54 protein-coding genes, 1 tRNA gene and 1 pseudogene (2 of these 56 cut by a window edge) are annotated in these 56,697 nt (G+C 69.5%); 33 read left to right on the top strand and 23 right to left on the bottom strand.

Going from position 1 to position 56,697, the window contains the following annotated elements; translation table 11 throughout:
• Positions 1–650: the 3' portion of a hypothetical protein gene (locus AC5Y43_RS18250; RefSeq protein WP_499974988.1), read on the top strand. It extends 553 nt beyond the left edge of the window; 650 of the gene's 1,203 nt are visible here — the last part of the coding sequence; its start codon lies beyond the left edge, outside the window; the stop codon is at positions 648–650.
• A 7-nt stretch (positions 651–657) separates the two neighbouring features.
• On the opposite strand, the gene AC5Y43_RS18245 is transcribed toward AC5Y43_RS18250, so the two are convergent.
• A complete protein-coding gene (locus AC5Y43_RS18245) occupies positions 658–1,947 on the bottom strand; it encodes an NRAMP family divalent metal transporter (RefSeq protein ID WP_499974731.1) in 1,290 nt (429 codons plus the stop codon).
• 300 nt (positions 1,948–2,247) lie between these two features.
• Here AC5Y43_RS18245 and AC5Y43_RS18240 point away from each other — a divergent pair, with 300 nt between their 5' ends.
• From AC5Y43_RS18240 to AC5Y43_RS18200, 9 genes and pseudogenes are all read left to right on the top strand, one after another.
• Positions 2,248–6,522, top strand: coding sequence for an AAA family ATPase (locus tag AC5Y43_RS18240; RefSeq protein ID WP_499974730.1), 4,275 nt, complete (start codon positions 2,248–2,250; stop codon positions 6,520–6,522).
• 93 nt (positions 6,523–6,615) lie between these two features.
• Positions 6,616–7,392 (top strand): hypothetical protein, encoded by a 777-nt coding sequence (locus tag AC5Y43_RS18235; protein WP_499974728.1) that lies wholly within the window; start codon positions 6,616–6,618, stop codon positions 7,390–7,392.
• Positions 7,358–8,566, top strand: a complete 1,209-nt coding sequence (locus AC5Y43_RS18230) for a polyprenyl synthetase family protein (protein ID WP_499974726.1) — start codon at positions 7,358–7,360, stop codon at positions 8,564–8,566. The genes AC5Y43_RS18235 and AC5Y43_RS18230 overlap by 35 nt, the downstream gene beginning before the upstream one ends.
• Complete coding sequence (locus AC5Y43_RS18225) at positions 8,563–9,030, top strand: hypothetical protein (protein ID WP_499974724.1); 468 nt, start codon at positions 8,563–8,565, stop codon at positions 9,028–9,030. Before AC5Y43_RS18230 ends, AC5Y43_RS18225 begins: the two co-directional genes overlap by 4 nt.
• Positions 9,027–9,296, top strand: a complete 270-nt coding sequence (locus AC5Y43_RS18220; protein WP_499974722.1) for a hypothetical protein — start codon at positions 9,027–9,029, stop codon at positions 9,294–9,296. The genes AC5Y43_RS18225 and AC5Y43_RS18220 overlap by 4 nt, the downstream gene beginning before the upstream one ends.
• Positions 9,293–10,315, top strand: coding sequence for a hypothetical protein (locus AC5Y43_RS18215; protein ID WP_499974721.1), 1,023 nt, complete (start codon positions 9,293–9,295; stop codon positions 10,313–10,315). Before AC5Y43_RS18220 ends, AC5Y43_RS18215 begins: the two co-directional genes overlap by 4 nt.
• Complete coding sequence (locus AC5Y43_RS18210) at positions 10,308–10,712, top strand: SCP-2 sterol transfer family protein (RefSeq protein ID WP_499974719.1); 405 nt, start codon at positions 10,308–10,310, stop codon at positions 10,710–10,712. The genes AC5Y43_RS18215 and AC5Y43_RS18210 overlap by 8 nt, the downstream gene beginning before the upstream one ends.
• Entirely contained in the window at positions 10,709–13,756 is a 3,048-nt protein-coding gene (locus AC5Y43_RS18205) for an FAD-dependent oxidoreductase (protein WP_499974718.1), read from the top strand. Before AC5Y43_RS18210 ends, AC5Y43_RS18205 begins: the two co-directional genes overlap by 4 nt.
• Positions 13,757–13,783: 27 nt before the next feature.
• Positions 13,784–13,897 (top strand): annotated as a pseudogene (locus tag AC5Y43_RS18200) (nucleotidyltransferase domain-containing protein); the annotation flags it as partial.
• An 8-nt stretch (positions 13,898–13,905) separates the two neighbouring features.
• On the opposite strand, the gene AC5Y43_RS18195 reads toward AC5Y43_RS18200, so the two are convergent.
• Positions 13,906–13,991: transfer RNA gene (locus tag AC5Y43_RS18195), tRNA-Tyr, on the bottom strand.
• Between the two features lie 67 nt (positions 13,992–14,058).
• On the opposite strand from AC5Y43_RS18195, the gene AC5Y43_RS18190 reads away from it, so the two are divergent.
• From AC5Y43_RS18190 to AC5Y43_RS18165, 6 genes are all read left to right on the top strand, one after another.
• Positions 14,059–14,550 (top strand): YajQ family cyclic di-GMP-binding protein, encoded by a 492-nt coding sequence (locus AC5Y43_RS18190; protein WP_499974716.1) that lies wholly within the window; start codon positions 14,059–14,061, stop codon positions 14,548–14,550.
• A 54-nt stretch (positions 14,551–14,604) separates the two neighbouring features.
• Positions 14,605–15,111: a hypothetical protein gene (locus AC5Y43_RS18185; protein WP_499974715.1), complete on the top strand. Its 507-nt coding sequence runs from the start codon at positions 14,605–14,607 to the stop codon at positions 15,109–15,111.
• 53 nt (positions 15,112–15,164) lie between these two features.
• Positions 15,165–15,731: an RES family NAD+ phosphorylase gene (locus tag AC5Y43_RS18180; RefSeq protein ID WP_499974713.1), complete on the top strand. Its 567-nt coding sequence runs from the start codon at positions 15,165–15,167 to the stop codon at positions 15,729–15,731.
• A gap of 61 nt (positions 15,732–15,792) precedes the next feature.
• On the top strand, positions 15,793–17,280 hold the full coding sequence (locus AC5Y43_RS18175) for a flavin-containing monooxygenase (RefSeq protein ID WP_499974711.1): 1,488 nt from the start codon (positions 15,793–15,795) through the stop codon (positions 17,278–17,280).
• Positions 17,281–17,306: 26 nt separating this feature from the next.
• The gene (locus tag AC5Y43_RS18170) at positions 17,307–18,332 is read left to right on the top strand and encodes an NAD(P)H-dependent glycerol-3-phosphate dehydrogenase (protein WP_499974709.1); all 1,026 of its coding nucleotides are present in this window, start codon (positions 17,307–17,309) and stop codon (positions 18,330–18,332) included.
• 230 nt (positions 18,333–18,562) lie between these two features.
• Positions 18,563–20,137 carry a SulP family inorganic anion transporter gene (locus AC5Y43_RS18165; RefSeq protein WP_499974708.1) on the top strand — a complete coding sequence of 525 codons (1,575 nt, stop codon included), beginning with the start codon at positions 18,563–18,565 and terminating at the stop codon, positions 20,135–20,137.
• A gap of 39 nt (positions 20,138–20,176) precedes the next feature.
• Here the strand turns inward: AC5Y43_RS18165 and AC5Y43_RS18160 are convergent, their stop codons facing one another.
• The 3 genes from AC5Y43_RS18160 to grcC1 form a co-directional block, all read right to left on the bottom strand.
• A complete protein-coding gene (locus AC5Y43_RS18160; RefSeq protein WP_499974707.1) occupies positions 20,177–20,464 on the bottom strand; it encodes a helix-turn-helix transcriptional regulator in 288 nt (95 codons plus the stop codon).
• Positions 20,465–20,487: 23 nt separating this feature from the next.
• Positions 20,488–21,342 carry a zinc metalloprotease HtpX gene (gene htpX / locus AC5Y43_RS18155; protein ID WP_499974704.1) on the bottom strand — a complete coding sequence of 285 codons (855 nt, stop codon included), beginning with the start codon at positions 21,340–21,342 and terminating at the stop codon, positions 20,488–20,490.
• A gap of 75 nt (positions 21,343–21,417) precedes the next feature.
• A complete protein-coding gene (grcC1, locus tag AC5Y43_RS18150) occupies positions 21,418–22,419 on the bottom strand; it encodes a nonaprenyl/(2E,6E)-farnesyl/geranylgeranyl diphosphat synthase (protein WP_499974703.1) in 1,002 nt (333 codons plus the stop codon).
• 21 nt (positions 22,420–22,440) lie between these two features.
• Between grcC1 and menJ the strand changes: the two genes are divergently transcribed.
• From menJ to AC5Y43_RS18135, 3 genes are all read left to right on the top strand, one after another.
• Positions 22,441–23,661 (top strand): menaquinone reductase MenJ, encoded by a 1,221-nt coding sequence (menJ, locus tag AC5Y43_RS18145; RefSeq protein ID WP_499974701.1) that lies wholly within the window; start codon positions 22,441–22,443, stop codon positions 23,659–23,661.
• Positions 23,662–23,747: 86 nt separating this feature from the next.
• A complete protein-coding gene (locus tag AC5Y43_RS18140) occupies positions 23,748–24,422 on the top strand; it encodes a class I SAM-dependent methyltransferase (protein WP_499974699.1) in 675 nt (224 codons plus the stop codon).
• Positions 24,423–24,439: 17 nt separating this feature from the next.
• A complete protein-coding gene (locus AC5Y43_RS18135; RefSeq protein WP_499974698.1) occupies positions 24,440–24,775 on the top strand; it encodes a DUF732 domain-containing protein in 336 nt (111 codons plus the stop codon).
• Between the two features lie 91 nt (positions 24,776–24,866).
• On the opposite strand, the gene AC5Y43_RS18130 is transcribed toward AC5Y43_RS18135, so the two are convergent.
• The 7 genes from AC5Y43_RS18130 to AC5Y43_RS18100 are packed head-to-tail and all read right to left on the bottom strand — an operon-like array spanning position 24,867 to position 32,335.
• Positions 24,867–25,556, bottom strand: a complete 690-nt coding sequence (locus tag AC5Y43_RS18130; RefSeq protein WP_499974697.1) for a demethylmenaquinone methyltransferase — start codon at positions 25,554–25,556, stop codon at positions 24,867–24,869.
• 22 nt (positions 25,557–25,578) lie between these two features.
• Positions 25,579–26,706: a glycosyltransferase family 4 protein gene (locus AC5Y43_RS18125; protein ID WP_499974696.1), complete on the bottom strand. Its 1,128-nt coding sequence runs from the start codon at positions 26,704–26,706 to the stop codon at positions 25,579–25,581.
• 38 nt (positions 26,707–26,744) lie between these two features.
• Complete coding sequence (locus AC5Y43_RS18120) at positions 26,745–27,266, bottom strand: DUF3592 domain-containing protein (protein ID WP_499974695.1); 522 nt, start codon at positions 27,264–27,266, stop codon at positions 26,745–26,747.
• Complete coding sequence (gene menD / locus AC5Y43_RS18115; RefSeq protein WP_499974694.1) at positions 27,263–28,912, bottom strand: 2-succinyl-5-enolpyruvyl-6-hydroxy-3-cyclohexene-1-carboxylic-acid synthase; 1,650 nt, start codon at positions 28,910–28,912, stop codon at positions 27,263–27,265. Before menD ends, AC5Y43_RS18120 begins: the two co-directional genes overlap by 4 nt.
• Before the next feature lie 47 nt (positions 28,913–28,959).
• Complete coding sequence (locus AC5Y43_RS18110; protein WP_499974693.1) at positions 28,960–29,748, bottom strand: alpha/beta fold hydrolase; 789 nt, start codon at positions 29,746–29,748, stop codon at positions 28,960–28,962.
• Positions 29,745–30,680, bottom strand: a complete 936-nt coding sequence (locus AC5Y43_RS18105; RefSeq protein WP_499974986.1) for an o-succinylbenzoate synthase — start codon at positions 30,678–30,680, stop codon at positions 29,745–29,747. The genes AC5Y43_RS18110 and AC5Y43_RS18105 overlap by 4 nt, the downstream gene beginning before the upstream one ends.
• 50 nt (positions 30,681–30,730) lie before the next feature.
• Positions 30,731–32,335, bottom strand: coding sequence for an amidohydrolase (locus tag AC5Y43_RS18100; RefSeq protein ID WP_499974692.1), 1,605 nt, complete (start codon positions 32,333–32,335; stop codon positions 30,731–30,733).
• Between the two features lie 66 nt (positions 32,336–32,401).
• On the opposite strand from AC5Y43_RS18100, the gene fadD8 reads away from it, so the two are divergent.
• From fadD8 to AC5Y43_RS18050, 10 genes are all read left to right on the top strand, one after another.
• The gene (fadD8, locus tag AC5Y43_RS18095) at positions 32,402–34,003 is read left to right on the top strand and encodes a fatty-acid--CoA ligase FadD8 (RefSeq protein ID WP_499974690.1); all 1,602 of its coding nucleotides are present in this window, start codon (positions 32,402–32,404) and stop codon (positions 34,001–34,003) included.
• A 29-nt stretch (positions 34,004–34,032) separates the two neighbouring features.
• The gene (locus tag AC5Y43_RS18090; RefSeq protein WP_499974688.1) at positions 34,033–34,488 is read left to right on the top strand and encodes a nitroreductase family deazaflavin-dependent oxidoreductase; all 456 of its coding nucleotides are present in this window, start codon (positions 34,033–34,035) and stop codon (positions 34,486–34,488) included.
• A 13-nt stretch (positions 34,489–34,501) separates the two neighbouring features.
• The gene (locus AC5Y43_RS18085) at positions 34,502–35,404 is read left to right on the top strand and encodes a 1,4-dihydroxy-2-naphthoyl-CoA synthase (RefSeq protein WP_499974686.1); all 903 of its coding nucleotides are present in this window, start codon (positions 34,502–34,504) and stop codon (positions 35,402–35,404) included.
• Between the two features lie 53 nt (positions 35,405–35,457).
• The gene (locus tag AC5Y43_RS18080) at positions 35,458–36,342 is read left to right on the top strand and encodes an SDR family oxidoreductase (protein WP_499974684.1); all 885 of its coding nucleotides are present in this window, start codon (positions 35,458–35,460) and stop codon (positions 36,340–36,342) included.
• A 20-nt stretch (positions 36,343–36,362) separates the two neighbouring features.
• Positions 36,363–36,767 carry a VOC family protein gene (locus AC5Y43_RS18075; RefSeq protein ID WP_499974682.1) on the top strand — a complete coding sequence of 135 codons (405 nt, stop codon included), beginning with the start codon at positions 36,363–36,365 and terminating at the stop codon, positions 36,765–36,767.
• 98 nt (positions 36,768–36,865) lie between these two features.
• Positions 36,866–38,116 (top strand): inorganic phosphate transporter, encoded by a 1,251-nt coding sequence (locus tag AC5Y43_RS18070; RefSeq protein ID WP_499974681.1) that lies wholly within the window; start codon positions 36,866–36,868, stop codon positions 38,114–38,116.
• Complete coding sequence (locus AC5Y43_RS18065) at positions 38,113–38,412, top strand: hypothetical protein (RefSeq protein ID WP_499974679.1); 300 nt, start codon at positions 38,113–38,115, stop codon at positions 38,410–38,412. The genes AC5Y43_RS18070 and AC5Y43_RS18065 overlap by 4 nt, the downstream gene beginning before the upstream one ends.
• A 40-nt stretch (positions 38,413–38,452) precedes the next feature.
• A complete protein-coding gene (locus tag AC5Y43_RS18060) occupies positions 38,453–38,764 on the top strand; it encodes a DUF3349 domain-containing protein (RefSeq protein WP_499974677.1) in 312 nt (103 codons plus the stop codon).
• A 50-nt stretch (positions 38,765–38,814) separates the two neighbouring features.
• Positions 38,815–39,915 (top strand): o-succinylbenzoate--CoA ligase, encoded by a 1,101-nt coding sequence (gene menE / locus AC5Y43_RS18055; RefSeq protein WP_499974984.1) that lies wholly within the window; start codon positions 38,815–38,817, stop codon positions 39,913–39,915.
• An 11-nt stretch (positions 39,916–39,926) separates the two neighbouring features.
• Positions 39,927–41,279, top strand: coding sequence for a hypothetical protein (locus tag AC5Y43_RS18050; RefSeq protein WP_499974676.1), 1,353 nt, complete (start codon positions 39,927–39,929; stop codon positions 41,277–41,279).
• 353 nt (positions 41,280–41,632) lie between these two features.
• On the opposite strand, the gene AC5Y43_RS18045 is transcribed toward AC5Y43_RS18050, so the two are convergent.
• Both AC5Y43_RS18045 and AC5Y43_RS18040 read right to left on the bottom strand, forming a co-directional pair.
• Positions 41,633–42,304: a TIGR04282 family arsenosugar biosynthesis glycosyltransferase gene (locus AC5Y43_RS18045; RefSeq protein ID WP_499974675.1), complete on the bottom strand. Its 672-nt coding sequence runs from the start codon at positions 42,302–42,304 to the stop codon at positions 41,633–41,635.
• Entirely contained in the window at positions 42,301–42,957 is a 657-nt protein-coding gene (locus AC5Y43_RS18040; RefSeq protein WP_499974673.1) for a glycosyltransferase family 2 protein, read from the bottom strand. The genes AC5Y43_RS18045 and AC5Y43_RS18040 overlap by 4 nt, the downstream gene beginning before the upstream one ends.
• A 174-nt stretch (positions 42,958–43,131) precedes the next feature.
• Here AC5Y43_RS18040 and AC5Y43_RS18035 point away from each other — a divergent pair, with 174 nt between their 5' ends.
• Complete coding sequence (locus tag AC5Y43_RS18035) at positions 43,132–44,751, top strand: PPE domain-containing protein (RefSeq protein WP_499974672.1); 1,620 nt, start codon at positions 43,132–43,134, stop codon at positions 44,749–44,751.
• An 18-nt stretch (positions 44,752–44,769) separates the two neighbouring features.
• Here the strand turns inward: AC5Y43_RS18035 and AC5Y43_RS18030 are convergent, their stop codons facing one another.
• Entirely contained in the window at positions 44,770–46,497 is a 1,728-nt protein-coding gene (locus AC5Y43_RS18030) for a DUF7159 family protein (RefSeq protein WP_499974670.1), read from the bottom strand.
• Between the two features lie 347 nt (positions 46,498–46,844).
• Between AC5Y43_RS18030 and AC5Y43_RS18025 the strand changes: the two genes are divergently transcribed.
• Positions 46,845–48,386, top strand: coding sequence for a DUF7937 domain-containing protein (locus AC5Y43_RS18025; RefSeq protein ID WP_499974982.1), 1,542 nt, complete (start codon positions 46,845–46,847; stop codon positions 48,384–48,386).
• Here the strand turns inward: AC5Y43_RS18025 and AC5Y43_RS18020 are convergent.
• On the bottom strand, positions 48,383–49,411 hold the full coding sequence (locus tag AC5Y43_RS18020) for an NAD-dependent epimerase/dehydratase family protein (protein ID WP_499974669.1): 1,029 nt from the start codon (positions 49,409–49,411) through the stop codon (positions 48,383–48,385). The genes AC5Y43_RS18025 and AC5Y43_RS18020 overlap by 4 nt on opposite strands.
• Positions 49,408–50,184, bottom strand: a complete 777-nt coding sequence (locus tag AC5Y43_RS18015; RefSeq protein ID WP_499974667.1) for an S-methyl-5'-thioadenosine phosphorylase — start codon at positions 50,182–50,184, stop codon at positions 49,408–49,410. Before AC5Y43_RS18015 ends, AC5Y43_RS18020 begins: the two co-directional genes overlap by 4 nt.
• A gap of 34 nt (positions 50,185–50,218) precedes the next feature.
• Here AC5Y43_RS18015 and AC5Y43_RS18010 point away from each other — a divergent pair, with 34 nt between their 5' ends.
• Entirely contained in the window at positions 50,219–51,091 is an 873-nt protein-coding gene (locus AC5Y43_RS18010; protein ID WP_499974981.1) for a 1,4-dihydroxy-2-naphthoate polyprenyltransferase, read from the top strand.
• Between the two features lie 27 nt (positions 51,092–51,118).
• Here the strand turns inward: AC5Y43_RS18010 and AC5Y43_RS18005 are convergent, their stop codons facing one another.
• Positions 51,119–51,469 carry a DUF4229 domain-containing protein gene (locus tag AC5Y43_RS18005; protein WP_499974665.1) on the bottom strand — a complete coding sequence of 117 codons (351 nt, stop codon included), beginning with the start codon at positions 51,467–51,469 and terminating at the stop codon, positions 51,119–51,121.
• A gap of 46 nt (positions 51,470–51,515) precedes the next feature.
• Here AC5Y43_RS18005 and AC5Y43_RS18000 point away from each other — a divergent pair, with 46 nt between their 5' ends.
• Positions 51,516–51,677, top strand: coding sequence for a hypothetical protein (locus AC5Y43_RS18000; protein WP_499974661.1), 162 nt, complete (start codon positions 51,516–51,518; stop codon positions 51,675–51,677).
• An 11-nt stretch (positions 51,678–51,688) separates the two neighbouring features.
• Here the strand turns inward: AC5Y43_RS18000 and AC5Y43_RS17995 are convergent, their stop codons facing one another.
• The 5 genes in view from AC5Y43_RS17995 to AC5Y43_RS17975 are tightly spaced (at most 47 nt apart) and all read right to left on the bottom strand, a layout consistent with a single transcriptional unit that may run on beyond the window.
• A complete protein-coding gene (locus AC5Y43_RS17995; RefSeq protein WP_499974659.1) occupies positions 51,689–52,972 on the bottom strand; it encodes a MinD/ParA family ATP-binding protein in 1,284 nt (427 codons plus the stop codon).
• Between the two features lie 44 nt (positions 52,973–53,016).
• Entirely contained in the window at positions 53,017–54,006 is a 990-nt protein-coding gene (gene ccsB / locus AC5Y43_RS17990) for a c-type cytochrome biogenesis protein CcsB (RefSeq protein WP_499974658.1), read from the bottom strand.
• On the bottom strand, positions 54,003–55,577 hold the full coding sequence (locus AC5Y43_RS17985; RefSeq protein ID WP_499974979.1) for a cytochrome c biogenesis protein ResB: 1,575 nt from the start codon (positions 55,575–55,577) through the stop codon (positions 54,003–54,005). Before AC5Y43_RS17985 ends, ccsB begins: the two co-directional genes overlap by 4 nt.
• Positions 55,578–55,624: 47 nt before the next feature.
• On the bottom strand, positions 55,625–56,404 hold the full coding sequence (locus AC5Y43_RS17980; RefSeq protein WP_499974655.1) for a cytochrome c biogenesis CcdA family protein: 780 nt from the start codon (positions 56,402–56,404) through the stop codon (positions 55,625–55,627).
• Positions 56,401–56,697 carry the 3' portion of a TlpA disulfide reductase family protein gene (locus AC5Y43_RS17975; protein WP_499974654.1) on the bottom strand. Its footprint extends 288 nt past the window's final position, so only the last 297 of its 585 coding nucleotides appear in the window; its start codon lies off the right edge, out of view — the gene reads right to left on this strand; it ends in the stop codon at positions 56,401–56,403. The genes AC5Y43_RS17980 and AC5Y43_RS17975 overlap by 4 nt, the downstream gene beginning before the upstream one ends.

The following is a 56,697-nucleotide window of genomic DNA, read 5'->3' as shown; positions in this document are numbered from 1 at the left end:
GGGGCGACCCGCAGCCCGGCCAGGTGTGGCAAAACGTCCTTGCCTTTCCACGGACCGCCGGAGTGGAGCTGCGCCGGCCGGACGGGGAAGTGATCCATCAGGACAACGACATCGCGGCCGTCGACGCCGAATTGTCCGACGGTTCGGACAAACTGGTGAAAATCACGCGCCGGGATGCGGGCAACCCACCGGTGATGTCGACGTCGTTCTACGATCTCAACGCCAAATCCCTTGTCAAAGTCGGAGATTCGGACCGGATTTCCGGTGACGGGCTGGCGGCGACACTGTCGGACGGAAAACTGTTCGTCGACGGCCGCAACGCGCAGAGTTCGCAGTTCGGATTCGGGGTGTGGAATCTGCGCACCCAGCACTGGGATTTGTTGAAGACGCGCGCCGACGCGCGGCAGATGTCGATCGCCAAACTGGCGTTCTTCGAAGACCACCTCTACATCACGCACACTCCCAATACGTTCGCCGTCCTCGCATTGCCCGCCACCGAGCCGGTCTCGACGGCCTGGTCGGTGCGGCCCTTCGCCCGGATATCCGGCTGGACGCTGGTGTGCCGCGGTGAGAACGCGGCCGGCGGCGACTGCAAGGACATCGTGGTGGTCCAAGACCAGGACGGCCGCTTTCCCGGGCCCTGGTTCTAGGCCGGGCTCAGACCAGGCCGAGGGCCTGCGGAACCATGTAGAGCCCGAAGGCGATGACGACGACGCACAGGGTGCGCGCGATGTATTTGTGCAGCCCGCGCATGCGCCATTCCTCGGGAAGCGCGCGGGCCTCCAGCGCCAGCAGCAGCCCCAGCACGATCGGCAGCAGCAGCGCGTTCATCACCTCGACGTCGACGGCCAGGTTGACCAGGTCGACGCTGGCCAGGACCAGCACGGCGCCGATGACGTGGGCCAGCCCGTAGGTGAGGTAGAACTTGGCGGTCGAGCGGCTGGGCAGCTCGTTGAGGGTGTGCCGCCACCCGAAGACCTCCGAGAGGCCCCACGCCCCGGCGAGCGAGGCCACGATCGCGGCGACCAGCGCCGCGCCGAGCATGCCCAGGCCGAACAGGACGGTGCCGCCGACGTGGCCGAGGTACGGGGTGAGCGCGCCGGCGATCTGGCCGACGGTTTCCAGCGCCGCGCCGCCGCCGTGTTTGCCGAGCGTCCCCGCCATGATGACCACGACCGCGATCATGATCAGCTGGGTCAGCACGGCGCCGGCGGCGGTGTCGTGGCGGGCCTGCCGGATCGTGGTCGTCGACAAGTGCTTGTCCACGACGGCGCCCTGCTGATAGAAGACCATCCACGGCATGATGACGGCGCCGACGTTGGCCGCGACCAGGAGCAGATACGACGAGTCGCCCAGTGGCATCGACTTCAGGCCCTCCACAAGGGCTTTGGGCTCGGGCCGCGACATCACCATGGCGACCAGGAAGGCCAGTTCGGCCGCGCCGACGATGAGGCCGATGCGTTCGACCCGCCGGTAGCTGCCGGTCAGCGCCAGCGCCAGCAGCGCCGCGGTCGCGACCGGGATGCTGACCCAGCGCGAGACGCCGAAGAGTTCCCCGACCCCCGCGACGCCGGCGAATTCGGTCAGCAGCGCCCCGATCGCCGACGCGAACAGGGTGAACGCCGAAACCCACGCCCAGAAGCGGCCGAACCGTTCCCGGATCAGCGCGCCGTGTCCCTTCCCGGTGACGATGCCCAGCCGCACCGTCATCTCCTGCACGACATAAAGGATCGGCATCAAGATCAATTGCGGCAGGACCATCCGATAGCCCCATTGGGCGCCGGATTGCGACGCGGTGATCAGCGAACCCGCGTCGGTGTCGGCCAGCATCACGACCAGCCCGGGGCCCCAGATCGTCAGCAGGCCCCGGCGCAGCCACCGGCGCCGCGAGACCGATCCGGACGACGCGTCGACCGCGTCGGGCACCGGCGTGGTCGTTTCGGTCATCCCGACGACCTCCTTTGTGCGACGGCGGCGTCCGCGCCACCAGGCTCTGGACCAAGTAAGGCTAGCTAAGTCGTTTGCCCGCGGGCCCCGCCGATGAACCTTCCCGACGCGCCGTCTGGATCAGCAAACTTCCGCGCGCACGAACCGGTCACTACGATGAATCGACAGTTCCGGTAGAGGGGAACTCGGCATGTACACGGGCTTTACCCCGCGATCCCATTGCAGCGCCGTCCAGCGGACGACGCCCGTCACAGCGGACCCAGCAATGTGACCGCTCCGGTAGTCGACCTCGACGGCCGAGTGGTCGACCGACGGCGGGAGTTCAGCGAACTCCGCGCCGCGGTGGAAGCGGCGGGACGTGCCGGCGGGGAATGCGTCCTGCTCAGCGGGGCGCCGGGAGTTGGGAAGTCGACGCTCGTTCAGGCGTTCGGCGCCGAGGTGGCCGGGCGCGACTGCGTGTTTGCCTACGGACGATGCAGGGACGGGGCGCCGGCGCCGTACTCGGCGATCGGAGATGCGCTCGGCTCGCTGGTCCGCACCATGGAAGCCACCGGGCCGGCCGAACACGAACGCTGGCGCGCGGATGTCGTCGCCGGGATGTCCTCGATTGGCGGCATCCTCGGGCAACTCGTGCCCGACCTGGCGCGCGTACTCGGGGAGGCCCCGCCGTTGCCGACAGACGTCGACGCTGCCGACGCCCGCCGACGGCTGCACCGTGCCGTCATCCGGCTGTTGTCCGATACCGCGTCCTATCGGCCCGTGGTGCTGGCGCTCGACGACCTGCAGTGGGCCGACCGCGACACGCTGCTGCTGTTATCGGAACTATTGACGGTCTCGCTACGCAACGTGCTGGTCCTGGGCGCCCACCGCGCAGGTGAATTCGACGCGGGCGCAGCGGGTCTCATCGCTACGGATCCGCGCAGCATCGAACTCGGACCGCTGTCGACCGAGGACGTCGAGGAGCTGCTCGCCGCGGTGTCCGGCCGGGGCGTGGAACTGGGTGACGTCGCCGCCGAGTTCCAGCACCGAACCGGGGGCAACCCGCTGCAGGTTCGGCAGCTCTTCTACCGCGCGCAACGCGAAGGCGCGCTCACCGCGCCCGCCGCGGGCGGACGCCCCGGCTGGGACCTGCGCGTCCTCGCGTCGATGGAGGTCACTGCGACCGCCGCCGAATTCCTGGGCCGCTACCTCGACCAGTTGCGCCCGAACGACCGCGCGGTGCTGGGCTCGCTGGCCTGCATCGGCGGCGAGTTCGACCTCGACGACGCCACGGCGGCCGCGGGGCAACCGCCCGACGTGGCGGCGCAGGCGCTGTGGGCCTGCCTGGAGCTTCGACTGCTCGAGGCGGTGGACAGCGGCGGCAGGCGGATCAGCAATGCGATCAGTCGCGACGCCCGATACCGCTTCAGCCACGACCGGGTGGCCGAGGCAGCGCGGGACGGCCTGCCCGAGGACGCCCAACGCGAGACACACCTGCGGCTCGGGCGATGGCTCGTCGAGCGCGGCGACGACAGGTTGTTCGAGGCCGCGCGCCAGGTCGGCATCGGCGGCCGCGCGGTGGCCGACGACGCCGAACGCGTCCGATTCGTCGAGGTGCTGCGGCGCGCGGCACGAAAGGCGAAGGCGCAGGCCTCCTTCCCGCTGTCGCTGGAGTACTGCCGGAACGCTCTGGACCTCCTCGGCGACCGGCGCTGGACCACTCACTTCACCCTGACCCGCGAGCTGCAGCTTGACGCCGCGGAGGCCGCGCTGCTGGTTTGTGACGTGGCCGCACTGAATGCGTTGCTCGACGAGGCCGGGGGCATCCTGCGCGAGCCCACCGACCGCGCGCGCGTCGCGTACCTCCGGCTCAAGGGACGGGTCACCGACAACCGTCTGCAAGAGGCGCTCGAGATCGGGCTTCAGGCGCTCGATGAGCTCGGCGAAAGGGTGCCGAGCGACGCGGGCAAACCACGGATGGGTGCCGCGATCGTCCGGATGATGATGACGACTCGCCGCTGGAGCACCGAGCGGCTGCTGCGGCTACCGCACTGCGAAGACCAGCGGGTCATCGAGATCCACCGGATTCTTCTCGAGCTGCGCAATATGTCGTACCTGGTCCGGCCCAACCTCATGCCGTTGTTCGTACAAAAGCAGCTCGATCTCACGTTGACCCACGGCCACACCCCGTACTCGCCGCTGGTCATCAGCGGCTATGGAGTCATCCGCGTGATAGTCGGCGATCACGCGGGCGGCCAGCGCTTCGGCGAGGTCGCCATGCGGCTCGCCGAGCGCCCGGAATTCGGGGAGGCGCGGCCGCAGACGCTGTTTACGCATCTGAACTTCATCCGCCACTGGCGCCACCCTATCCGCGACGGCTTGGGCGAGCTCCGTGACGCCATCGAGGGGGCACTCGACCAAGGCGACCAGGAATACGCCGGATTTCTCGTCGCGGCCCTGCTCGCCCAGTCGATCTGGGTGGGCCGTCCATTGGCGGAAATCGACGCCCTCGCCAGTTCGCTGATTCCCCACATTCGTTCCCAGCCAGTGCCCAGCGCGCTGTGCCAGGGCACGCACCAGTATTGCCTCAACCTGATGGGCCGCAGCGCCGATCCTCTCCTCGTCGCGGGCGAGAGCGGTTTCGACGAGCGAGAAGTGCTGCCGGCTGCCCGCCGGGAGGGGGACGAGGTGGCCCTCAGCGCGGCCGCGGCCAGGCAGCAGGCCCTGCACTTCTATTGCGGCGACTACGCTGGCGCGGTTACCGCCACGGCAGATGCAATCGAGCACCTCGGCGGGATGGCGGGCACCGCGGTCTCGCAACTCATCTACCTGATCGGCGCCCTCAGCATGATCCAGTGCGCACCGCGGGACCGCTCGACCGCCCGCTTCGTGCGCCAGGCGCTGGCGTCGCATCGCAAGTGGGCGGCGGGCGCACCGGAAAACTACGCGGCGTCATATGCCCTGATCCAGGGAGCCTGGGATCGAGCGCGCGGGCATCGTGTCAAGGCGGAGCGCTCCCTGCACCAGGCGATCGAACTCGCCGAGGAAAACCAGCTCTCCATAATCAGCGCATATGCCCATGAGGAGGCTGCCGCGCTCTACGCCGATACCGGACGGCGGACGTTGCACGAGCACATGCTGCGGTCGGCATACCAGCGCTGGCTCAACCTCGGTTTTGCGGTGCGCACGGACTGGCTCGCCCGGGAGCATCCCTGGCTGCTCAGACGCGATCTCAAAACGAGTTCCGCCGGGATCGACCCGGTCGGCGCGCACGAGCTGCTGCGTGCGCTGTCGGCGGCACGAACCGCCGACGGCCTGGCCAACATCATCCTGGGCTCCGTCGCGGACACGACCCGCGCGGGCCGCGTCATGCTCATCACCGGCGAGGCGGACAATCTGTCGGTCCGGGCCGTCAACGACCACGGCGCCATCTCGATCGTGGACGGGCCATGGACCGAGGTGGCCTACGACAGGGACATCGTGCACCGCGTGATCGACGCCGGCTCCCCTGTCGTCGTCGCGGCCGACGGCCGGGCGCCGGCGATCCTCGTCGTTCCAATACGGCTGCACGACAGCACAATTGGCGTGATCTACGCCGAGCAGGACGAGTCCGGCAGACACTTCGATGCCGACCACGAGCACGCGGTCGTCTTCCTGTGCGCCCAGGCCGCAGCGCCCCTGTGGAACTTTCAGCTCGAGGCACGACTGCGGGCCGCCGACGAGTACCGGCAGTCCCTCATGGACGTGCAATCGAGATTCGTGCCCAACGAACTGCTGCGCATCCTCGACATCGACGACCTTCGCCGCGTCCGCAGCGGTTACCGGGTCGAGCGCGAGATGACGGTGCTCATCAGCGACATCCGGGGCTACACCACCATGCTCGAGGACATGGACGTCGCGGAAGCGAGCAATCTGGCGATGGGCTTTCTGCGGGCCGTCGAGCTCCCGATCATCGGTTACAACGGCATGATTCAGGACGTGCGCGGGGACGAGATCGTCGCCGTCTTCGACTCGGAATCCGATGCCGTCCAGGCGGGATTGGCCATGCTGCGTTCCTTGCGCGAGCACAACCGGGAGCGCACGGCGCTCGGCTCCGAGGAGCTGCGGGCGGGGATCGGTATCAATACCGGCGCGGTGGGGGTCGGGCTCGTCGGCGGGGTGAACCGTATGGTGCTCACCATCATTGGCGACGCGGTGAACCTGGCTGCGCGCATCGAGAGCACCAACAAACGCTATGGCTCGGCCCTGCTCATTTCCGATGCGACCCACGCCCGCCTGGCGGGCCCGGAGCAGTTCGACGTCCGTCGCATGGAGCGCGTCATGGTGGTCAACCGTCGCCGGCCGGTGACGATTTACGAGGTATATAACGAGGATTCGGCTCCGGTTCGCGCCGCGAAGCGCGCCGCGCAGCCCGCCTTCGACGAAGCCTTCGCACTGTTCGACGCGGGCGATGTCGACGCGGCGCGCGCCGCCTTCGAACGGTGCCGCCAGTTGCTGCCCGACGACTCCGTCGCGCCCCTGCACCTGGCGCATTGCGGTGCGATGGCTCGCGGGGAGATGACCCCCGGTCAGGAAATAGCGCTGTCGAACAAGTAATGCACTACTCAATTCCGGAAATCTGCGGCAAAGTGCTATTCCATTGCTGACCTCGTCTGCCATGATTTGGGCGACAGTCAGGAGGGTCCACCGATGTACCTGAACGCTGAGCGGTTGGCCGTTGCCAACCAGGCAGTCAAAGAGACGTTCTCGCAGTGCAGCATTGCCTGGCAGACGATCCCGCACTGGGACACCGGTGACCCCGGCCAGGTCTGGGTCTCCGACGGCATCCTTTCGCCTCCGGGTGTTGTGCAATTGCAAGTCAAGTCGTCGAAGATCGACATCTCAGTCGCGCAGGCGATGGCGCCGACCCCCGACGCGCTCCTCACCGCGGTCATGGCGGCGGCGAAGGACCTCGCCCAGCAGGTCGACGCCGACGTCCTCCCGTATGTCTATGGGAAGGCGACGTTGACGAGCATCACGAAAGCAACCATCACCCCCAAGGACCTGCAAGATCCGCTGCTCGACGCCCGGGTGGCCATCGAAAATGCCGGGTATCGGGCGCCGTCCTGCCTGGTCACCAACACCGATGGGCTCAAGAAGCTCAACGAGTTCGTCAGTGGGTACGTCAACATCCTTCAGCAACTGATGCAGGTGGCGAACATCAACGCGCTACACCGGGCCGAAGCGGTCGACCCGCCCGATCCCAAGACCCGTTTGCTCGTGATCGGCCGCCGGCGGCGGATCCCCCACGGCGCGGCGGCGGAAGCGTCGCCCGGCGAAGAACCGGTGGACCTCGCGGTCAGCCTTTTCCCCAGCCTGGAGGTCGCCGGCGAAATCACCGGGGCCGCAATCGAGCTCTACGCCCGGATCCGTTATGCGACAAGGGTCACGGATGCTGCAGGCCTCGCTGCTATCAGCCACGCCTGACCGACTCGGCGGCGGTATCAACCCGACGGCCGGCAATCCGCTCGACGAGTATCTCGCGCTGTGCAAGGAGGCCTGCGACGGCGAGATCGACCGGCTGTACGGCCCGGGCGAGCGCGGATCCAACGGTCTGTATGACCTGATCCTCGACTACCCGCTGCGCGGCGGAAAGGCGCTGCGGCCGACACTGAGCATCGCGACCTGCCTCGGTCTCGGCGGTCATCTCGAGGCGATACTGCCGACCGCCGCGACGCTCGAGCTCTACCACAACGCATTTCTCATCCACGACGACATCGAAGACGAATCCTGGTGGCGGCGAGGCAAACCCACGTTGCACATCGACCACGGCGTCCCGATCGCCGTCAACGTCGGCGACGCCATGCTGTCGCTGTCATTGCAGCCCCTGCTCGACAACGTCGAGCGCATAGGGCTCGGGGCCGCCCTACGCATCCTGCGGGCCGTCGCCACGATGACCCGGCTGACCGTCGACGGCCAGGCCGTCGAGCTCGAGTGGGTCCGGTCGAACGCCTGGCGGCTCGAGGACGCCGACTACCTCAGGATGGTGGAACTCAAAACCAGCTGGTACTCGTTCATCACACCACTGCAGGCCGGCGCGATCGCGGCCGGCGCCGGACCCGCGAGGATGGCGCCACTAGAGTCCCTGGGCAGGCATCTCGGGGCGGCCTTTCAGATCACCGACGACCTGCTGAACCTGCGGGCAGATCCCGAGGAGTACGGCAAAGAGATCGGCGGCGACCTGTGGGAGGGCAAGCGAACCCTGATGCTGTTGCACACGTTGCGGTGCGCCGAACCGGGTGACCGGGATCGCGCCGTGCAGGTCCTGTCCAAGCGCCGGCCCGACGCCGACGGCGAGTTGGGGCTGACCCAACTGCTCGATCGGCTCACCGCCCGCGGCGAACTGTCCCAGTCCGGCCGGATGGAGATCGAGGCTCGCCTGCGGGGGCACCATCACTCGGAATCCAAGAGCCTCAACGATATTCATTGGCTTTACGAATTGATGCGCCGCGTCGGCTCGCTCAAGCACGCGCGGGATGTGGCCGCGGGGCATGCCCAGAAGGCGGCCAGCGTGCTCGCAGGTCTCGACTGGTTCCCACCCAGCCGCCACCGAGACGTGCTGGCCGACCTCGTGGACTACGTGCACGGGCGGACCCGATGACCCCCCGGCATCCCGAAGCCTTGCTCGGCATGCTGGCCGAGCTCGAGCGGATCCGCGAGCTCACTCTCGACCTCGTCGAGCGGGAGGCGCCGGGGTTGCACCCCGCTCCTTCCGACGAGGCCGGCCAGAAGGAGCGGTCCGTGTTCGACCTCCTTCTCGGCGCGCGGCGTGCGGTCCTGGGCAACCCGGCGGCCGCCCGCGGGCTGCACGACCTGCTCGTTGCCGAGGGCCGCCGTTACGCAGACACGCCCCGCGGGGCGCGCCTGCGCGACGGGCTGGTGGCGTCCGAAGCGGTGGAGAACCTGCGGCGCGTCTGGGAGATGGTGAGCCTCAACGTCCTTGACGGCCCCGCCGCGCCCAATGCCAGTCCCGACGCCTGGGCGGAACTGGTGGCCGACGCCGTCATCGGCGGCGGTCTCGACGATTCCGTCCTGGATCGCCTGCGCCCCGAGGGGTTCGTATGACGCTGACCGATCCGCGCGAAGCCCTCGCCGACCAGGCCGATTTCATCGGCTATCTGCTTGGCCTCGCCGGGCTGGCCGGGGTGGTCCACACCCTGGCCGCCGATGGTGCCCACCGATCCGGAAGTTCCCGCGACCCGGACGACTTCGTGCACGCCCTGCTCGGGCTGGCGAGCATCGGTGCGGCGATCGAACGACTCGCCAATACCGCTGCCGCACGAGCGAACCCAGTGGCGTCAGCCCCCTCGACTCGACGGTGGCTGCGATGAGCGCAGTGCTCGCGCGCAGCGACTTCCTCCGCGCCCCGGTGCTGGCCAGTGCCCGGCCCCCGGGTTTCAAGGAGTGGCACCACTTCGTCGTTCACGGGCGAGACTTCCGGCTCTTGATCAACTTCAGTGTCACCAATGAAGCGTCCGGCACGGGTGAATTCCGGCTCACGCCACGCGTCATCGTCATCGCTCACGACGACAGCTGGACCGGTGCCATCGAGCGCTTCGACGACCGTGCGCTGAACGTCTCGGCCGATCTGGGTGAGCTGACCGCCGGTGACAACCGCATGACCGTGCTACCCGAGGGCTACCGCGTAATAATCGGCCTGCCCGACAAGGGCATTCACGGCGAATTGCACTTCAGCTCGGCCAGCCGGCCATTCGTGGCCCGCAACCAACCACTGGGCGATGGCCGGGTCAGCTGGCTCTTCGTACCGAGGCTGCGCGCCGAAGGATGGCTACGAATCGGCGGCCGCGAGCACCGGATGGAAAGCGACCTCGCCTATCACGACCACAATTGGGGCCGGTTCTGGTGGGGAGGCGACTTCGGCTGGACGTGGGGCACCATTCTGCCCGCCGACCACTTGGACCCGTGGTCGATGGTCTTCCTGCAGACGACCGACCGAAGCCGGCTGCGCTGCCTATCCCGGGCGCTCTACGTGTGGCACCACGACGAGCCCGCGGCGATCTTCCGGCACGCGGCGGTGCAGACGCGAACCGACGGCCCGCTCGCCCGCCCGGCGGACTGCACCTTGCCGCCCCCGATGCGGCTAGTGCTGGACGGCGAGGCGCCCGGCGTGCCGGAACGCTTCGACATCACCGCGGCGCGGGCGGGCGACCGGGTGCACGCCGAGTTCCGTGCGCGTTCCTATGCCCGTCTGGCGCAGCCGAGCGAAGTGTGCCTCGACGGATCGACCGTGCTCTGCGAAGCAGACGGTACCGTCCGGGCAAGCGGCACGGTCAAGGGTGAGGACTTCCAGTTCGTCGGTACCGGTGTATTCGAGTTTTTCCATGGCTGAACGGATTTCGTCGCTGTTGCGGCGCTCGGTCGAGCACCTGGCGGACGAGGTGCCCGAAAGTTACCGTTTGCTACTCGCACGGATCGGCCCCATGGTGGTCGAACTCGACGTCGACGGCGAGGTGTTCTCACTTCGCGGCGGCGATCGGCTTCACGTATCCGACGGTGCGGCGCAGACGCCCGGGGTCCGGATCGCCACGTCACGAGTCACCATCCTCGACCTGCTCGACGCCCGGGTGACGCTGGGCGCGGCGGCCGAGGCGGGCACGGTTGGGGTTCACGGTTCCCTCGACAACGTCCAGCGCGCGCACGACTCGCTGCTGGCATATGTGCACGCCGCGGTCCGGGCGTCCACGCAGCCCGGTCTGCTGTCCGAGTTGCGGTCGGGGGCGCCATGAACGAGCAAATCTGCACGCCGGCGTCCCGCGGCCGGCGCCCCACCGTGGCGGTCCTCGGGGCCGGGATCGCCGGCCTCACCGCCGCCCACGAGCTCGCGGAGCGCGGGTTCGTCGTCACGGTGTACGAGCCCCGATCGGACGAGCGCAACGGACTGGACACCGCGCCGGCGGGAACGTACCCACCCGTCAAGCTCGGTGGCCTCGCCGCGTCCCAGTACTCGACGGTGGGAACGCGCGACGGAAGCCAGGCCGAACTGCGCCCGTTCCCGGATCGGCGGGGCCGGCCTCACGACCCCCGTCGAGCGGTTGCGGGCGAACATGGCTTCCGCTTCTTCCCGGCGTTCTACTTGCACATCTGGGACATGTTCCAGCGCATCCCCGTCTACCAGCCCACGCACGCGGCCGACGGCACAGCATGTTGGACGCCTACGCCGCGCACCATCTACGACAACGTCCGGCGGGTCGTCACCCAGGGCTCCACCGTCGGGGGCAAGCCGTCGCTGGTTTTTCCTCGCGAATTGCCACGCAGCCCCGCCGAGTTTCTCGGAATCCTCAGTCAAATAACGACATTGGGCTTCACAGCGAGTGACGTCGCTACCTACCTGAGCAGGCTGCTGCGCTACCTCGTCACCAGTCCCCTGCGACGCGCGCGGGAGCTGCAAAACGTGTCCGCCTACGACTTCTTGGTCGGACACGACAACCAGACCGGAACCAACAGGTTCTCCTACTCGCCACGCTGCACCGAGCTGTTGCGCTCGATGCCAAGGGTTCTGGTCGCTCTCGACTCGGTCTGGGGGGACGCGCGCACCAACCTCAGCACCGATCTGCAGCTGTACCTGAACATGGACCGTCGCGACAACAAGGCCGACGGGGTACTGAACGGACCCACCACCGAGTCGTGGTTCGACCACTGGTACCGCCACCTCGTCGCGCTCGGGGTGTGCTTCGTCCGCAACGCGGCGACCCGCCTCGACCCGCTCACCGCCGATCCGACCCAGCCACCCCATCTGCGGCCCCGCGTGCGGATCACGTTGGCCGACGGCACGCGGGTGACCCCGGACTACACGGTCGTCGCCGTCGACGCCCCCGCGGCCGAGTACATGACCACCGCGCTGCGCGCGGCGGGTACCGGCGGCACCGTGGCCGGGCTGGACGGTTTTGCCACCTCTCCTCCCCCGCCCGACGGTCCGCTGCAGCCCGCCGCGACCCGGCCCACGCGGCGGCGGGATCCGTACTCGTTGGCGGAGACGGGACGGGTGCCCTGGGACCGATTCCAAACGCTGTGCGGCATCCAGTACTACTTCGACACGGAATTTCAGCTGCTCCGCGGACACATGCTGTACGCCGGCACGGATTGGGCGCTGTCGTCGATCAACCAGGCTGGATTGTGGGAGAGGAAGCCGATTTTGGGCCGCGACGGCCACGTCTCGGTGCTCTCGGTCGACATCGGGGATTTCAACACTCCCTCCGCGCACCTGGGCAAGGCGGCGCGCGATTGCACCCCCGACGAAATCGCCGCGGAGGTGTGGCGCCAGATCGTTTCCGCGCTCACCAGCAATCCCGGATCCGTCGGGCAGGAGGTCATGCCGTGGCCCGCGTGGTACGCGCTCGATCGCGGATTGATCATGGCCGCCGGACCCGGTCAGGGCCAGGGCCGCGTGGTTCGCAACGAGTCGCCGTACCTCGTTCCCATCGTCGGGGACTGGAACAACCGCCCCAGCAGCGACCCGTGGAATCCGCACGGGACGTCGTGGAGTAGTGCACCGCCGGAGGATTGGTGGCTCGCAGATCTCGAGCAGCGCAACGTCTGGCAGGCCCGCCACGGCGGCTATCAGGTGCACAACAATTCGGTGGTCTTCGCGGGCACGTGGAACAAGACCTTCACGCGGGTCACATCGATGGAGTCTGCGTGCGAGTCGGGACGCCACGCCGTCAACGCCATCCTCGACCACTACATCTGGGTTGCGTCCGGCGGTCTCGACCGCAGGAAGAAGACCACACTCGACTGGGACTTTCCCTTCGGCTTCCTCGATCAGGGCCTGTCGAGCCCGATTCGGATGCCGACACCGGCCGGTGACTACTGCTACGTGTTCGACATCGAAAACCGCGAGCCCGCCGACACCCGGGTGTTACGCACGCTCGACTCGCAATACTGCCAGCGGTCGCTGCCGCACCCCTTGGATTGCGCCCTCCCCCCGTCGTTTATCCCGCCACCCGCTGGAGGTCAGGAAATGTTCATGCCCGCAACCGATTACAACCAGCAGATGCTCGCCTATCTGCAGACGTGGCGACAACTGCTGGAACAGTGGACGACGATGACGGCCGGACAACCGTTCCCGACCGCCCCGATGCCCGCGATGCCGTTCATCCCGCCGGGAGGGCAGTTCATGCCGCCCGCGGCGCCGTTCATGACGCCGCCCGCGGTACCGTTCATGCCGCCCACCGCACCGGTTGCGCCGACGCCGCCCGCGCCGGGCGACTACACGCAGCAATTGTTCAGCTATCTCTCGGCGTGGCGGCAGCACCTCGAGCAGATGGCGGGGGCCGCACCGGGATCACCGCAGGCGCCGGCCCCGCAGACGCCGGCCCCGCAGGCGTCGGCCCCGCAGCCGTCCGCCCAGTCCGCCGCCGGCGGCACGGGCCAGCACGTGCGCCCGCCGGACGTGCCGATTCCGCCCGACGATGACACCGGCAGCAGGGGCCCCGGCGGCGCGGCCCGCAAGAATACGGACCCCGCCTGGCCGCCGCGGCTGGTGGATATCGAGCCCAGCAGCTATGGCGGCAGCCAAGTCGTAAGCGTCGACTTCGACCCGTTGGGCCCGGACGACCCCTTCCGGGAGCCACAGCTGCTCAATCCGCCCGAATACGACTTCGGATCTCAAATCGACGGCCCGCACCGTAGAACCGCGACGCCGATCCACCACGAAGCCGCCCTGCCCGTGAATTCGGCATTTCGCGGCGCGATGGAGCGGGTCGATCTCGCGGCATCGTCGCAAGTCGCACCGAGATCGCTTTTCTCCGTTGGCGAAACGCCCGCGCCCTGATGCGTGAGCGTCAGGCCGATACAACTCGGTGAGCCCCTACTGAGTGACGTGGCGAAGCACGGACTGACCGTCGCCGGGACACGAGCATGGCTCAATAGTCAACTGCGCCCGATCGGAAAAGCGGCGGCGGGCCGAAAAGCCCCTCACCTTGGTGGCAGGTACTGGATTCGAACCAGTGTAGGCGTAAGCCGACGGATTTACAGTCCGCTCCCATTGGCCGCTCGGGCAACCTGCCGCCAGACAGGTTACAACGAGCGGGTAGACAAGGCACAAACGGCTAACGGGATGAAGGGACGGATCGCATGGCTGACTCATCGTTCGACATCGTCAGCAAGGTCGACCGCCAAGAGGTCGACAACGCGCTCAACCAAGCCGCCAAGGAGCTGGCCACCCGCTTCGATTTCCGCGGCACCGACACCACGATCGCGTGGAAGGGCGACGAGGCGATCGAGCTGACGTCGTCCACCGAGGAGCGCGTCAAGGCCGCCGTCGACGTCTTCAAGGAGAAGCTGGTCCGCCGCGACATCTCGATGAAGGCGTTCGACGCCGGCGAACCGCAGGCCTCCGGCAAGACCTACCGGGTCAGCGGCACCCTCAAGCAGGGCATCAGCAGCGAGAACGCCAAGAAGATCACCAAGCTGATCCGCGACGAGGGTCCCAAGAACGTCAAGACCCAGATCCAGGGCGACGAGGTCCGCGTCACCAGCAAGAAGCGCGACGACCTGCAGGCCGTCATCGCGATGCTCAAGCAGGCCGACCTGGACGTGGCGCTGCAGTTCGTCAACTACCGGTAACGTTCAGATCGTGCAGTCGGTATAGATGCACGAAACGCATGTAAAATCGCTTGCATGACCACTGTTGAGGACCTGGAGGCCGCAGCAGAGCGCATCCGCGAAAGCGCACAAGCCGTGGGTGCCGCGCTCGCATCGGTCGCCGTGTACACCGAGCCCGCTATCGCCCGGGCCGTGCAAGCCGAACACAACCTCTACGCACGAATCGCCGCCGAGTTCGGCATGCTGACCAGCACCGAAGCCGGCAAACGGATGGGGTCGCGGTCGCGCGCACCGCGCAACCTCGCCACCACCGCCCGACGCAACAACCAGTTGCTCGCCGTGCGCCAGGGCAACCACCTCGCATATCCGGGGTTCCAGTTCGGACCGGACGGGCAGCCGCTCACCGTCATACCCCGGTTACGCGAGATCGCGGAGGCCAACGACTGGTCGGAGGCGGGTCTCGTGCAGTGGCTGTGCTCGCCGACGACCTACTTCGACGGGGATCGACCGGTAGACCACCTCACCGAGGACCCGGACCGCGTCGCCGCAGTGGCTGCGGAGGACTTGGCCATCTCGTGGTGAAAGGGCCGCCGACCCCGTTCGACCCGGCCATCGAGACACTGCCCGCGGGACATTTGCTGTATCGCGTCTTCACGGCGAGTCGCACGCCTACCGAGTTCAACCCTGGTATCGGCGCTTCGACCCGGTTCGGCTTCTTCGGTAAGCCGGTGATACCGATCTTGTACGCGGCGGAGACCGAGGAGGCGGCGATCGCCGAAACGCTATTGCACAACGTACCGCCCGAAGGGGGCGAGCTGTCCTACGACAGGTACTCCCACACGGCGCTCGCCCTGATCAAGGTCACCCGCGAGCTTCGCCTCGCCGCCCTGCACGGCATGGGATTGCGGCGCCTCCAGGTCACCGCCGACGACGTGACGTCGAGCCCGGCCTCGACCTATCCGGACACCGTGCGCTGGGCCGAAGCCGCGCATGGGATCGGCGTGGACGGCATGGTGTGGATGTCGCGACTATGCAATAACGCCAAGGCGTACGTCTTCTTCGGCGACAGATGCGGCGGGACCAAGGGGGCGTTCGCTCAGGACAGCTCCCACGCGCGCATCTTCGCCAGCGCCGCGGATCAAATGTGGCTGATCGACATGTGCGCACCGCTACACGTGGATGTTCTTCTGAAACCGCTGTAACCGACCCACCGGCGAGTATCTAGGCTGCATCATGAGACCCCAGATGTAAGCGAGGTTCGCGATGACCGTGAGTCCACAGGACGACCAGTTCGACGTCATCATCGTCGGCGCGGGCATCTCCGGGATCGACGCGGCCTACCGCATCGCCGAGCGCAACCGCGGTCTGACCTACACGATCCTGGAGCGGCGCGCGCAGATCGGCGGCACCTGGGACCTGTTCCGCTATCCCGGGGTCCGCTCCGACAGCAGCATCTTCACGCTGTCGTTTCCGTTCGAGCCGTGGACCCGCAAGGAGGGCGTGGCCGACGGCGAACACATCCGCGAGTACCTGACCGCGACCGCGCACAAGTACGGCATCGACCGTCACATCCGGTTCAACAGCCATGTCGTCGCGGCGGACTGGGACTCGTCCACCGACACCTGGACGGTCACCGTCAACGAAGAAGGCGGTGCCCGACGAAGCTACCGCGGCCGCTTCGTGTTCTTCGCCAGCGGCTACTACAACTACGACGAGGGCTACACCCCGGACTTCCCCGGCATCGAACGGTTCGGCGGCACCGTCGTCCATCCCCAGCACTGGCCCGAGGACCTCGACTACAGCGGCAAGAAGGTCGTCGTCATCGGCAGCGGTGCCACCGCCGTCACGCTGCTCCCGTCGCTGGCCGAACGCGCCGGCAAAGTGACCATGCTGCAGCGCTCGCCGACGTATCTGATCTCGGCGTCCAAGTACGGCAAGGTGGCTGCGGTCTCCCGTAAACTGCTGCCGCGCAAGCCCTCTCACCTGGTGATCCGGATGTACAGCGCGCTCACGGAGGCGGTGTTCTTCTTCTTCTCCCGCAAGGCGCCGGGCCTGGTGAGGCGGATGCTGCGACGCAAGGCGATCAACAGCCTGCCCCCCGGCTACGCCGTCGACGTCCACTTCAAGCCGCGCTACAACCCGTGGGACCAGCGGATGTGCCTGATCCCCGACGCCGACCTCTACAACGCCCTCAGCGACGGCGGCGCCGAGGTGGTCACCGACCACATCGACCACTTCGACGAGACCGGCATCGCGCTCGAATCCGGCGGGCACCTCGACGCCGACATCATCGTCACCGCGACCGGCCTGCAGTTGCAGGCTTTGGGCGGGGCGGCCATCAGCGTGGACGGCGTGGCGATCGACCACCGTGACCGCTTCGTCTATAAGGCGCACATGCTCGAAGACGTCCCGAACCTGTTCTGGTGTGTGGGCTACACGAACGCTTCGTGGACGCTGCGGGCAGACATCACCGCGCGGGCGACGGCAAAACTGCTGGCGCACATGGCTTCCCACGGCTACACGCACGCCTACCCGCACCGCGGCGACGAGCCGATGGACGTCAAACCGTCCTGGGACATCGCGGCCAATTACGTGAAGCGCTCGGGGCACGCGCTGCCCAAGTCGGGCACCAAGCGGCCGTGGAACGTGCGGCAGAACTACCTCGCCGACGCCCTCGATTACCGGTTCGACCGCATCGAGGAGGCGATGGTGTTGGGCCGCGTGCCCGACCGCGCGGCGCTGGCCGGGTAGACCCGCGCGGGCATACGCTGATCGCCATGGCAGCTGACAAGCGCGAACCCAGAGTCGTAGTCCTCGGTGGCGGTTCGTGGGGGACCACGGTGGCGTCCATCTGCGCGCGCCGCGCGCCGACGCTGCAGTGGGTGCGCTCGGAGGCCACCGCCAAGGACATCAACGACAATCACCGCAACAGCCGATACCTCGGCAACGACGTCGTCCTGAGCGACACGCTGCGCGCCACCACCGACTTCGCCGAGGCCGCCAACTCCGCCGACGTCGTCGTCATGGGGGTGCCGTCCCACGGCTTCCGGGGCGTGCTCACCGAGCTGGGCAGGGAGCTGCGGCCGTGGGTGCCGGTGGTGTCCCTGGTCAAGGGCCTCGAGCAGGGCACCAACATGCGGATGTCGCAGATCATCGAGGAGCTGCTGCCCGGTCACCCGGCGGGCATCCTGGCCGGGCCGAACATCGCCCGCGAGGTGGCCGAGGGCTACGCCGCCGCCGCGGTCCTGGCCATGCCCGACCAGCACCTGGCGACCCGGCTGTCCGGGCTGTTCCGGACCCGGCGCTTCCGCGTGTACACCAGCGACGACGTCGTCGGGGTGGAGATGGCCGGCGCGCTGAAAAACGTCTTCGCCATCGCCGTGGGGATGGGCTATTCGCTGGGAATCGGCGAAAACACCCGCGCGCTGGTGATCGCGCGTGCGCTGCGGGAGATGACCAAGCTGGGCGTCGCGATGGGCGGAAACCCCGACACCTTCCCCGGGCTTGCCGGCCTGGGCGATCTGATCGTCACCTGCACCAGCCAGCGCAGCCGCAACCGCCACGTCGGCGAGCAGCTCGGCGCGGGCAAGCCGATCGACGAGATCATCGCCTCGATGAACCAGGTCGCCGAGGGTGTCAAGGCGGCCAGCGTGATCATGGAATTCGCCAACGAGTTCGGGCTGAACATGCCGATCGCCCGCGAAGTGGATGCGGTGATCAACCACGGCTCGACCGTCGAACAGGCCTATCACGGCCTGGCCGCCGAGGTGCCCGGACACGAGGTCCACGGCTCAGGTTTCTGAACCGGCCTCTTTAACGGCACGTAACGAAAAAATTTGGATTCGCTATGGCCGGGCCCTGTCGGCTTGACCCGCGCTTTGCCCGACCATACCGTCGTACCAGGTAGCCGGGCTGTGACCCGCCGATTCGCGCAGTCGTAATCGTCTGTGCGCCAACGAGCTACGCCGACGCAGCGCAATCCGGGGCGAATATTCGGAACATCCCCCGCTAAGACCAACGAGGGAAAACGCCGATGCAAAACGTTCGAGACACCGAAAACGTCGCACAGCTTGACGATCAAGGGGTCAGCCAGGGGCGCAACGGATCACAGACCGATCGCATCCGGTCGATCATCCGGCACGACCTGCCGTCGTCGCTGGTGGTTTTCCTGGTTGCGCTTCCGTTGTCGTTGGGGATCGCGATCGCGTCGAACGCCCCGGTTCTCGCCGGCCTGATCGCCGCGATCGTCGGGGGCATCATCGCCGGAGCCATCGGCGGATCACCGCTACAGGTCAGTGGTCCCGCGGCCGGCCTGACGGTGGTGGTGGCCGACCTGATCGCCCAATTCGGTTGGGGGATAACCTGTTTGATCACGGCCGCTGCGGGCGTGTTGCAGGTCCTGTTGGGACTGAGCCGGGTCGCGCGAGCGGCACTGGCGATCTCACCGGTCGTCGTGCACGCCATGCTGGCCGGCATCGGGATCACGATCGCGCTGCAGCAGGCACACGTCTTGCTGGGCGGGAAATCCAAGAGCACCGCGTGGCACAACCTCGTTGGGCTACCGGGGCAGATCATCGGAGCGCACCGCCCCGGGGTGCTGCTGGGTGTGGCGGTGATCGTCATCATGGTCGGCTGGCGTTGGGTTCCGGGCCGACTGCGCTTCATTCCGGGCCCCCTGGTCGCGATCGTGGGGGTGACGGTCGTCTCGGTGGTCTTGCCGTTCCAGGTGCGACGCATCCACCTCGATGGGTCACCGCTGGATGCGCTGCAGTTGCCCGACATTCCGCACGGCAACTGGGGCGCGGTCGCGATCGGCGTGATCACCGTCACGCTCATCGCCAGCGTCGAAAGCCTGCTGTCGGCGGTTTCGGTCGACAGGATGCACACCGGCCCGCGCACCGACTTCGACCGCGAGCTGATCGGGCAGGGCACCGCCAACCTCGTTTCGGGGACGATCGGCGGGCTGCCGATCACCGGCGTGATCGTCCGCAGCTCAACCAATGTCAACGCGGGCGCAAAGACCCGCGCCTCAGCGCTCATGCACGGCGTGTGGATCCTGCTGTTCACGGTTCCGTTCGCGGGGCTGGTCGAAGAAATCCCGACCGCAGCGCTGGCCGGGCTGCTGATCGTCATCGGCATTCAGCTGCTGAAGCCGGCACACATCGAAACGGCAATGAAGCAGCGGGATCTCGCGGTGTACGTGGTGACCGCGGTCAGCGTCATCTTCCTCAACCTGTTGCACGGCGTGCTGATCGGGCTGGCCCTGGCCATCGTGCTGACCGGGTGGCGGGTGATCCGGGCCAAGATCGAAGCCAAGCCCGTAGGCGATGAATGGCACGTGCTGATCGAGGGGCCCGCATGCACCTTCCTCGCCCTGCCCCGGCTGACGCGCGTGCTGGCGTCCGTCCCGGCCGGATCGGAGGCGACGGTGGAACTTTCGGTCAACTATCTCGATCACGCCGCACACCAGGCGATCAGCGACTGGCAGCGCCAGTTCGAGGCGACCGGCGGCACGGTGCGGATCCGTGGGTTGTTCGAGACGGGTCACCTTGTCCGCCGGCACACCTCCGAGCTGGTCGAAGCCGAAAGGTCCGGGGCCGCCGCGTAATTGGGCGCCTGCCTTAAGCCGGACAGCGGGGAGCGTCGCTCAGTCGACGTCGATGCGGATGTGCAACCGCTTGCCACACACTTGGGCAAGGCGGGCCAGCACATCCACCCGCGGCACCTCGGTCCCGGCCTCCCAGGCGGCGACGGCCTCCTGCGTGGTGCCGAGCGCCTCGGCCAACTGGGCCTGGTTCATGTCGGCACCGGCGCGTGTCTCGAAGATCAAATCGGGCAGATCCAGTGCCAGCCCGGCTTCGTGAATATCCATTGAGTTGGCTTCCGGCATTGCAATCAACGGCTTTCGTAGTTGGTCGGTTCGAGATCGAAACATCCAACCCCGATTCTACGCCGCCGCTACCGTCCGGCCATCTCCTCGAGCCGGCGGATCCGGTCCTCGATCGGCGGGTGCGTCGAAAACAGCGACCCGATCTTCTCTCCCGCGCGGAACGGGTTGGCGATCATCAGGTGCGCCTGGCTGGCCAGCTGCGGCTCCGGGGGCAGTGGCGCGGCCTGGACCCCGCCGGATATCTTGCGCAGCGCCGAGGCCAGCGCGAGCGGGTCGCCGGTCAGCACGGCGCCCGACTCGTCCGCCTGGTACTCGCGCGACCGGGATACCGCGAGCCGGACGACGGTCGCGGCGATCGGACCCAGTAACGAAACCAGCAGCAGCGCAAAGGGATTCTCGCCATCGCGATCGTTGCCGCCGGAGAACATTGCGATGTAGGACAGCGCGGTGATCACCGAGGCCATGGCGCCGGCGACGCAGGAGATCAGGATGTCGCGGTTGTAGACGTGCGAAAGTTCGTGACCCAGCACTGCGCGCAGCTCGCGCTCGCTGAGGATCCCGAGGATGCCAGTGGTGCAGCACACCGCGGCGTTGCGCGGGTTGCGACCGGTCGCAAACGCGTTGGGGGCGTTGGTGTCGCTGATGTACAGCCTCGGCATTGGCTGGTGCGCGGAGGTGGCCAACTCGCGCACGATCCGATACATCGCCGGCTCCTGCAACTCGGAGACCGGCTGCGCGTGCATGGCCCGCAGGGCCAGCTTGTCGCTGTTGAAATAGGTCCAGGCGTTCATGCCGATCGCGAATAGCACCGCCAGCCACATCGCGGTCCTGCCGAACAGCGAGCCCACCAACACGATCAACACGGACATACCGACCAACAGGGCGAAGGTCTTCAGCCTGTTGGCATGGGGATGCCAGGTCATCGGTGCCCTCCTAGGAACATCCGTTCATTGTCGACCATTCAACGCCCCAAACGCCGGCTAAGGTTCCGTGCCGCCCTAGCCGTGTCGGCTGACCGTGTAGTCGACCAGCGTCTCCAGCGCGCGGCGGCCCGGGACGTCGGGCAAAAGGGCCAGCTCCCGGCGCGCCTGCTCCGCATACTGCGTCAGGAACTGCTTGGCGTTGGCCATGCCGGGCGAGGTCCGCAGCAGCGTCAACGCCTCGGCCACCAGCCCGTCGTCCTGAACGGGACCGGACAGCAACTCGCGCAGCCGCACCGCCCCCGGTTCGCGCAGCGCATAGACCATCGGCAAGGTATGTACGCCCTCGCGGATGTCGGTCCCGGGCAGCTTGCCGGACTCGTGCGAGTCGCTGTCGATGTCGATGATGTCGTCGGAGATCTGAAACGCGGTGCCCACGAGGCCGCCGAGCCGGCTCAGCCGCTCCACTTGATCGCCCTCGGCGCCGGAGAACATGGCGCCGAACCGGCCCGCCGCCGAAATCAGGCACGCCGTCTTCTCGTACACCACCTTCAGGTAGTGCTCGACGGGATCCGCGCCCTCGGGAGCGCCCCGCCCCTCCCGCATCTGCCCGGTCACCAGTTGGGCGAAGGTCTCGGCGATGAGCCGCACCGCCTCCGGTCCCAGCCGCGACACCAGCCGCGACGCCGTCGCGAACAGGTAGTCGCCGGCCAGGATCGCGACGTTGTTGCCCCAGCGCACATTCGCGGTGGGCGTACCGCGGCGGACCTCCGCCTCGTCCATGACGTCGTCGTGGTAGAGCGTGGCCAGGTGCACCAGTTCGATGACGGCGCCGGCGATGGTCACCGCATCGGCTTCCGGGTCGGGACCGATCTGCGCGGACAACACCGTGAACAGCGGCCGGAATCGCTTGCCGCCGGCCTTGAATAGGTAGGTCAGCGAGTCGGTCATCACAGCGTCCGCGCTGCGCAGCTCGGTCTCCATGAGCTGCTCGATCCGCTCGACACCGTCGCGCACGGCCACGGCCAACTCGGCATCTCCGAAGTCGATGCCCGCCACCACGGTCGCCGGAGTGCTCACCCGACCAACATACTGGTGGGCATGAAGATCGGGGCCGACGTGGTGGTCGTGGGCGCCGGGCCCGCGGGTTCGGCGGCCGCGGCCTGGGCCGCCCGCGCCGGCACCGACGTGCTCGTCGTCGACTCCGCCGGCTTCCCGCGCGACAAGGCGTGCGGTGACGGGCTGACCCCGCGCGCCGTCGACGAGGTCGAACGACTGGGGCTGGGCGCCTGGCTGGACACCCGCATCCGCCATCGCGGCCTGCGGATGAGTGGCTTCGGCGGCGAGGTGGAGGTCGACTGGCCGGGGCCGTCGTTCCCGTCGACGGGCAGCGCGGTGGCCCGCCTCGAGCTCGACGACCGGATCCGCAAGTGCGCCGAGGACTCCGGGGCACGGATGCTGCTGGGCACCAAAGCCGTTGCCGTCCATCATGACTCGTCGCGACGGGTGACATCGCTGACGCTGGCCGACGGCACCGAGGTGGGGTGCCGCCGGTTGATCGTCGCCGACGGGGCCCGATCAACGCTGGGCCGCAAGCTGGGGCGGCGCTGGCATCAGGAGACGGTGTACGGCGTGGCCGCGCGCGGGTACCTGACCACCCCGCGGAGCGACGACCCATGGCTGACGTCGCATCTGGAGCTGCGCTCCCCCGACGGCGCGGTCTTGCCCGGCTACGGCTGGATCTTCCCGCTGGGCAACGGCGAGGCGAACATCGGCGTCGGCGCGCTGTCGACGTCCAAGCGGCCCGCGGACCTGGCGCTGCGGCCCCTGATCTCCTACTACACCGACCTGCGCCGCGACGAGTGGGGCTTTGCCGGCGAGCCGCGGGCGGTGGCGTCGGCGCTGCTGCCGATGGGCGGCGCCGTCTCCGGGGTGGCCGGGCCCAACTGGATGCTGATCGGCGACGCCGCGGCCTGCGTCAACCCGCTGAACGGCGAGGGCATCGACTACGGCATGGAGACGGGACGGCTGGCCGCCGAACTGCTGGATTGCCCCGACCTGTCGCAGGTCTGGCCGTCGCTGCTGCAGCAGCACTATGCGCGCGGGTTCTCGGTCGCGCGCAGGCTGGCGTTGCTGCTGACGTTCCAGCGGTTTTTGCCCGCGACGGGGCCGGTCGCGATGCGCTCGACGCGGCTGATGAGCATCGCCGTGCGCGTGATGGCCAACCTGGTCACCGACGACGACGCCGACTGGGTGGCGCGGGCGTGGCGGGGCGGGGGACGCCTGTCCCGGCTGCTCGATCGCCGAACGCCGTTCAGCTGAGCCAACTTCGGGAAGCACGCGGCCGTCGCTCGGCTACTATATCAATCTTGTTGACATATATCAGCACGGTTGATATAAATGAGGGCATGACCCAACCACTAGATTTCGAATTCGAAACCGCCTACCGCGGTGAATCCGCCCAATTCGGCGCGGGGGTGCGGCCGCCGTGGAGCATCGGCGCCCCGCAGCCCGAGCTCGCCGCCCTGATCGAGCAGGGCAAGTTCCACGGCGACGTCCTCGACGTCGGCTGCGGCGAGGCCGCCATCTCCCTGGCGCTGGCCGAACGGGGGCACTCGACGGTGGGCCTGGACATGTCGCCGACCGCCATCGAGCTGGCCCGCCGCGAGGCCGAGCGGCGCGGCCTGAGCAGCGCGAGCTTCGAGGTGGCCGACATCAGCTCGTTCACCGGGTATGACGGACGGTTCAACACCATCGTCGACAGCACCCTGTTCCACTCCATGCCCGTGGAGCTGCGCGACGGCTACCAGCAGTCGATCCGGCGGGCGGCCGCACCCGGCGCCTCGTACTACGTCCTGGTCTTCGACAAGGCCGCGGTGCCCGAGGGCCCCATCAACGCCGTCACCGCCGACGAGCTGCGCGAGGTCGTGTCCAGGTACTGGGCCGTCGACGAGATCAGGCCGGCCCGCATCTACGCCAAGCTCCCCGAAGGCGCCCCGGAGATGCCGTTCCCCGGCCTCCGCGACGAGCCGAACGGCCTCAAGTCGGTGGGCGCCTGGTTACTCTCCGCGCACCTGGCGTGAGGTGTATAGTCCGGCTAATGAAGGCTTCGAGGCTGGCTTCGCTCATCGCCATGGCGGGCGCCGCTATCGCATTGGCGGCGCCCGCGCAGGCCGATGACTACGACTACACGTTCAAGCAAACCGTCAACCACTTCGGCGTTTACGGCCCGCAGGACCAGCTCGCGTGGCTGGCCAAGATCAGCTGCGAGCGGATCGGCCGCGGCGTGGACGGCGACGCGTACAAGTCGGCCAACTTCATTCAGCACAACCTGCCGCTGGGCACCACCCAGGGCCAGGCGTTGCAGTTCCTGGGCGCCGCGGTGGATCACTACTGCCCCAACCAGGTCGGCTTCGTCCAAGCGGCCGGCCGCTAGAGCGGCTTATGGCCGCGAGAGTGCAACTACCGACACCCTCTCTCGGGCGATGTGTCGGTAGTTGCACTTTGGCGGACCAAAGCGCAGCCCGCTAGAGCGGCTTGTAGCCGGCGTGCAGGGCGACGATGCCGCCGGTCAGGTTGCGCCACCGCACCGCCGACCACCCGGCCGCCGAAATTTGGTGCGCCAGCGTGGGCTGGTCGGGCCAGGCCCTGATCGACTCGGCGAGGTACACGTAGGCGTCGGGGTTGCTCGATACCGCCCGCGCCACCCGCGGCAACGCCCGCATCAGATATTCCTTGTAGGCGGTGGCGAACAGCGCGTTGGTGGGCGTGGAGAATTCGCACACCACCAACCGGCCCCCCGGGCGGGTGACGCGGAACATCTCGCGCAGTCCCGCCTGGTGGTCGACCACGTTGCGCAGCCCGAAGCTGATGGTGACCGCGTCGAACACCGCGTCGCCGAACGGCAGCCTGGTCGCGTCGCCCGCGACCTTGGGCACCCGGCGGCCCGCGCCCGCGCCCAGCATCCCGGCCGAGAAATCGGCGGCGACACACCAGGCCCCGGATTTCGCCAGCTCCACGGTGGAAACCGCGGTGCCCGCCGCGAGGTCGAGCACCTTCTGGCCCGGCCCGATCCGCAGGGCCGCGCGGGTGGCCCGCCGCCAGTACCGGTCCTGGCCCAGTGACAGCACGGTGTTGGTGAGGTCGTAGCGGCGGGCGACGCCGTCGAACATCGACGCGACGTCCCGGGGGTTCTTGTCCAGCGCCGCGCGACTCACGCGAAAGACGCTACCTTCCGGATCAGGCGGCGGCCGCCGCGCGCCTGTAAAGCACGGCCTCGTAGTGGCCGAGCAGCTCGTCGCAGATGACCGGCCAGCTGCGGTGCAGCACGCTCCGTCGGGCGGCCGGCGCGTAGCGGTGCCGCTCCGCGAGCAGGTGCGCGACGGCGGCGGGCAGCCGGGCCTCGAACTCGTCGACTCCCAACAGCAGCCCGGTGCGGTACGGGGCGACCAGGTCGCGCGGGCCGCCGGCGTCGGGTGCGATCACCGGCAGCCCCGACGCCAGCGCCTCCTGCACGGCCTGGCAAAACGTCTCGTGCTCGCCGGGATGCACGAAGACGTCCATGCTCGCGTACGCCGCGGCGAGCTCGTCACCGTAGCGCGTCCCGGTGAAAACCGCTGTGGGCATGGCGGATTGCAGCTTCTGGCGGTCGACACCGTGGCCGACGACGACAAGCTGCACGGAATCGTCGGCGCTCAGCGCGACCAGCCGCTCGACGTGCTTCTCCGGGGCGAGCCGGCCCACGAACCCCACGATCGGCTTGCCGGCCGGCGACCACCGCCGCCGCAGCTCCTCGCTGCGCGCCGACGGCGCGAACCGCGCTACGTCCACCCCGCGCGCCCAGCGGTGCAGCCGCGGGAATCCTTGGGCGGCAAGCTTTTCCATGGTGGCGCTGGACGGCGCCAGGGTCCGGTCGGCGAGGCTGTGCAGGTGGCGAAACCACGCCCGCGCCGCCCGCGCCGTCATCGGGATGCCGTAGCTCGCCGCGAATCCGGGGACATCGGTCTGATACACCGCGACGGTGGGTACGCCCAGCCGCCGGGCCGCCAGCACCCCGCCGTAGCCGAGCAGCGCCGGCGAAGCCAGGTGCACGACGTCCGGGTCGAATCCGCGCAGCACGCCGAGCATTCGGGGCATCGGCACCCCCAGCGGCAGCGTGGTCACCCCGGGGAACATCCGGGAAGGCACGCGGTGCACCCGGATGCCGTCGTGAATGCGGTCGGCGGGGGGCCGGCCGCGCGGGTTGTCGGGCGCGATGACGAGGGCCTCGTGACCTGTGCGGCGCAGATGCTCGACGATGCGCAGCACCGAATTGCTCACCCCGTTGACGTTGGGCAGGAAGGATTCGGCGACGATGGCAACGCGCACGACACCAGGATGTCAGCGTCGGCTGTCGCCCGGGTTGCCTAAGGGCGTACGGCGGGCGAAATCTGCTGGTCGTGGCGGTCCAGCCACCGGTCCAGCAGCGCCAGGCCGGCCAGGGCCGCCGCCGCGATCAGCCACGCCGCCACCGCGATGGATCCCGCCGGAATGATCGCCAGCCCGGCGTTGCGGTGCTGCACCCGAACCAGGTTCGGGTTGTTCTTGTTGTATTCGACGTAGATCCGCATGCCCGTCGCCAACTGGGACGGATACAACACGCCGAGCTCGGGTCGGTAGGTGACGCGCTCGGGTGTGACGAACTCGATGGTGGAGCGCCGCGGCCCGGCGCTGAGCACCTCCGCCTGCGCCACCCCCATGTTGTGCTTGATGGCCAGGTCGTCGCGCCATGCGCCGGCCACCAGCAGTACCGACTGCAGCGTGACCAAAGCGGTCACGACCAACACCGCAATCCGCAACCACCGCAACACGATCCGGCTGCGGGTCGTCGGCGGCTTATCGGTGCGGCCATGAATGAGTATGTGCAACAACACTTTTGGCGAGATCAAAGAGCCGCCTTGATGGCGGCGTGCAGCTGGCGCAGCGAGGACCGGTCCGCCTTGACCTCCAGCACCCGCAGGCCCGGCGCCGGCTCGTCGAGGGCCGCGCTGAGCTCGCCGACCTCGATCTGCCGGCTCTCCACGTGATAGGCGCGGCACAGCGCCCCGACGTCGACGTCGTGCGGGGTGCCGAAGATCCGCGACGAGACGTCGGAGAACCGGGGGTCGCCCTGCTCGAGCAGCTCGAAGATGCCACCGCCGTTGTCGTTGGACACCACGATGGTCAGCCGCTGGGGCGTCGGCTCGGTGGGACCGATCAGCAGCCCGGAGCTGTCGTGCACGAAGGTGAGGTCGCCGATCAGCGCGACGGTGCGCCCCCGGTGCAGTTCCTCGAATGCCAGCGCCGCCCCGATCGCCGTCGACACGGTGCCGTCGATGCCGGCCACGCCGCGGTTGGACCGGACTGTGATCTGTCCGCGATGCCTCGCGGACCCAAGCCCGACCAGCGCCGCGTCGCGGACCGGGTTGGACGCGCCGAGCACCAGCTGGTCGCCCGGGCGCAGCGCGTCGGCGACGGCCGCGGCGACGTGCAGCCCCGTGGTCAGCGGGTGTGCGGCGAGTTGGGTGCGCACCGCGTCGTCGGCGTGGCGGTTCATCTCCGCGCAGCGCTGCAGCCACGCCGGGCTGGGGGCGCCGGTGGTGACCGCCCGGGTGCCGGTGGCCTGCGAGTTGCCCGAGACGTCCGGCCAGCGGGGCCCGGTGGTCAGCGCGTACACCGGGACCTGCGGGTCGGCCAGCAGCGCCGAGACCGGCCGGTGCAGCGTCGGGCGGCCGAGCATGATCACCTGCTTCGGACGGAGCAGCCGCAGCGCGAGGGGATGCAGCGGGTTTGCCACCGGTGGGGCCGTCGGCTCGGCGACCGTGGGCAGGCCCTCCAGGTTGGGGTGGGCGCCGGCGCCGTGTCCGGCGATGACGACTGTGTCGGGCGTCAGGTCGATTTCCAGCGGCTGGTCGAACGTGACCGGCGGCGTGTACGTCCACGGCTTGCCCTCGGGCCGCCCGGGCGGGGTCGCGGCGGCGTGCGGCTCGGGGTCGGGCACCAACGGTTCGCGCAGCGGGATGTCGAACTGCACAGGTCCGGCGTTGGCGGTGCGAGATCCGGTGGCGGCGGCCAACACCCGGCAGGTGGCCGATCGCCAGGTGGCGTTGAACTCCGGCATCCGCTCGGGCGCGTCCTCGGCCAGGCCCAGGCTGATGGTGGCGCGCACCTGGGTGCCGAAATAGCCCAGTTGTTCCATGGTCTGGTTGGCCCCGGTGCCCAGCAGCTCGTAGGGCCGGTTGGCGCTGAGCACGATCAGCGGCACCCGCGCGTAGTTGGCCTCCACCACCGCCGGACCGAGGTTGGCGACCGCGGTGCCCGACGTCATCGCCACGCACACCGGCGCGCCGGCGGCGATCGCCAGGCCGATCGCCAGGTATCCGGCGGTGCGTTCGTCGATGCGCACGTGCAGCCGGATCCGGCCGGACCGGTCGGCGTCGGCCAGCGCGAACGCCAGCGGCGCGTTGCGCGACCCGGGGCACAGCACCACGTCGCGGACGCCGCCGCGGATCAACTCGTCAACGACGACGCGGGCCTGGGTCGTCGAGGGGTTCATCAGTACAGCGTGTCACAACCCGCAAAACGGGCGCCGACCGTGGAGTTTTAGGCGCGGACGCCGGCGAGGAACTGCAGCGCCGCGGAGTTGACGGCCTGCGGGCGCTCCAGGAAGCCGAGGTGGCCGGCATCGGGGATCTGCAGGTAGCGGCCGTTGGGGATGGCGTCGGCGACCTCGCGGCCCAGGTAGGGCGGCGTCACCACGTCGTCGGCGAACCCCATCACCAGCACCGGCGTGGCGATGCTGCGGTAGGCGGACAACCGGTTGGTCTGCGGGGACACGTCGAGCTGGCAGCGCAGCCCCGGGGTTTGCTTGACCGGCCACGTGCAAAACATCGCGATCCAGTCGGCGACGGCCGCGTCGTCGTTGATCGTCTTGCGCGAAAAGCTTTCCAGCAGACGGTTTCTCGCGTCGACGGTGGGTGGCAGCTGGATCCCGGAGGCGTACAGCTCGACCTCGGCGTCGTAGAAGAACTTCCGCGCGCGGTCCAGCCGGCCGCGGGTGGCCATCAGCACGGCGGAGGAGACCAGTTCGGGGCGGGCCACCATCAGTTCCTGCGCGATGTACGCGCCCATGGACGCCCCGACGACGCGCGCGGGGGCGGCCCCCAGCGACTCGATCAGCGCGGCGGTGTCGGCGACCATGGTCTGCGTGGTGAAACCCTCGGCGTTTTCGGTGGCGCCGATCCCGCGGTTGTCGAAGGTGATGGCCCGGTATCCGGCCGCCAAAAACGCCGGTACCTGATGCGGGTGCCAGGTCCGCCCGGCGCCCCCGCGGCCGGCGATGAAAACGACGGGTTCCCCCGACCCGCGGTCGTCGTAAGCCAGGTTGATCACCCGCACGACGGTACAAGTAGCGGATAGCAGGCCTTGACCCGGTCGATCCACCACTGCCGCCGCCTCACCGGTGCGGCCAGCGCCCCCAGCCGCGCCGGGTCGGGTGTCACCGGGCCCACCGGCAGGTGGCCGTCGACGGGCGCTGTGACGTCCGAGACGTCGGCGACGTCCTCGAGGAACAGGCGCCCGGTGCCCAGCCCGCACGCGTGGCGCAGCTGCGGCAGGGCTGCCGCGGCCGTCAGCCCGTGGCCGATGCCGACCGCCGAATCCAGCGCGCTGGACACCACGACCGGGATGTCGATCTGGGCGGCGATCGCAAGCAGCGCCGAAACACCGCCCAGCGGAGCGACTTTCAGCACCGCGATGTCGGCGGCGCGGGCCCGCACGACGGCCAGCGGGTCGTCGGCCTTGCGGATGCTTTCGTCGGCGGCGATCGGCACGCGTGGCATGTCCGGCCGCGCGCGCAGCGCGGCGAGTTCGGCGACGGTCGCGCAGGGCTGCTCCAGGTACTCCAGCGGGCCGTCGGCGGTCAGCGCGGCCGCGGCCCGCGCCGCCTGCTCGACGCTCCAGCCACCGTTGGCGTCGATGCGCACCGTCGGGACCAGTTGGCGCACCGCGTTGACCCGCTCGACGTCGTCGGCCAGCGTCTGACCGGGCTCGGCCACCTTCACCTTTGCTGTGGCCGCGCCGGGAAACCGGGCCAGCACCTCGGCCACCTGGGCGGCGGGCACGGCCGGGACGGTGGCGTTGATCGGGATGCGGTCGCGCCGCACCGGCGGTGGCGGGCGGTATGCGCCCTCGATCGCCGATGCCAGCCAGTGCGCGGCCTCGTCCGGGCCGTATTCCACGAAGGCCCCGAATTCGCCCCACCCGGCCGGGCCGTCGATCAGCGCAAGCTCGCGGGTGGTGATGCCGCGGAACCGCACCCGCATCGGCAGCGCCACCACGTGCAGGCGCTCCAACAGGTCCTCGAGCGACGGCGTCACGCGCCGTACACCTGGCGGCCGGCGAGATACGTCGCGCGGATCTCCAGATCCGCGATCCGCTCGGGCGGCACCGTGCGCGGATCGGCCGACAGCACCACCAAATCCGCGTACTTGCCGACCTCGAGCGAGCCGATCACGTCGTCGGCGAACAGCTGCCAGGCGGCGTCGATCGTCTGCGCGCGGATGGCCTGTTCGACGGTCAGCCGCTCCTCGGGTCCCAGCACCCGGCCACTGGGCGCGGTGCGGGTCACGGCCACGCTGATGTTGCGCAGCGGCTCCTCGGGCGTCACCGGCGGGTCGTTGTGCAGCGAGATGCGCATGCCGGTGGCCACCGCGGAACCCGCTGGCATCCAACGGGATCCGCGTTCCGGCCCGAACAGGCCGTCGACGAGGATGTCGCCCCAGTAGTGGATCTGGTCGACGAAGATGCTGCAGGTGACGCCGAGGTCGGCGGCGCGTTGGAGTTGGTCGGGCCGGATGGCGCCGACGTGCTCGAGCCTGAGCCGGTGGTCATCGCGCGGGTGCCGGCGCAAGGCTTCCTCGTACACGTCGAGGATGGTGTCGACGCCGGCGTCGCCGTGCACGTGGCAGGCCATCGGCCAGCCCAGCGGGAAGTAGGCGCCGACGATCTCGTCGAGCTGCTCTTTGGTGTAGTTGGCGTGCCCGCAGGAACCGGGGATAACCCCGATGGTCCGGGTGGCCGGCGTGTCCAGATACGGGAAGGACAGGGCGATGTTGCCCACCCACGGCGAGCCGTCCACCCAGATCTTGATGCCGACCTGGCGCAGCATGTCGTCGCCCTCGCCGGGGGCGGCGTCGGTGCGCATCTGTGGATTGGAGATCTCATAGGTGCGCAGCCGGACCGTGAGCTCGCCCCGCACCTGCTCGACCAGCGGCCGAAACGCCGGGTCGAAGGCCATCTCCGAGCAGGTGGTCAGCCCGGCGCGGTTGAGCCGGGCGCACTCGGCGAGCAGCAGTGCCGGGGAATCGCCGGGGTGGATGGCCCCGGCCAGCAGCGGAAACACCGCGCCGGTTTCCTCGGCCGTGCCGTCGAGTTCACCGTGGGCGTCGCGGCCGTACTTGGCGCCCTTGGGGTCTGGAGTGTCGCGGGTCAGGCCGGCCTGCCGGGCGGCGTGGGAGTTGAAATAGGCCTTGTGCCCGGAGTTGTGGATGATCACCAGCGGCCCGTCGGGCGCGATCCCGTCGAGCCAGGCCAGCGTGGGCTGCGGAAGCCCGTTCTGCAGCAACGGGTCCCAGCCGTTGAGGTAGGCCCCGGCGCCCCCTCGGGTTTTCGCCTCGCGGGCGACGGCCGCTACGACGTGATCGGCGTCGCGCACGGTCACCGGCCTGATATCGACGATCCGGTCCGACAGCGCCATCGCCTCCATCAGCGGATGCCCGTGCGCCTCAACGAATCCCGGCATCACGCAACCGTCGCCGATGTCGACGGTTTGCGTGTCGGGACCGACGAGACCCGCGATTTCGGAGCGGGCGCCGACGGCGACGATCCGGCCGTCGGCAACGGCCAGCGCCTCGGCCGTGGGCCGCGCGTCGTCGACGGTCAGCACGGTTCCGCTGACGACGAGATCGGCATCGGCCATAGGCACGGATGCTAGTGGCCGGAGGGCGCGACGGACCCGAATTGCAACACGTTCTAGTCTTGGCACATGAGTGACGAGTTGCTGCGCCATCCGACCCACAACGGCCACTTACTGGTAGGTGCGCTCAAGCGCCACAAGAACAAGCCGGTGCTCTTCCTCGGCGACACCACGCTGACCGGTGGTCAGCTCGCCGAGCGGGTCAGCCAGTACACCCAGGCGTTCGAGGCACTGGGCGCCGGCACCGGCGTCACCGTGGGGCTGCTGTCGCTGAACCGCCCCGAGGTGCTGATGATCCTCGGCGCCAGCCAGACCCAGGGCTATCGGCGCACGGCGCTGCATCCGCTGGGCTCGCTGGACGACCACGCATACGTGCTGTCCGACTGCGGCGCCAGCTCGCTGATCGTCGACCCCAACCCAGCGTTCGTCGAGCGCGCGTTGGGGTTGCTGGAGAAGGTCGACTCGCTCAAGCAGATCCTCACCATCGGCCCGGTGCCCGAGGCGCTCAACGGTGTGGCGGTCGACCTGTCGGCCGAGGCGGCCAAGTACGAGCCCAAGCCGCTGGTGGTCGCAGAGCTGGCGCCGGACCATATCGGGGGCATGGCCTACACCGGCGGCACCACCGGCAAGCCCAAGGGCGTGATGGGCACCACCGGCAACATCGCCGCGATGACGCAGATCCAGCTCGCCGAATGGGAGTGGCCGGAGAGCCCCCGGTTTTTGATGTGTACGCCGCTGTCGCACGCCGGGGCGGCGTTCTTCACGCCGACGGTGGTCAAGGGCGGCGAGATGGTGGTGCTGAGCAAGTTCGATCCCGCCGAGGTGTTGAAAACCATTGAAGAGCAAAAGATTACGGCGACCATGCTAGTGCCGTCGATGCTCTACGCGCTGATGGACCACCCGGATTCGCACACCCGTGACCTGTCGTCACTGGAGACCGTCTACTACGGCGCCTCGGCAATGAACCCGGTGCGGCTGGCCGAGGCGATCCGGCGGTTCGGCCCGATCTTCGCCCAGTACTACGGACAGTCCGAGGCGCCGATGGCGATCACCTACCTGGCCAAGGGAGACCACGACGAGAAGCGGCTGACCTCGTGCGGGCGCCCGACGCTGTTCGCGCGGGTGGCGCTGCTGGGTGAGGACGGCAATCCGGTGCCACAGGGCGAGCCCGGCGAGATCTGCGTCAGCGGACCGCTTTTGGCCGGCGGCTACTGGAATTTACCTGACGAGACCTCGAAGACCTTTAAAGACGGCTGGCTGCACACCGGTGACATGGCCCGCGAGGACGAGGACGGCTTCTACTTCATCGTCGACCGCGTCAAGGACATGATCGTCACGGGCGGCTTCAACGTGTTCCCCCGCGAGGTCGAGGACGTCATCGCCGAGCATGCGGCCGTCGCGCAGGTGTGCGTCGTCGGGACCCCGGACGACAAGTGGGGCGAGGCCGTCACCGCCGTGGTGGTGCTGCGCGCCGACGCGCCCCGCGACGACGCCGCGATCGAGGCGATGACCGCCGAGATCCAGGCCGCGGTCAAGGAGCGCAAGGGCTCGGTGCAGTCGCCCAAGCGGATCGAAATCGTCGACGCGCTGCCGCTGACGGGTCTCGGCAAGCCGGACAAGAAGGCCGTGCGGGCGCGGTTCTGGGAGGGCGCGGGCCGCGCCGTCGGCTGACGTTTCCGTCGCAGGTAACGTCGCTGCCTATGGGAAGCGGTAAAACCGTCCGGCCGCCGTGGTGGCTGAAGCCGGCGAACAAGGTCTTCATCCAGATGTCGCGGCTGGGAATGAGTTTCGGCGGCGAAAGCCCCGTGGTGTTGACGGCGCCCGGCCGCAGGTCCGGCGCCGCACGATCGACGCCGGTGACCCCGATGAGCCTCGACGGCAAGCGCTACGTCGTCGCCGGATTCCCCGGCGCCGATTGGGTGGCCAACGTGCGCGCCGCCGGGGAGGCGACGCTCGCCCGCGGCCGGCGCGTCGAGCGGGTGCGGATGGCCGAGTTGTCGCCCGACGACGCGCGCCCGATCCTGCGGGCCTTCCCCACCGAGGTGCCCACCGGCGTCGGATTCATGAAGCGGGCGGGCCTGGTCACCGACGGGCGCCCCGAGGAGTTCGAGGCGCTGGCCGGACGCTGCGCCGTGTTCCGGCTGGACCCGGCATAGGAGACGAATAACGTTGAGCGACAACCCATTTGATGCGCAGGCTTGGCGACCCGTCGACGGGTTCGGCGACCTGACCGACATCACCTACCACCGGCACGTCACCGACCCCACCGTGCGGGTGGCGTTCAACCGGCCTGAGGTGCGCAACGCGTTTCGGCCGCACACCGTCGACGAGCTCTACACCGCACTCGACCACGCCCGGATGTCGCCCGACGTGGGCGTGGTGCTGCTCACCGGCAACGGCCCGTCGCCGAAGGACGGCGGCTGGGCGTTTTGCTCGGGCGGCGATCAGCGCATCCGCGGGCGCTCCGGGTATCAGTACGCCGCCGGGGACACCGCCGACACCGTCGACGTCGCGCGCGCCGGCAGGTTGCACATCCTCGAGGTGCAGCGGCTGATCCGGTTCATGCCCAAGGTGGTCATCTGCGTGGTCAACGGGTGGGCGGCCGGGGGCGGGCACAGCCTGCACGTGGTCTGCGACCTGACCCTGGCCAGCCGCGAGCACGCGCGCTTCAAACAGACCGACGCCGACGTCGGCAGCTTCGACGGCGGCTACGGCAGCGCGTACCTGGCCCGCCAGGTGGGCCAGAAGTTTGCCCGCGAGATCTTCTTCCTCGGCCGCGGCTACACCGCCGAGCAGATGCATCGCATGGGCGCGGTCAACGAGGTCGTCGACCACGCCGACCTGGAATCCGAGGCGATCGGGTGGGCGCGCGACATCAACGCCAAATCCCCCCAGGCGCAACGGATGCTGAAGTTCGCGTTCAACCTGCTCGACGACGGTCTGGTGGGCCAGCAGCTGTTCGCCGGCGAGGCCACCCGCCTGGCGTACATGACCGACGAGGCCGTCGAGGGCCGCGACGCGTTCCTGGAGAAGCGCGACCCGGACTGGAGCCCGTTCCCGCGGTATTTCTAGGGCCCGCCGGCGTGACGCGGGTCTCCCGACCGACGCGCCTACACTCGCCCCCTGTGAGCAAGAGTCCGCTGCGCAGGTTCACCGACCAAATCGTCCTGGCGACCATGCGGCCGCCCATGGCGCCGCAGATCCTGGTCAACCGGCCCGCGATCAAGCCGGTCAACCTCGACGGCAAGCGGATCCTGCTGACCGGCGCGTCCTCGGGCATCGGCGAGGCCGGGGCCGAACGGCTGGCCCGCGAGGGCGCGACGGTCGTCGTCGTCGCCCGCCGCGGTGACCTGCTCGACGCGCTGGCCGACCGGATCACCAAGGCCGGTGGCGCCGCCATCGCGATCCCCTGCGACATCTCGGACCTGGACGCCGTCGACGCGCTGGTCGCCGACGTCGAAAAGCGCCTCGGCGGCGTGGACATCCTGGTCAACAACGCCGGCCGGTCCATCCGCCGGCCGCTGGCCGACTCGCTGGAACGCTGGCACGACGTCGAGCGGACCATGGTGCTCAACTACTACGCGCCGCTGCGGCTGATCCGCGGGCTGGCGCCCGGGATGCTCGAGCGTGGCGACGGTCACATCATCAACGTCTCGACGTGGGGCGTGCTGTCGGAGGCCTCGCCGCTGTTTTCGGTGTACAACGCGTCGAAGGCGGCGCTGTCGACAGTGAGCCGGGTCATCGAAACCGAGTGGGGCCGCGAGGGCGTGCACTCGACGACGCTGTACTACCCCTTGGTGGCCACACCGATGATCGCGCCGACGAAGGCCTACGAGGGGATGCCCGCGCTGACGCCGGAGGAGGCCGCCGAATGGATGCTCACCGCGGCGCGCACCCGGCCGGTGCGGATCGCGCCGCGGATGGCGATAGCGGCGAAGGCGCTGGATACGTTCGGCCCCCGCTGGGTCAACACGCTGATGCAGCGCCAGAGGATCCAGCCGGCGCGCTAGAGACGTGCTAGACACGAGGTATGGAGATCCTGGCCAGCCGGATGTTGCTGCGGCCGGCGGACTATCAGCGGTCGTTGAGCTTCTACCGCGACGAGATCGGCCTGGCGATAGCCCGCGAGTACGGCGCGGGCACCGTGTTTTTCGCGGGCCAATCTTTGCTGGAGCTCGCCGGCTACGGCTCCCCGGACCACTCCCGCGGACCCTTTCCGGGTGCGCTGTGGCTGCAGGTCCGCGACATCGAGGCGACGCAGGCCGAGTTGCGGGACCGCAAGGTCCCGATCGCCCGCGAGGCGCGCCGCGAACCGTGGGGGCTGCACGAGATGCACGTCACGGATCCGGACGGGATCACGCTGATCTTCGTGGAGGTTCCCGGCAATCATCCGCTACGCCGCGACACCCGCGGCGACCAAGGGAACATCCGGTGAACTAACAGCTAACATCGAACGACAAGTCAAGGTACACCTGCGTTTCGGCCGTCTGTTCGTTCGACAATGGAATCACCCGACTACCAGAATCAGGCCCTGTGAACATCGATTTGTTCCTCTTGATCATTGTCGTAATCACGGCGCTCGCTTTCGATTTCACCAACGGCTTCCACGACACCGGCAACGCGATGGCGACGTCCATCGCCAGCGGCGCGCTGGCGCCCAAGGCGGCCGTCGCGCTCTCGGCGGTGCTCAACCTCGTGGGCGCATTCATGTCCACCGCCGTCGCCGCCACCATCGCCAAGGGCCTGATCGACGGGCACGTCGTGACGCTGGACCTGGTGTTCGCCGGCCTGGTCGGCGGCATCGTCTGGAACCTGCTGACCTGGTTCCTCGGCATCCCGTCGAGTTCCTCACACGCGCTGATCGGCGGCATCGTCGGCGCCACGATCGCCGCCGTGGGCGGGCACGGTGTGATCTGGAAGGGCGTGGTGTCCAAGGCGATCATCCCGGCGGTCGTCTCGGCGATCCTGGCAATCGCCGTCGGGGCGATAGCGACCTGGCTGGTCTACCGAATCACCCGCGGCGTGCCGGCCAGGCGTACCGAGTCAGGGTTCCGCTACGGCCAGTGGGGCTCGGCGTCGCTGGTTTCGCTGGCACACGGCACCAACGACGCGCAGAAGACGATGGGCATCATCTTCCTGGCGTTGATGTCCTACGGATCGGTCAGCAAGAGCGCCGCGGCGCCGCCGCTGTGGGTCATCATCGGGTGCGCGCTGGCCATGGCGTCGGGCACCTACCTGGGCGGCTGGCGGATCATCCGCACCCTGGGTAAGGGCCTGGTCGAGATCAAGTCGCCGCAGGGCATGGCCGCCGAATCTTCTTCTGCCGCAGTCATTCTGCTGTCCGCTCACTTCGGTTACGCGCTGTCCACGACGCAGGTCTGCACCGGGTCGGTGCTGGGCAGCGGGCTGGGCAAGCCGGGCGGCGAGGTGCGCTGGGGGGTGGCCGGCCGGATGGCGGTCGCGTGGCTGGTGACACTGCCGCTGGCCGGGTCGGTCGGGGCGATCACGTACTGGATCGTGCACTTCATCGGCGGATACCCCGGCGCGATCATCGGTTTCGGGCTGCTGGTCGCGGTCTCCGCCACCATCTACGTCCGCTCGCGCCGGGTCAAGGTCGACCACAAGAACGTCAACGCCGATTGGGAAGGCAGCCTTACCGCCGGCCTCGACGACCCGGAGGAACCGCCGACCCCACCATCGGTTCCCGGGCCCGCCATCCACATCCCGGCGCCGGCCCGGTCCGGCTCGGAGGACCCGACGGTGAGCGCGGGGAAGCTCTCATGAGCCACTTCGGCGACTGGTTCAATTACGAAGCCTCCCTGAAGATCCTGACTTTCAGCATGCTCGCCGGCGCCGCGCTGCCGGGGCTGTTCGCCCTGGGGCTTCGGTTCCACGCCATCGGCGGCGGGCAGCCCGGCACCGACGGTAGCCCGCCGCACCGCAATCCGGTCCTGCTGGCGCTCGCCTGGTCGATCTACGCGCTGGTGATCGCGGCGGTCGTCTTCGCCCTGCTCTACATCTCCCGCGACTTCGTCGCGCACCAAATCGGCCAGCCCTTCCTTGGGGCAAAGCCCAAGTAGCATTGGGTCGTTGAATGCCCTCGTGCGGAGAGATAGCACCGTGAACCGGTTTCTTAGTTCAGTGGTTTCGTGGCTGCGCGCGGGATATCCGGAGGGCATTCCGACCACCGACACCTTCGCCGTGCTTGCCCTGCTGACCCGGCGACTGAGCAACGACGAAGCCGTGGCCGTGGCCCACGAACTCATGCAGCGCGGCGATTTCGACGACATCGACATCGGTGTGGCGATCACCCAGATCACCGACGAGCTGCCGGCACCGGACGACGTCGAGCGCGTCCGGACCCGGTTGGCCGCCAAGGGATGGCCGCTGGACGGGCCCCGCGACGGGCTGGACAGCGGAGACCGCGCATAGCCGTCCTGCGTGCGATCGGCGTGCCGGCGGGCTCGGCCGCCCCCGTGCTGATGCCGGCGCTCGAGGGAGTGCTCGACCGCGGGGGACCCGCGCTTGTCGCGATGCCGGCCGGCGGCGACGACGCCTCGGCGGCGGGCTTGCGGGTGGGCTTGCGGGTGGGTGAGGAGATCGACGACGACGTGGCCGTGGTGGCGGCGACGTCGGGAACCACCGGCGCGCCCAAGGGCGCGCTGCTGACCGCGGCCGCCCTGACCGCCAGCGCGTCGGCTACCCACGACCGCCTCGGCGGACCCGGCACATGGCTGCTGGCTTTGCCGCCGCATCACATCGCCGGTCTGCAGGTGCTGGTGCGCAGCGTGCTGGCCGGCACGGTGCCCGTCGAGCTGGACGTCTCCGGTGGGTTCGACATCGGCGAATTGCCCCGCGCGATAAGGCGATTGGGGCCCGGACGGCGATACACGTCGCTGGTCACCACCCAGCTGGCCAAGGTGCTCACCGACCCGGCGGCCGCATCCGCGCTGGCCGAGCTGGACGCCGTGCTGCTGGGCGGCGGGCCCGCACCCCGGCCTATCGTCGATGCCGCTGCGGCGGCCGGCATCGCGGTGGTCCGCACCTACGGGATGAGCGAGACCGCGGGCGGCTGCGTCTACAACGGGACCCCGCTGGACGGGGTGGCGCTGCGGGTGGCGGCCGACGGCCGCATCGTCGTCGGCGGCGCGACCCTGGCCAAGGGCTACCGCAACCCGGTCGACCCCGACCCGTTCGCCGAGCGGGGCTGGTTCCGCACCGAGGACCTGGGCCTGCTGGAGGGCAGCGCGCTGACCGTGCTGGGCCGCGCCGACGACGCGATCAGCACGGGCGGGTTGACGGTACTGCCGCAACCGGTGGAGGCCGCGCTGTGCACCCATCCCGCGGTCGCCGAGTGCGCGGTCTTCGGTGTCGCCGACGACCGGCTCGGGCGGCGGGTGGTCGCCGCGATCGTGGTGCGCGACGGGATCGCGGCGCCGACGCTGGCGGCGTTGCGGACGCACGTGACCCGCACCCTGGACGCCACCGCCGCGCCGCGCGAGCTGCACGTCGTCGACGCGCTGCCGCGCCGCGGCATCGGCAAGGTCGACCGGGCGGCGCTGGTGCGCCGGTTCGAGCAATAGGCTGGTCGCTCGTGAGGGTCGCGCGACGGGAGCTGATGGCCGTCGCGGTCGGGGTCGCCCTGGTTGCGGCGGCGTTCGTGCTGCCCCGGCTGCACTGGGGCATCCGGCCGCGGCTCGACGTCGGCCCCGAGCGGTTCGCCACGCACGCCGGCTCATCGCCGATCTTCGGGGCGTGGGAGATCCACGCCAGCTGGGGAACCGCGCCGGCAATTCTCATCGCCGTCGCCGCCGTGGTGTGGGGACCCACTGTCGCGCAACGCGTTTCGTGGCGGGCGCTGACGCTGGGCACCTGGGCGACCGCCTGCGGATGGGCGTTCGCGCTGGCGATGATCGACGGCTGGCAACGTGGCTTCGCCGGACGGCTGACGACGCGCGACGAGTACGTGTCGCAGGTGCCGACCATCACCGACATCCCGGGCGCGCTCCGCACGTTCGCGAGCCGGATCGTCGACTACCAGCCCGACTCGTGGGTCACGCATGTCTCGGGGCACCCGCCGGGTGCGCTGTTGACGTTCGTGTGGCTGGACCGGATCGGGCTGCACGGCGGCGCGTGGGCCGGCCTGCTGTGCCTGCTGGCCGGCTCCAGCGCGGCCGCGGCCGTCGTGATCGCCGTGCGCGCGCTCGCCGACGAGCGGACCGCGCGCCGCGCTGCGCCGTTCGTCGCGGTCGCGCCGACGGCGATCTGGGTCGCGGTCTCTGCCGACGGCTATTTCGCCGGGGTTGCGGCGTGGGGCCTCGCGCTGCTGGCCGTCGCGGTGCACCGTCCCGCGCGATTCCCGGCGCTGATCGCGGCTTGCGCGGGGCTGCTGCTGGGCTGGAGCGTGTTCCTCAGCTACGGCCTGATCCTGCTGGGGCTGCCGGCGTTGGCGGTGCTGGTCTCGGCGTCGGATTGGCGCGCAGTGCTGCGCGCCCTCGGCCCGGTGGCGCTGACCTCGCTGGCGGTGGCGGTGGCCTTCGCCGTCGCTGGCTTCTATTGGTTCGAGGGCTATACGCTTGTGCAGCAACGCTATTGGCAGGGTATCGCGCATGACCGGCCGTTCCAGTACTGGAGCTGGGCCAACCTCGCGTGCGTGGTGTGCGCGATCGGGCTGGGCAGCGTCGCCGGCATCAGCCGCGTCTTCGACGTTGCCGCCATCCGCCGCCGCTCCGGCATTCATTTGGTGCTGCTGGCCATGCTGGCCGTCATCGTCTGCGCCGATTTGAGCATGTTGAGCAAGGCTGAGGTGGAACGGATTTGGCTGCCGTTCACTGTCTGGCTCACCGCCGCGCCCGCACTGTTGCCGGCGCGCTCACATCGATGGTGGCTGGCGGCCAACGCGGTCGGGGCCCTGCTGGTGAACACCGTCATGGTGACCCACTGGTAACGGGCCACCTTGATCCGCGAGCGTGCGTGTCGGTACGACGACACGCCGGTATGTGTGTACAAACGCGGTCACTCGCGCCGGATGTGAGAAACCGTGAGAGCCCGGGCGGCCGCGCGGGTGCCCGCCCGCGAGATTGATTGTGAGTCCACGGCTTCGATTGTGAGTTGACGGATTTGATTGTGAGCAGGTGGCGGCGTTCGGTGCGACTTCACCGCCCGGGACTCACACTCGAAGCCAGGGATGCACACCCGAGCCGGGGTGACCGGCCACCGTGACCGCGAGCGGCCGCGTCTGCACGGCGACACGCCGCAAAATGTGTACAAACGCGGCCGCTCGCGCCAGAAGTGAGAGCTTCACAGCCCGGCCGCGCGGGTGGCCCGCGCGAAGCGGCTCTCGGCGCCGCACTCGTCGCGCACCGCGGCGACATCGTCGACAACGTCGACATCGGCCAGGCGCTGCACGGGTATCACCTCAATACCGTTGTCGCGCAACGCCTTCAGGGTGAGCTCTCCGGTGTCGGGCTGCGACATCGGCACCCCGCGCAGGCATTCGGCCGTCGCCGCCTCCGCGACGCCGAGCGCCCACCAGCCGCCGTCCTGGGCCAACCCGAGGATCGCCGGCGCTTCCAGCAGCCGGCGCGCGCAGTCCGTCAACAGTTCGGCGCTGACCTGCGGGGTGTCCATCCCGATCTGCAGCACCGGGTAGCCCTCAAAGATCGAGCCGGTGTCGGCGTGGGCATTGGCGAGCCGGTCGGCGAAGTCGCCCCCGCGCTGCGGGATCACCGTGAAGGTCCCGAGCCGCTCCCCGATCTCGGCGGCGCGCGCGGCCGCGGCGAGGTCACCGGTGAGGGCGACCACCCGGGCGGCCACCGGCGCGGCCACCACCGCGTCCAGCGTGTCCAGCAGCGCCGCGGCGGCGATGTCGGCGGCCACCCGGTCGCCGACCGTCGCCGCCAGCCGTGTCTTGGCCCGGCCGGGCTCCGGCGCCTTGGCGACCACCAGCAGGCTGACCGGCAGGAGGCTCACGAAATCACCTTCCAGAAGTCCACGATCGCGGTGATGCTGCCCCGCAGAGAACCGCTGACCTTCGACTTGCCGCCGGTGCGGGGGCCGTAGCTGACGTCGAGCTCGACCACCCGCCAGCCTGCCGCCGCGGCCCGGACCAACAGCTCCAGCGGGTAACCGGAACGGCGGTCGGCGACGCCGAGGTCCAGCAGCGCGTCCCGCCGGGCGACGCGCATCGGCGCGATGTCGTGCACCGGCAGTCCGTGGCGGGTGCGCAGCCGCCAGCTCATCACCACGGTGCCGACCCGGGCGACCCACGGCCAGTGCAGGCCGGGCACCGGTCGGCGGCGGCCGATCACCAGGTCGGCGTCCGAGTCGAGCGCGGCGACGAGCCGGGGCAGATCACCGGGGTCCAGCGAGCCGTCGGCGTCGATGACCGCGACGATCGGCGTCGTCGCGGCGACGACGCCCGCGTGCACCGCCGATCCGTAGCCGGGTCGCGGCTCGGTCACCACCCGGGCGCCGTGCCGGGCGGCCACCGCGGCGGTGTCGTCGGTGCTGTTGTTGTCCACCACCAGCGAGCGGTAGCCGGCCGGAACGGCCGCCAGCACTGCGGGCAACGACTCCTCTTCGTTCAGGCAGGGCAGCACCACCGTCACCGCGTCGTCGGGCATGTGTACCGAGATTAGGGGCAATGCCGACCAATTTGCCGACCAATTTGCCGACCAGTTTGCTGAAAAACCCGCCGCCGACGGCAGCCGCGGCCGTAGTATTTGCCGCAATTTGCTTCATCGGGATCTCCACCGCTGGCGTCAAAGGCCGTCGGTAGACAGGAGTTTGAGTTCGACATGGTCAGCTTTCCGATGCTCCCGCCGGAGATCAATTCGTTGCTGATGTTCAGCGGTGCCGGCTCGGCGCCGATGCTTCAGGCCGCGGCGGCCTGGAACGGGTTGGCCGATGAATTGAGTTCCGCCGCGCAGTCGTTCGCGTCGGTGACCTCGGGGCTGGCCGGCCAGGCCTGGCAGGGCCCGGCGTCGGCGGCGATGGTCGCCGCGGCGACCCCGTACGCGGGCTGGCTCAGCAACGCGTCTGCGCAGGCCGCCGGCGCGGCCACCCAGGCGCAGGCGGTGGCGAGTACGTTCGAGGCGGCCCTGACGTCGACGGTGCATCCGTTGGAGGTGGCGGCCAATCGCAACGCATTCGTGCAGTTGGTGCGCTCGAACTTCCTCGGCCTGGCCGGCCCGGCGATCGCCGCGGCCGAAGCCCAGTACGAGGAGATGTGGGCCGCCGATGTGTCGGCGATGACGAGCTATCACGCCGGCGTATCGGCCGCCGCCGCGCAGCTGAACCCGTTCGCGCAGCTGCTGCAGAACCTGCCCAACATCGGTATCGGCAACAAGGGCGGCACCGGCAACATCGGCAACGGCAACACCGGCGCCGCCAACATCGGCGGCGGCAACACCGGTAGCGGAAACATCGGCAACGGCAACGGCTCTACCAATCAACCCTCCAGTGGAAACATCGGCAGCGGGAACATCGGCAACAACAACTTCGGCTCCGGAAACTTCGGCAACGGCAACATCGGGTTCGGAAACGCGGGTACCACCATCGCCGATCCGGGCCACAACGTCGGCGTGGGAAACCTGGGCAACAACAACTGGGGCCTGGGGAACTACGGCAACGGCAACCAGGGCGCCGGAAACAGCGGCAACAACAACGTCGGTTTCGGCCTGACCGGCAACAATTTGATCGGCGTCGGAAACGCCTACTACGACACGGCGACAGGACAATTCACGTTCGCCGGGCTGAACTCGGGCACCGGCAACATCGGCTTCGGCAACTCGGGCAACAACAACATTGGCTTCTTCAACTCCGGTGACGGCAACGTCGGCATCTTCAACGCCGCCGTCCCGTCGAACATCGGCGCCGGCAACTTCGGCATCGGCAACGCGGGCATCGGCAACGTCGGCTTCGGGAACTCCGACTTCTCCAACTTCGGCTTCGGCAACACCGGCACCTACAACACCGGCGTGTTCAACTCGGGCAACCTGAACACCGGCTTCGCGAACGCGGGCAACCTAAACACCGGCTTCTGGAATTCCGGCGACTGCAACACGGGCCTCGAGAACTCGGGCGGCATCAACACGGGCAGCTGGAATTCGGGCTCGGTCAACACGGGCTTCGGCGCCACCACCGACGGCCCCGGCTCCGTCTCGGGTTACGGCAACACCGGCAGCGTGGTCTCGGGCTTCAACAACACGTCGAGTGGCGGCTTCATGTCGGGCATTGGAAACACGGCCGGCGGCGGCGGTGCCATGAACGGCAGCATCTCGGGCTTCTTCAACACGGGTGCGCCGGGCACGGTTTTGCCCGGGATCGCCGGGGATGTTTCCGGATTGCTGAACACCGGCAGCTTCATGTCGGGTCTGTTCAGCATTGAAAAGCTGCTCAACAACCTTTATCGCTGACCCACCGCGCAACGCGGCTCAGAAGCCCGGCAGGTGCCCGGGCTTTGGGGCCTGTTGTGTCGGCTGTGCCGGCTTGGGCGCGACGGTCTGCTGCTGGGTGGGCTTCGGGGCGACCGTCTGCTGGGTCACGGGCGCCTGGGTGGTCACGGGCGCCTGAGTCGTCACCGGCGCCTGAGTCGTCACCGGCGCCTGAGTCGTCACGGGCGCCTGAGTCGTCACCGGCGCCTGAGTCGTCACCGGCGCCTGCGTGGTCGTCACCGGAGCCTGCGTGGTCGTCACGGGCGCCTGCGTCGTCGTCACCGGTGCCTCCGTGGTGGTCGGCGGCGCCTGCGTCGTCGTCGGTGTGGTGGGCGCGGTCGTCGTCGGAGTCGTCGGCGTCGTCGGCGGCGTCGTTGGCGTCGTCGTCGGGGTCGTCGGCGGCGTGGTGGGCGTCGTCGGCGGCGTATACGGCGGCTGGTACGGGGGGTGCCAGCCCGGGAACGGAATGATGATGGGGACCGGGATCGGCATTCCCGGGTTCGGATTGGGCACGAAACCCGGGGTCCCCGGCGTCTCCGGCCCCACCGGGCCGGCCGGCGTCGGCAGCTGCTGGCCGCCGCCGGTCGGGGCCGGGATGACGCCGCCCTGGAAACCGGCGTTGGGCGCCTCGGGCGGCGGCGCCGGGACCGGCGCCTGCTGCTGCGTCGGCAGCAGCGGCATGAACTTGCCCGGGGCGGCGTTCTGGTGCCCGATCACCGGCTGCGCACTGGCGGTCGGCCGGACCGCGATGGCCACCGCGGCGGCCAGCGAAGCGAATCCGATGACGGCGAACGCGATGACGGCGTTGCCGAGCACCAAGGACCGCCGGCTGAGCGGCACCCGGCCGGTCGCGACCCCCTCTTCGTCGGCATCGTAGTCACCGAAATCTTCGTATTCGGAACCGAATTCGCCCGCACCGAAGGGCTCGCCCTCGTCCGCCATCGAATACGCCAGCTGGTTGTCCTCGCCGGCCGGTTCGGCGGCGGGCGCGAACGCGGTCTCGTCTCCGGTGAGCCCGGCCGCCGGCGCCATCGCGGTCGCGTCGCCGGTGAGCGCCGGCGCCATGGTCGTCGCGTCCCCGACCGCCGTGGGCGCGGCGGCCAGCGCCGCGCCGCGCGCCAGCGCGAACGTGGGGTCGTCGGGAATCTCCACCCGCATGGTCGACGCGTCGCGGAGCTGGTCGGCAACCCTGCCCAGGTTGGACGATGCGCCGACGACGTAGACGTCGCGCGGGGCGCCGGGGTGGTCGACGAGCCGGGCCATCATCGTCTCCAACGCGCCGGTGTCCTCGGGTCCCGAGTCGGTCGCCAAGGGCTGTTGGGCCAGCATCGTCGGCGGCGCGTCGTCGCCGTCGCCCGCACCGACCACCGACAGCGTCGCCGTCTCGTCGCCGACGACCAGGACGCCGCCGGTCCGTCCGGCGGCGCGCATCAGCGCCGTGACGGCCTGCGACTCGGAGAGCACCGCCACGTTGTGCACGCCGGAATCCTCCAGCGCGCGGCGCAGCTGGTCGGCCTTGCCGGAATCGGGCCAGCAGAGCCGGGTGGCGACGAGCCGGTGGTTCTCGTCGGCCAGCAACCGGTTGGTCCCGACCACGGTCTCGGTCAGGGTGCCGACCGGGTTGCCGGACAGGTCGACGACGGACTGATCGATCACCTCGGCGCCGTTCCCGATGAGCGCCAAGCGCGCAACGGGACCCGCGACCGCGACCCCCAAAACGACGTCCATCCCGGCTCTCCTTCGGCCTGGCTACCCCGCAACCAGCATGTCCCGGCATCATTACACTGCGATACCGTCGGGCGATCACGTTAGCCCGTGAGCGCAGCGTAACCGGGTTGGCAACCACGTTCTCAGCACTGCCGCGTCGCCCGAACGGAGATTATGTTTTCAAGGAAGCAACGAAGACGGCGCGGCAGGGGGTTCCCCCGCCCCGCGGCCAAAGTTGCGCCACCGATGGCCGTCCTCGATATCCGGGGGGAACCGTGAGTCAAACCAGCGACGACGCCCCTACCGGCCCCATCCGTGAACGCACACCACCCGCGCCCCCCGGCCGTGCGCGGCCCGCGCCGGGCGGTGTGCGGGCCCCGAGCCGGCGGCAGAACCTCGCCGGCGACCTGATCGCGGCCGCCCTGCTCGTGGCGGCGCTGCTGTTGCCGTGGAATCTGCAATTCGGGCTGGGCATCCCGGGCAGCAACACGGCCGTGTTGGCCGTCCTGTTCGTCGTGACGTTGCTGTCGCTGGCCTCGATCGCCCTGGCAGGGGCGTGGCGATCGTCGCGCGCGCGGTTCAGCCCCGCGCTGGCCGGGCGGCTTCGCGTGGCGCTCAACCTCCCGTACGCGCTTCTGGTCCTCGGCTTCGTCGTGTTCGACGTCGTCGAGACCGTCCGGTTCGGCGGCACCGTGAACGTGCCGGGCGGTGTCGGACCGGGCGCGTGGCTCGGGATCGCCGGCGCCCTGTTCAGTGCGCAATCGGTAACCGCCGCAGACGACCCGGACACCGACGCCCGGTCCGTCCGGATCATCGGCTACGCGTCGATGGTGGGCGCGGCGCTGAGCTTTGTCTTCAACCTGTACTGGCGGGTGCGCTACGCGCTGCACGGCGCGGGCAGTTCGCCGGACTTCGGCAAGCAGAACGTCGCCGTCATCGTGACGGCGGTGGTCTACGGGGTGGTCGCGCTGGTCGTCGTCCTGGTCGCGTCGCGCTGGCTGACGCGCCCCACCCGGGCGTCCCGGCTGGCGGCCGTGGCCCTCGGCGTGTCCACGCTGGCGGCCGGGGTCCTCGTATGGCTCCTTCCCGTCGGCCGCGACATCGACGCGTTCCACGGCATCGCGCAGAACACCTCGACGGCCGGCGTCGGTTTCGAGGGCTATCTGGCGTGGGCGGCGGCCGCGGCGATCTTCGCCCCGCGGACGCTGCTGGCCCGCCGCGACACGTCCGCGACCGAGGAGAACGCCTGGCGCGCGGCGGCCCGAAATGGGTTGCTGCTCATCATCGTTTGGTGTTTGGGGTCGATGCTCATGCGGTTCACCGACCTCGCCGTCGCGGTGAGCCTGAACTATCCCTTCTCGCGCTACGACACCCTGGTGCTTGCCGCGTTCGATCTGGCCACCGCGGTGCTGGCAATCTGGTTGCGCATCAACCTCGGCAACGACGCCGTCTCCGCGCGGCTGATCTCGTCGCTGTGCGGGCTGGTGGCCACCCTGAGCGGCTCGCGCGTCGTGGTGGGCGTCGCGCTGGCGCCGCGGTTCCAGGAATCGCCCAACGCGCCGGCACCAAATCCCGTGTACGGCAACAACCTGGCGCAGCAGATCACCAGCACGTTCGACGTTGCGCTATGCGTGCTGGCACTGTGCATCCTCGCGGCGGCGGTCGTCACCGGCCACCTCAGCGGGCGACGGCGACGACGCCAGAAGCGCGTCGCCGCCCGCAAGCGCGCCGCGTCCGCGGCCGCGGCCGCTCCGACGACGCGCATCCCGGCCGGCCGGCCCGCCCCGCCGTCGGGCGCGGCGACCACGCGCATTCCCGCCGGCGGCGCGCCGCGCATCTTCCGGGGTGACGACTCCGCCACCCGGCAAATTCCGTTGCAGAAGCCCAGGATCTTCCGGCCGCCGAGTTAACGCAGAGGCGCAAAGGCGAATTCGCGCAGGCCCGCGCGCGGATCGATGGCCGCCCGGAATCCCAGCGCCTCGCCCGCGCGGGTGGGATCGGCGACGATATGGCGCACGTCGCCGCTGCGGTACTGCCCGGTCACCACCGGGGCGAGCGAGCCGTCCCGAGCATCGCACAGCGCGGTGGCCACTTCCAGGATCGAGATGGGTTGTCCCGAGCAGACATTGACGGGCGTGAACCCATCCTGGACGGCCGTGGCCGCGACGTTGGCGGCGGCCACGTCGTCGACGTGGACGAAGTCGCGCATCTGACCGCCGTCCTCGAAAACCCTTGGCGGCTCGCCCCTTTCCAGCGAGGAGCGGAAGATCGCCGCCACCCCGGAATACGGAGTATCGCGAGGCATCCCCGGCCCGTAGACGTTGTGGTAGCGCAGCGCCACCACCGAACCGCCCGTCGCCTCCGACCACGCCAGCGCGTAGTGCTCCTGCGCCGTCTTGCTGGCGGCGTACAGGCTGCGCGGCCGCAGGGCGGCGTCCTCGCCGACCAGCTGCCACGTCACCTCGACCCCGCATGTGGGACAACGGTTTTCGAAGATGCCGGCGTCTAGGTCGGTGCGCCGCCGTGGCGGCGGGTCGACGAGCCCGTGCTCGGGGCACGCGTAATGCCCCTGCCCGTAGACCACCATCGAGGATGCCAGCACCAGGTGGCGCACCCCGGCAGCGAACATCCCCGCCAGCAGCACCGTGGTGGCGAAATCGTTGTGGCCGCCGTAGGCGGGCGCGTCGGCGGCATCGACGCCCGCACCCACCATCGCCGCCTGATGACACACGACGTCCACGCCGTCCAACAGCGGGGCCAGCGCCTCACCGTCGCGGACGTCGACGCGCAGGCATCCCGGCGGCAGCGCCGCATCCGGGCCGTGCGCCGCCGGCAGCAGGGCGTCGACGCCGACCACCTCGTGACCCGCCGCCCGAAGCGCCGCGTCGACCCGCGAGCCGATGAAACCGGCCGCCCCGGTCAGCAATACCCTCATGGCAGTTCCACGGGCAGCGTGACACCGGCGTGCGGCCGGCAGTGCGGGCACGCACCCTCGTCGGCAACGCGGCCGATCGCCGCGCGCACCAGTTCCTTGAACGGTCCGATGTTCCGCTCGAACTGGGCGAACACCTCGACGGCCGTCACGCCCTCGCCGGCCCGGACACCGGCGTCCAGGTCGGTGACCAACGCGATTGCGGCATAACATATTTCGAGCTCACGCGCCAGCACGGCCTCCGGGTAGCCGGTCATGTTCACCAGGGTGAACCCGGCCGAGGCGAACCACCGGCTTTCCGCGCGGGTGGAAAAGCGCGGCCCCTGGATCACCACCATGGTGCCGCCGTCGACCACGCCGGACAGGCCGGTCGCCGCTGCCCGCAGGCCCGGGCAGTACGGATCGGCGAAGTCGACATGAACGGCGCCGGAGTCGAAGTAGGTGTCGGCGCGGCCGCTGGTGCGGTCCACCAGCTGATCGGGCACCACCACCGCGCCCGGGCCGTTGGCGGGGTCCAGGCTGCCCACGGCGCAGGGGCCGAAAACCCGCCGCACACCGAGCGTGCGCAGCGCCCACATGTTCGCCCGGTACGGGACGGTGTGCGCCGAGAACTGATGCGTCGCGCCGTGGCGGGGCAGGAAGGCGACCTCGCGGCCGCCGACGGTGCCGACCGTGACCGGCGCGCTGGGCGGCCCGTACGGGGTGTCGACGCCGAGGTCGCGGGTGCCGGATTCGAAGAACGTGTAGAAGCCGCTGCCGCCGATGACTCCGAGCATCCGACCATTGTGGTGCATGAGGCAGGATGCCCTGGTGGCCAGTTTCGCGCAGTGGGTCTCGGGCGCCCGGCCCCGGACGCTGCCCAACGCGGTGGCGCCGGTTATCGCCGGCACCGGTGCCGCGGCGTGGCTGCACTCCGCGGTGTGGTGGAAGGCGCTGCTGGCGCTGGCCGTTGCGGTCGCGCTCATCGTGGGGGTCAACTACGCCAACGACTACTCCGACGGCATTCGGGGCACCGACGACGATCGCGCCGGGCCGGTGCGGCTGGTGGGCTCGCGGCTGGCCGCCCCGCGCTCGGTGTTGGCCGCGGCGGTGACGAGCCTGTCGGTGGGCGCGGTCGCCGGACTGGCGCTGGCGCTGTGCAGCGCGCCGTGGCTGATCGCGGTCGGCGCGGCCTGCATCGCGGGGGCGTGGCTGTACACGGGCGGGTCAAAACCCTACGGCTACGCGGGTTTTGGCGAGGTCGCGGTGTTCGTGTTCTTCGGCCTGGTCGCCGTGCTCGGCACCGAGTACACCCAGGCGTTGCGGGTGGACTGGGTCGGGCTGGTGCTGGCGGTGTCGATCGGGGCGCTGTCGACGTCGGTGCTGGTGGCCAACAACCTTCGGGACATCCCCACCGACGCCCGCTCCCAGAAGGTCACCCTGGCCGTGCGGCTCGGCGATGCCCACACCCGGGTCCTGTACCAGGCGCTGCTGGCCACGGCCGGGGTGCTGACCCTCGTGCTGATGGCCGCGACGCCATGGTGCGCGGTGGGATTGGTGGCCACGCCGCTGGCGCTGCGCGCGGCCGCCCCCGTCCGCTCGGGCCGTCGCGGGCCCGAACTGATTCCGGTGCTGCGCGACACCGGGCTGGCGATGGTGGTGTGGGCGATCGCGGTGGCGGCCGCTTTGGCGCTCGCGCGCTGAGCAGGCGCTGAACAGGCGCTGGACAGGCTAAGTGCCGGGCTCTTCGGGGTCCTCGGGTCCAGCCTCTCCGCGAAGCCGGGCCTGCAGCTGTTCGCGCTCCCGGCGGCGGCGTTCGCCGGCTACCGCGAGCGAGGCGGTCGCGCGCCGGCGTAGCGGCCCGAACAGCCAGATGCCCAACGGCATCGCGATGATGAGAGCGAACAACAATGCGACCGCGACGGGGAACTCGACGACCCCCAGCAATCGCGCGGCACCGTAGATCGCGGCGGCCACAACGAGCACCAGCCCCAACCGCGCCGCCGTGTAGAGCAAAACGTCGACGACGGCGCTGGTCCGCGCGCGCCGGTCAGCGCTGCTGTCGCCAGGCCCTTCAGACACACCCTGAGCCTACGGCGCAGGTATATTCGCTCACAGGAGGTGTTGAGTGCTCTACCTGCTGCTCGTCCTGATTCTGGGGACGCTGATCTATGTCGGCTGGCGTGCGGCGCGATCGCAGGCCCATCGACCGAAGACGCGCGTCATCGGTCCCGACGACGATCCAGAGTTCTTGCGGCGGTTAGGGCACGGGGACAACAACCCTCGTTAACCAGGGCGCGTTCAGGCCACACCCGGATTGCGCTGATCGCCCGGGAACCCGTCGGCCACGACGGCCCCCAGTTCGGCGAGTGCCTCGCGCGTCCGCCGCCCCAACTGGTCCAGGCTGATCTCCGCGCCCTCTTCCAGGTGCGGGTCGAACGGGATCACGCGCACGGCGCGGCAGCGGCGGGAGAAGTGATCGATCACCTTGTTCATGTCGACCTTGCCGGTGCGCGGCCGCACGCCGTTGATAACGGCGATGGAGTTGCGCACCAGGGCCTCGTGCCCGTGCGCGTCCAGCCAGTCCAGCGTGGCCGAGGCGCTGCGCGCGCCGTCGATGGATCCCGAGGCGACCACGAGCAGCACGTCGGCTTTGGCCAAGATGGCCGACATCGCGGAATGCAGCAAGCCGGTGCCGCAGTCGGTGATCACCAGCCCGTAGAACCGCTCCAGGATGTTCAGGACGCGGCCATACTCGTCGGCGCTGAACGCCTCGGAAACGGCCGGGTCGGTTTCCGACGCCAGCACCTCCATCCCGCTCGGGCCCTTCGAGGTGTAGCGGCGGACGTCGCTGTAGCGCTCGATGGTTCCGGCGTCGTGGAGCAGCTGGCGCACCGTCGCCACGGTCTCCAGCGGGATCTTCTGGCTCAGGGTGCCGCGGTCGGGGTTGGCGTCCACGGCCACCACCCGGTCGCCGCGGATGGACGCGAACGTCGACCCCAGCGTCGCGGTGATGGTGGTCTTGCCCACGCCGCCCTTCAGCGACAGCACCGCGATGCGGTAGCAACCCCGCAACGGCCGGTTGACCTGCGCCACCAGGTTGTTGTGGTGCGCGGCCCTGGGGCTCTCGCCCAGGTTGATCAGGCGGCCGGAGAGGTCGTAGACCAACCGGCGCCACCCCTCCGACGGCGGCGGCTTGACCGGTCGCAACAGCATGCCGGTAGCCAGTTCCGGATACGGCGTGTGCGGCAGGGCCTCGCGCCGGTACGGGTGGTGGGCCTGCACTTCGGCGGGGGGCACCTCGGCCGGGCCCGTGTAATAGGCCCCGAAGGCCGTCGGGTCGACGCGGGCGATGCCGGTGGCCGGTGTGGAGTCCCAGGGCGGCGTCCCGGTGGGCACGCCGGGTGTGGTGGGCGCCGCGGCCTGCCGCCGCTCGGGTCCCGGAACCCGGCGCTCGGTGCGGAATCCGGCGAAGGCCCGGGTCGGGGTTTCGCCCTCGGCGGTCGGCTCGGCGGGCTGCTGGGGCGGCATCTGGGTGGTCGGCGGTTCGGGCGTCCCCACACCCGTCGTTGGCTGGTCGGACACCTGCACTCCCCCTTGTTGCGCTTACTTAGGTCGGTTGCTGACTGTCATCCCACGCCCGCATACGAATGCAGGCCCACAGTCACCAGGTTAACGAAGAACAGATTGAAGACCATGGCGACGAATCCCACGACGTTGATCCACGCCGCCTTGCGGTCCCGCCATCCCGCCGTTGACCTGGCGTGCAGGTAGGCCGCGTAGACCACCCACGCGACGAACGACACCGTCTCCTTGGGGTCCCAGCCCCAGTAGCGGCCCCAGGCCTCCTCGGCCCAGATGGCGCCGAAGATGACCCCGAACCCGAACACCGGGAACGCGAAGATCGTGGTGCGGTAGGCGACGCGGTCGAGGGTCTGCGCGTCGGGCAGGCGCTGCACCATCCGGGCCACGACGCCCTCGGTCTGAGGGTCGCTCAGCCGCGAGGTGCGCAGCAAAAACAGGATGCTGGAAATGCCGGCGACCATGAACACGCCGGAACCCAGGCTGACCACCGACACGTGAATGGGCAGCCAGTAGGACTGCAGCGCGGGCATCACCGGCGCGGCGTTGGCGTACAGCCAGCGCCCGGAGACCGTGAGCAGGATCAGCACCGGGACGAGCAGGAAGACCCACAGGGCGCGGTATTGCGGACGGCGCAACACGACCGCGCCGGCGACCAGGCCGCAGCAGCACGTCAGGTTGATGAACTCGTACATGTTGCCCCAGGGCACCCGCAGGGTGGCCAGGCCGCGCAACACGATGCAGGCCAGCAGCAGCCCGATGCCGAGGTAGACCACGGCCAGTCCGGCCCGCCCGACGCGTTCGTCGACCCGCCGCCGGGCGGTCTCGGCGACGACGCCGGGCACGGCGCTGTCGGCGCCGACCGAGCCGGCCAAGACGGCCGCGCGGTTCTCGGAGCGCCGGGCCCCGGCTCGCTCGGTTCGGTACGCGAGCTCGAAGGCCAGCAGCAGCAACGCGACGACGAGGGACACCACCGCCGAGGTGAATGCCCAGTCGGAGTAGCGCGCCAGCCCGATGTCGATGTGTGTGGTGTTCATGTGACGTCCTGTGGGCTTGTGGCCGGTTGGGGGGCCGGCTCCGGCGCGCCGAGCCCGTCGAGTAACCGCTCGGTCAACCGCTCGAACTCGTCGCCCCATCCGGAGTTATCGGTGCGCGCCAGCCCGCCCAGCTCGACGTTCACCGTACCGGGTCCCTCCCCACCGGCCGCAGTGAGCCTGACCCACACCCTGCGGCGGCGCACCAGCAGCGACACCACCAGCCCGGCCATCATCGTGACGGCGAAGACCAGCACCCATCGCTGTCCCGGGTCGTGGGAGACCTGCAGGTTGACGAACGGCACCGCCCCGTCGAAGCGGACGACGGTGCCGTCCTGATCGAGGCGCACCTCCTGGCCGGCGCGCAGGTTGACCCGCTTCGCCTTGGTCAGCCGGCCCTGCTCGATCAGCCGGGGATCGAGCGTGAACAGCGACTGCGGCCGCCCGGTGTCCAGGCCCGTGTCACCGCGATAGATGTCGACGGCCACCGCGGGGGCGTTGAGGGCGGGAAACCGCGACGACAACAGGGTGCCCTCGAGTTGCTCGGTGGGCGCCAGCAGACCCTGGATCGCGATCTCGTGCTGGCGGCGCTGGGCGGCGTCGGGGTAGCTGCCGGCCGGCGGGTCGATGCGCACCACGCCCGACGAGAGCAGGGTCTGCGGGTTGTCGGGTCGCCACTGCACGGTCGACGTGCGCGTGCGCCCGTCGGGGAAGGTCACAGTGAACGTGGGCGCGTAGCCGTGGCCCTGCAGGTACACCCGGTCGCCGCCGATCCGCAGCGGGTGGTTGACCTCCAGCCGGTAAGGCTGCCAGCTGTTGGTGGCCAGGTCGTGGCCGTCCTGGTAGTCGATATCGGCGGCGAAGGAGGTGGCCTGCCCCGAGGGCAGGTAGTGGGCCTGAAAGTCGTTGACGCGCATGCAGATTGGGTGCAGCGACGTGCCGTCGACGGTGTTGCCGGCGCGGAAGGAATCGAATGCGGCCGGCGACGCCGAGCAGAAGCCGGGCCCGCCGTCGGCGATGACGATGACGTTGCCCTCGTAGCCGAACAGCTTGCCGACGGCCACGGCGACCAGCAGGCCCAGCAACGAGAAGTGGAAGGCGATGTTGCCGAACTCGCGCAGGTAGCCCTTCTCCGCGGAGACCTCGACCATGTTGGCGTCGTCCGGGTCGGGGTGGCGGATGGCGGTGCGCCAGCCGCGCAGCCGCCGGGTGATCCGGTTCGCCAGGGCGTTGAGTTCCACGGGGTCGGCGCCCAGCTTTGTGGCGGCGTACTTGGGCAGCCGGGCCAGGTTGCGCGGGGCCGCGACGGGGGCGGCGCGCAGGCTGCGGGCGTGCTCGATCGTCCGCGGGGTCAGGCAGCCGACCAGGGAGACGAACAGCAGCACGTAGATGGCGGTGAACCAGAAGCTGGAGAACACGTCGAAGGCCTGCAGCCGGTCCAGCCAGGGCCCGATCGTGGGGTGGGCCTTGAGGTAGTCGTCGACCTTGCCGGCGTTGAGGCTGCGCTGCGGCAGCAGCGCGCCGGGGATCGCGCCCAGCGCGAGCAGGAACAGCAGCACCAGCGCGGTGCCCATCGAGGTCAGCGCGCGCCAGGTGTTGCGCGTCCAGGCGAGGAGCTGCCTCAAATCGGGAGCCTCACGTCGGAGACGAACGCGTCGCGCAGCCAGGAGACGAAGTCGTTCCACACCCCGGTGACCAACAGGACGCCGACAGCGATCAGCAGCGCCCCGCCGAGGACCTGGATGGCCCGGGTGTGCCGCCGCAGCCAGCCCAGGGCCCCGACCGCGCCCGCCGAGCCGAACGCCAGCAGCACGAACGGGATCCCCAGCCCCAGGCAGTAGGCGATCACCAGCGCGACCCCGCGCGCGACGTTCGCGCCGTCGGTGGCCGACGCAACGGTGATCACCCCGGTCAGCGTCGGCCCGAGGCACGGCGTCCACCCCAGCGCGAAGACCGCGCCGAGCACGGGTGCCCCCGCGACCGTCGTCAGCTGCCGCGGGCTGAACCGGGCCTGACGCTGCAGCGCGGGAATCAGGCCCACGAACACCAGCCCCATCACGATGGTCAGCACACCCCCCGCCCGCTGCAGCACCAGCTGATTGGTGATCAGCCTGGTCGTCATGCCCAGGACGGCGACGGTGCCGAGCACAAACACCGCGGTGAACCCGGCCACGAACAACGCCGCCGATCCGGCGACCCGCCACCGGGCGCTCGGTGGGGCCTTGACCGGGTCGGGCCCTGGCTCTTCGTCGACCCCGACGACCGCGGCCAGATACGACAGGTAGCCCGGGACCAGCGGCACCACGCACGGCGAGGCGAACGACACGAGCCCCGCCAAAAGGCACACGCCCAGCGCCATCAGCAGCGGCCCGGCGGCGGCGATCTGCGCGAAGCCGGTCATTCGCGGGCCACCCGCTGCACGACGGGCTGCAGGTCGGAGGCGAGCAGTTCGCGCAGGAACACCGCGGCCACCCGGTGCTGGCGGTCCAGCACCAGCGTCGACGGGATCACCGTGGTGGGGTACCTGCCGCCGAACGCGATGAGGGTGCGCATCGCGGGATCGTAGATGGACGGGTAGCTCACGTGGTGATCGTCGACGAAGTCCAGGGCCGCCTGACGGTTGTTGTCGCGGACGTCGATGCCGACAAACGACACCCCCATGCCCCGGGTGGCGTCATACACCTGCTGCAGCTG

The sequence above is a fragment of the Mycobacterium sp. NGS57 genome, from assembly GCF_059812405.1.
The sequence above is the reverse complement of the archived record's forward strand: the minus strand, read 5'-3'. Positions and strand labels throughout refer to the sequence as shown.

Bases quoted from the DNA above. Each gene is read 5' to 3' on its own strand.
- AC5Y43_RS18245 (WP_499974731.1), bottom strand. From the start codon at position 1,947: ATGACCGAAACGACCACGCCGGTGCCCGACGCGGTCGACGCGTCGTCC.
- AC5Y43_RS18235 (WP_499974728.1), top strand. From the start codon at position 6,616: ATGTACCTGAACGCTGAGCGGTTGGCCGTTGCCAACCAGGCAGTCAAA.
- AC5Y43_RS18230 (WP_499974726.1), top strand. From the start codon at position 7,358: ATGCTGCAGGCCTCGCTGCTATCAGCCACGCCTGACCGACTCGGCGGC.
- AC5Y43_RS18225 (WP_499974724.1), top strand. From the start codon at position 8,563: ATGACCCCCCGGCATCCCGAAGCCTTGCTCGGCATGCTGGCCGAGCTC.
- AC5Y43_RS18220 (WP_499974722.1), top strand. From the start codon at position 9,027: ATGACGCTGACCGATCCGCGCGAAGCCCTCGCCGACCAGGCCGATTTC.
- AC5Y43_RS18215 (WP_499974721.1), top strand. From the start codon at position 9,293: ATGAGCGCAGTGCTCGCGCGCAGCGACTTCCTCCGCGCCCCGGTGCTG.
- AC5Y43_RS18210 (WP_499974719.1), top strand. From the start codon at position 10,308: ATGGCTGAACGGATTTCGTCGCTGTTGCGGCGCTCGGTCGAGCACCTG.
- AC5Y43_RS18205 (WP_499974718.1), top strand. From the start codon at position 10,709: ATGAACGAGCAAATCTGCACGCCGGCGTCCCGCGGCCGGCGCCCCACC.
- AC5Y43_RS18190 (WP_499974716.1), top strand. From the start codon at position 14,059: ATGGCTGACTCATCGTTCGACATCGTCAGCAAGGTCGACCGCCAAGAG.
- AC5Y43_RS18185 (WP_499974715.1), top strand. From the start codon at position 14,605: ATGACCACTGTTGAGGACCTGGAGGCCGCAGCAGAGCGCATCCGCGAA.
- AC5Y43_RS18175 (WP_499974711.1), top strand. From the start codon at position 15,793: ATGACCGTGAGTCCACAGGACGACCAGTTCGACGTCATCATCGTCGGC.
- AC5Y43_RS18170 (WP_499974709.1), top strand. From the start codon at position 17,307: ATGGCAGCTGACAAGCGCGAACCCAGAGTCGTAGTCCTCGGTGGCGGT.
- AC5Y43_RS18165 (WP_499974708.1), top strand. From the start codon at position 18,563: ATGCAAAACGTTCGAGACACCGAAAACGTCGCACAGCTTGACGATCAA.
- AC5Y43_RS18160 (WP_499974707.1), bottom strand. From the start codon at position 20,464: ATGTTTCGATCTCGAACCGACCAACTACGAAAGCCGTTGATTGCAATG.
- htpX (WP_499974704.1), bottom strand. From the start codon at position 21,342: ATGACCTGGCATCCCCATGCCAACAGGCTGAAGACCTTCGCCCTGTTG.
- menJ (WP_499974701.1), top strand. From the start codon at position 22,441: ATGAAGATCGGGGCCGACGTGGTGGTCGTGGGCGCCGGGCCCGCGGGT.
- AC5Y43_RS18140 (WP_499974699.1), top strand. From the start codon at position 23,748: ATGACCCAACCACTAGATTTCGAATTCGAAACCGCCTACCGCGGTGAA.
- AC5Y43_RS18135 (WP_499974698.1), top strand. From the start codon at position 24,440: ATGAAGGCTTCGAGGCTGGCTTCGCTCATCGCCATGGCGGGCGCCGCT.
- menD (WP_499974694.1), bottom strand. From the start codon at position 28,912: ATGAACCCCTCGACGACCCAGGCCCGCGTCGTCGTTGACGAGTTGATC.
- AC5Y43_RS18105 (WP_499974986.1), bottom strand. From the start codon at position 30,680: ATGCGGGTGCGGTTCCGCGGCATCACCACCCGCGAGCTTGCGCTGATC.
- AC5Y43_RS18100 (WP_499974692.1), bottom strand. From the start codon at position 32,335: ATGGCCGATGCCGATCTCGTCGTCAGCGGAACCGTGCTGACCGTCGAC.
- fadD8 (WP_499974690.1), top strand. From the start codon at position 32,402: ATGAGTGACGAGTTGCTGCGCCATCCGACCCACAACGGCCACTTACTG.
- AC5Y43_RS18090 (WP_499974688.1), top strand. From the start codon at position 34,033: ATGGGAAGCGGTAAAACCGTCCGGCCGCCGTGGTGGCTGAAGCCGGCG.
- AC5Y43_RS18075 (WP_499974682.1), top strand. From the start codon at position 36,363: ATGGAGATCCTGGCCAGCCGGATGTTGCTGCGGCCGGCGGACTATCAG.
- AC5Y43_RS18065 (WP_499974679.1), top strand. From the start codon at position 38,113: ATGAGCCACTTCGGCGACTGGTTCAATTACGAAGCCTCCCTGAAGATC.
- menE (WP_499974984.1), top strand. From the start codon at position 38,815: ATGCCGGCGCTCGAGGGAGTGCTCGACCGCGGGGGACCCGCGCTTGTC.
- AC5Y43_RS18040 (WP_499974673.1), bottom strand. From the start codon at position 42,957: ATGCCCGACGACGCGGTGACGGTGGTGCTGCCCTGCCTGAACGAAGAG.
- AC5Y43_RS18035 (WP_499974672.1), top strand. From the start codon at position 43,132: ATGGTCAGCTTTCCGATGCTCCCGCCGGAGATCAATTCGTTGCTGATG.
- AC5Y43_RS18030 (WP_499974670.1), bottom strand. From the start codon at position 46,497: ATGGACGTCGTTTTGGGGGTCGCGGTCGCGGGTCCCGTTGCGCGCTTG.
- AC5Y43_RS18020 (WP_499974669.1), bottom strand. From the start codon at position 49,411: ATGAGGGTATTGCTGACCGGGGCGGCCGGTTTCATCGGCTCGCGGGTC.
- AC5Y43_RS18015 (WP_499974667.1), bottom strand. From the start codon at position 50,184: ATGCTCGGAGTCATCGGCGGCAGCGGCTTCTACACGTTCTTCGAATCC.
- ccsB (WP_499974658.1), bottom strand. From the start codon at position 54,006: ATGAACACCACACACATCGACATCGGGCTGGCGCGCTACTCCGACTGG.
- AC5Y43_RS17985 (WP_499974979.1), bottom strand. From the start codon at position 55,577: ATGGGCACCGCGCTGGTGCTGCTGTTCCTGCTCGCGCTGGGCGCGATC.
- AC5Y43_RS17980 (WP_499974655.1), bottom strand. From the start codon at position 56,404: ATGACCGGCTTCGCGCAGATCGCCGCCGCCGGGCCGCTGCTGATGGCG.